55 protein-coding genes and 4 tRNA genes (2 of these 59 running past the window's edge) are annotated in these 56145 nt (G+C 67.3%); 21 read left to right on the top strand and 38 right to left on the bottom strand.

Translation table 11 applies throughout. The features are described from left to right. From lepA to VI08_RS11795, 6 genes are all read right to left on the bottom strand, one after another. Positions 1-1189 carry the 5' portion of a translation elongation factor 4 gene (lepA, locus tag VI08_RS11820; protein ID WP_045829787.1) on the bottom strand. 602 nt of this gene lie to the left of the window's left edge, so 1189 of the gene's 1791 nt are visible here — the first part of the coding sequence; its start codon is at positions 1187-1189; the stop codon falls past the left edge of the window. A gap of 127 nt (positions 1190-1316) precedes the next feature. Beyond that, positions 1317-2747 (bottom strand): Do family serine endopeptidase, encoded by a 1431-nt coding sequence (locus VI08_RS11815; RefSeq protein WP_045829786.1) that lies wholly within the window; start codon positions 2745-2747, stop codon positions 1317-1319. 116 nt (positions 2748-2863) lie between these two features. Then, a complete protein-coding gene (locus VI08_RS11810) occupies positions 2864-3535 on the bottom strand; it encodes a sigma-E factor negative regulatory protein (RefSeq protein ID WP_045829785.1) in 672 nt (223 codons plus the stop codon). Then, the gene (gene rpoE, locus VI08_RS11805) at positions 3532-4128 is read right to left on the bottom strand and encodes an RNA polymerase sigma factor RpoE (protein ID WP_045829784.1); all 597 of its coding nucleotides are present in this window, start codon (positions 4126-4128) and stop codon (positions 3532-3534) included. The genes VI08_RS11810 and rpoE overlap by 4 nt, the downstream gene beginning before the upstream one ends. A gap of 130 nt (positions 4129-4258) precedes the next feature. Next, positions 4259-6796, bottom strand: a complete 2538-nt coding sequence (locus VI08_RS11800) for a putative bifunctional diguanylate cyclase/phosphodiesterase (RefSeq protein WP_232309536.1) — start codon at positions 6794-6796, stop codon at positions 4259-4261. Positions 6797-6798: 2 nt separating this feature from the next. Beyond that, positions 6799-7281, bottom strand: coding sequence for a hypothetical protein (locus VI08_RS11795; protein ID WP_045829783.1), 483 nt, complete (start codon positions 7279-7281; stop codon positions 6799-6801). A 111-nt stretch (positions 7282-7392) separates the two neighbouring features. On the opposite strand from VI08_RS11795, the gene VI08_RS11790 reads away from it, so the two are divergent. Continuing rightward, positions 7393-9453, top strand: coding sequence for a 3-hydroxyacyl-CoA dehydrogenase NAD-binding domain-containing protein (locus VI08_RS11790; RefSeq protein WP_045829806.1), 2061 nt, complete (start codon positions 7393-7395; stop codon positions 9451-9453). Between the two features lie 18 nt (positions 9454-9471). On the opposite strand, the gene VI08_RS11785 is transcribed toward VI08_RS11790, so the two are convergent. The 5 genes from VI08_RS11785 to VI08_RS11765 all read right to left on the bottom strand — a co-directional run bounded on the left by VI08_RS11785 (position 9472) and on the right by VI08_RS11765 (position 14611). Next, positions 9472-10122: a DUF2058 family protein gene (locus VI08_RS11785; protein ID WP_045829782.1), complete on the bottom strand. Its 651-nt coding sequence runs from the start codon at positions 10120-10122 to the stop codon at positions 9472-9474. A gap of 24 nt (positions 10123-10146) precedes the next feature. After that, on the bottom strand, positions 10147-10362 hold the full coding sequence (locus VI08_RS11780; protein ID WP_045829781.1) for a SlyX family protein: 216 nt from the start codon (positions 10360-10362) through the stop codon (positions 10147-10149). After that, positions 10355-11704 (bottom strand): UDP-glucose dehydrogenase family protein, encoded by a 1350-nt coding sequence (locus VI08_RS11775; RefSeq protein ID WP_045829780.1) that lies wholly within the window; start codon positions 11702-11704, stop codon positions 10355-10357. Before VI08_RS11775 ends, VI08_RS11780 begins: the two co-directional genes overlap by 8 nt. A gap of 181 nt (positions 11705-11885) precedes the next feature. Then, on the bottom strand, positions 11886-12686 hold the full coding sequence (locus VI08_RS11770) for an FKBP-type peptidyl-prolyl cis-trans isomerase (RefSeq protein WP_045829779.1): 801 nt from the start codon (positions 12684-12686) through the stop codon (positions 11886-11888). 164 nt (positions 12687-12850) lie between these two features. Continuing rightward, the gene (locus VI08_RS11765) at positions 12851-14611 is read right to left on the bottom strand and encodes a cation:proton antiporter (protein WP_045829778.1); all 1761 of its coding nucleotides are present in this window, start codon (positions 14609-14611) and stop codon (positions 12851-12853) included. A gap of 226 nt (positions 14612-14837) precedes the next feature. Between VI08_RS11765 and VI08_RS11760 the strand changes: the two genes are divergently transcribed. The 3 genes from VI08_RS11760 to VI08_RS11750 all read left to right on the top strand — a co-directional run bounded on the left by VI08_RS11760 (position 14838) and on the right by VI08_RS11750 (position 15146). After that, positions 14838-14913 (top strand) — tRNA-Ala (locus VI08_RS11760). An 11-nt stretch (positions 14914-14924) separates the two neighbouring features. Beyond that, positions 14925-15000, top strand: a tRNA-Glu gene (locus VI08_RS11755). Between the two features lie 69 nt (positions 15001-15069). Then, positions 15070-15146: transfer RNA gene (locus VI08_RS11750), tRNA-Asp, on the top strand. A gap of 183 nt (positions 15147-15329) precedes the next feature. Here the strand turns inward: VI08_RS11750 and VI08_RS11745 are convergent. Further along, the gene (locus tag VI08_RS11745; protein WP_045829777.1) at positions 15330-15788 is read right to left on the bottom strand and encodes a DUF1249 domain-containing protein; all 459 of its coding nucleotides are present in this window, start codon (positions 15786-15788) and stop codon (positions 15330-15332) included. 9 nt (positions 15789-15797) lie between these two features. Further along, on the bottom strand, positions 15798-16613 hold the full coding sequence (gene ppsR / locus VI08_RS11740) for a posphoenolpyruvate synthetase regulatory kinase/phosphorylase PpsR (protein WP_045829776.1): 816 nt from the start codon (positions 16611-16613) through the stop codon (positions 15798-15800). A 184-nt stretch (positions 16614-16797) separates the two neighbouring features. Here ppsR and ppsA point away from each other — a divergent pair, with 184 nt between their 5' ends. Then, complete coding sequence (gene ppsA, locus VI08_RS11735; protein WP_045829775.1) at positions 16798-19170, top strand: phosphoenolpyruvate synthase; 2373 nt, start codon at positions 16798-16800, stop codon at positions 19168-19170. Positions 19171-19269: 99 nt separating this feature from the next. Here the strand turns inward: ppsA and VI08_RS11730 are convergent, their stop codons facing one another. The 4 genes from VI08_RS11730 to VI08_RS11715 all read right to left on the bottom strand — a co-directional run bounded on the left by VI08_RS11730 (position 19270) and on the right by VI08_RS11715 (position 22137). After that, positions 19270-20037 carry a DeoR/GlpR family DNA-binding transcription regulator gene (locus VI08_RS11730; protein WP_045829774.1) on the bottom strand — a complete coding sequence of 256 codons (768 nt, stop codon included), beginning with the start codon at positions 20035-20037 and terminating at the stop codon, positions 19270-19272. Further along, positions 20034-20654 (bottom strand): HAD family hydrolase, encoded by a 621-nt coding sequence (locus VI08_RS11725; protein WP_045829773.1) that lies wholly within the window; start codon positions 20652-20654, stop codon positions 20034-20036. The genes VI08_RS11730 and VI08_RS11725 overlap by 4 nt, the downstream gene beginning before the upstream one ends. Before the next feature lie 13 nt (positions 20655-20667). Continuing rightward, positions 20668-21789, bottom strand: a complete 1122-nt coding sequence (locus VI08_RS11720) for an MFS transporter (protein ID WP_084621467.1) — start codon at positions 21787-21789, stop codon at positions 20668-20670. Positions 21790-21864: 75 nt separating this feature from the next. Then, on the bottom strand, positions 21865-22137 hold the full coding sequence (locus VI08_RS11715; RefSeq protein WP_052697848.1) for a hypothetical protein: 273 nt from the start codon (positions 22135-22137) through the stop codon (positions 21865-21867). Positions 22138-22334: 197 nt separating this feature from the next. Here VI08_RS11715 and lexA point away from each other — a divergent pair, with 197 nt between their 5' ends. The 5 genes from lexA (at position 22335) to VI08_RS11690 (ending at position 28686) form a co-directional block, all read left to right on the top strand. Further along, entirely contained in the window at positions 22335-22961 is a 627-nt protein-coding gene (gene lexA, locus VI08_RS11710) for a transcriptional repressor LexA (RefSeq protein WP_045829771.1), read from the top strand. A gap of 3 nt (positions 22962-22964) precedes the next feature. Continuing rightward, a complete protein-coding gene (gene imuA / locus VI08_RS11705; protein WP_045829770.1) occupies positions 22965-23600 on the top strand; it encodes a translesion DNA synthesis-associated protein ImuA in 636 nt (211 codons plus the stop codon). Positions 23601-23674: 74 nt separating this feature from the next. After that, positions 23675-25084 (top strand): Y-family DNA polymerase, encoded by a 1410-nt coding sequence (locus tag VI08_RS11700; protein ID WP_045829769.1) that lies wholly within the window; start codon positions 23675-23677, stop codon positions 25082-25084. Further along, a complete protein-coding gene (locus tag VI08_RS11695) occupies positions 25068-28208 on the top strand; it encodes an error-prone DNA polymerase (protein WP_045829768.1) in 3141 nt (1046 codons plus the stop codon). Before VI08_RS11700 ends, VI08_RS11695 begins: the two co-directional genes overlap by 17 nt. 208 nt (positions 28209-28416) lie before the next feature. Beyond that, entirely contained in the window at positions 28417-28686 is a 270-nt protein-coding gene (locus VI08_RS11690; RefSeq protein ID WP_045829767.1) for a hypothetical protein, read from the top strand. A 51-nt stretch (positions 28687-28737) separates the two neighbouring features. On the opposite strand, the gene VI08_RS11685 is transcribed toward VI08_RS11690, so the two are convergent. From VI08_RS11685 to VI08_RS11670, 4 genes are all read right to left on the bottom strand, one after another. Further along, on the bottom strand, positions 28738-28950 hold the full coding sequence (locus tag VI08_RS11685) for an RNA-binding S4 domain-containing protein (RefSeq protein WP_045829766.1): 213 nt from the start codon (positions 28948-28950) through the stop codon (positions 28738-28740). Between the two features lie 29 nt (positions 28951-28979). Continuing rightward, positions 28980-29966, bottom strand: a complete 987-nt coding sequence (locus tag VI08_RS11680) for an MBL fold metallo-hydrolase (protein WP_045829765.1) — start codon at positions 29964-29966, stop codon at positions 28980-28982. 70 nt (positions 29967-30036) lie between these two features. Beyond that, positions 30037-30453: a ketosteroid isomerase-related protein gene (locus VI08_RS11675; RefSeq protein WP_045829764.1), complete on the bottom strand. Its 417-nt coding sequence runs from the start codon at positions 30451-30453 to the stop codon at positions 30037-30039. Positions 30454-30461: 8 nt separating this feature from the next. Beyond that, entirely contained in the window at positions 30462-31574 is a 1113-nt protein-coding gene (locus VI08_RS11670; protein ID WP_045829763.1) for an S-(hydroxymethyl)glutathione dehydrogenase/class III alcohol dehydrogenase, read from the bottom strand. A gap of 492 nt (positions 31575-32066) precedes the next feature. On the opposite strand from VI08_RS11670, the gene VI08_RS21780 reads away from it, so the two are divergent. Beyond that, positions 32067-32228, top strand: coding sequence for a hypothetical protein (locus tag VI08_RS21780; protein WP_157006662.1), 162 nt, complete (start codon positions 32067-32069; stop codon positions 32226-32228). Between the two features lie 434 nt (positions 32229-32662). On the opposite strand, the gene VI08_RS11665 is transcribed toward VI08_RS21780, so the two are convergent. Further along, positions 32663-33985, bottom strand: a complete 1323-nt coding sequence (locus VI08_RS11665) for an Nramp family divalent metal transporter (RefSeq protein WP_045829762.1) — start codon at positions 33983-33985, stop codon at positions 32663-32665. A gap of 125 nt (positions 33986-34110) precedes the next feature. On the opposite strand from VI08_RS11665, the gene VI08_RS11660 reads away from it, so the two are divergent. Together VI08_RS11660 and VI08_RS11655 are read left to right on the top strand one after the other, a co-directional pair. Further along, complete coding sequence (locus VI08_RS11660; protein ID WP_045829761.1) at positions 34111-34290, top strand: CsbD family protein; 180 nt, start codon at positions 34111-34113, stop codon at positions 34288-34290. A gap of 46 nt (positions 34291-34336) precedes the next feature. Further along, positions 34337-35293 carry a YihY/virulence factor BrkB family protein gene (locus tag VI08_RS11655; RefSeq protein WP_084621466.1) on the top strand — a complete coding sequence of 319 codons (957 nt, stop codon included), beginning with the start codon at positions 34337-34339 and terminating at the stop codon, positions 35291-35293. Here VI08_RS11655 and VI08_RS11650 read toward each other — a convergent pair. Together VI08_RS11650 and VI08_RS22380 are read right to left on the bottom strand one after the other, a co-directional pair. Further along, positions 35211-36344, bottom strand: coding sequence for an acyltransferase family protein (locus VI08_RS11650; protein ID WP_232309535.1), 1134 nt, complete (start codon positions 36342-36344; stop codon positions 35211-35213). The genes VI08_RS11655 and VI08_RS11650 overlap by 83 nt on opposite strands. 39 nt (positions 36345-36383) lie before the next feature. Then, a complete protein-coding gene (locus VI08_RS22380) occupies positions 36384-36509 on the bottom strand; it encodes a hypothetical protein (protein ID WP_269745838.1) in 126 nt (41 codons plus the stop codon). 154 nt (positions 36510-36663) lie between these two features. Between VI08_RS22380 and VI08_RS11645 the strand changes: the two genes are divergently transcribed. The 3 genes from VI08_RS11645 to VI08_RS21775 all read left to right on the top strand — a co-directional run bounded on the left by VI08_RS11645 (position 36664) and on the right by VI08_RS21775 (position 40270). Beyond that, positions 36664-38031, top strand: a complete 1368-nt coding sequence (locus VI08_RS11645) for an amidohydrolase family protein (protein WP_045829759.1) — start codon at positions 36664-36666, stop codon at positions 38029-38031. Positions 38032-38039: 8 nt separating this feature from the next. Beyond that, positions 38040-40058 (top strand): hybrid sensor histidine kinase/response regulator, encoded by a 2019-nt coding sequence (locus VI08_RS11640; RefSeq protein ID WP_045829758.1) that lies wholly within the window; start codon positions 38040-38042, stop codon positions 40056-40058. Between the two features lie 65 nt (positions 40059-40123). Beyond that, complete coding sequence (locus VI08_RS21775) at positions 40124-40270, top strand: hypothetical protein (protein ID WP_157006659.1); 147 nt, start codon at positions 40124-40126, stop codon at positions 40268-40270. Here the strand turns inward: VI08_RS21775 and VI08_RS11635 are convergent. Further along, on the bottom strand, positions 40267-40452 hold the full coding sequence (locus VI08_RS11635; RefSeq protein ID WP_045829757.1) for a hypothetical protein: 186 nt from the start codon (positions 40450-40452) through the stop codon (positions 40267-40269). The two genes, VI08_RS21775 and VI08_RS11635, sit on opposite strands and share 4 nt — an antisense overlap. 178 nt (positions 40453-40630) lie before the next feature. On the opposite strand from VI08_RS11635, the gene VI08_RS11630 reads away from it, so the two are divergent. Next, positions 40631-41353, top strand: a complete 723-nt coding sequence (locus VI08_RS11630) for a Crp/Fnr family transcriptional regulator (RefSeq protein WP_045829756.1) — start codon at positions 40631-40633, stop codon at positions 41351-41353. On the opposite strand, the gene VI08_RS11625 is transcribed toward VI08_RS11630, so the two are convergent. From VI08_RS11625 to VI08_RS11615, 3 genes are all read right to left on the bottom strand, one after another. Beyond that, a complete protein-coding gene (locus tag VI08_RS11625; protein ID WP_198148929.1) occupies positions 41337-44171 on the bottom strand; it encodes a TonB-dependent receptor in 2835 nt (944 codons plus the stop codon). The two genes, VI08_RS11630 and VI08_RS11625, sit on opposite strands and share 17 nt — an antisense overlap. A 193-nt stretch (positions 44172-44364) precedes the next feature. Then, positions 44365-44604: a hypothetical protein gene (locus VI08_RS11620; protein ID WP_045829754.1), complete on the bottom strand. Its 240-nt coding sequence runs from the start codon at positions 44602-44604 to the stop codon at positions 44365-44367. Positions 44605-44669: 65 nt separating this feature from the next. After that, positions 44670-44915: a DUF2188 domain-containing protein gene (locus VI08_RS11615; RefSeq protein ID WP_045829753.1), complete on the bottom strand. Its 246-nt coding sequence runs from the start codon at positions 44913-44915 to the stop codon at positions 44670-44672. Positions 44916-45145: 230 nt separating this feature from the next. On the opposite strand from VI08_RS11615, the gene VI08_RS11610 reads away from it, so the two are divergent. Beyond that, a complete protein-coding gene (locus VI08_RS11610; protein WP_045829752.1) occupies positions 45146-46195 on the top strand; it encodes a TraB/GumN family protein in 1050 nt (349 codons plus the stop codon). Here the strand turns inward: VI08_RS11610 and VI08_RS11605 are convergent. Beyond that, positions 46105-47166 carry a DUF4105 domain-containing protein gene (locus VI08_RS11605; RefSeq protein WP_084621465.1) on the bottom strand — a complete coding sequence of 354 codons (1062 nt, stop codon included), beginning with the start codon at positions 47164-47166 and terminating at the stop codon, positions 46105-46107. The genes VI08_RS11610 and VI08_RS11605 overlap by 91 nt on opposite strands. 172 nt (positions 47167-47338) lie before the next feature. On the opposite strand from VI08_RS11605, the gene VI08_RS11600 reads away from it, so the two are divergent. Beyond that, positions 47339-48022, top strand: a complete 684-nt coding sequence (locus VI08_RS11600; RefSeq protein ID WP_045829750.1) for an HAD family hydrolase — start codon at positions 47339-47341, stop codon at positions 48020-48022. A gap of 16 nt (positions 48023-48038) precedes the next feature. Here the strand turns inward: VI08_RS11600 and VI08_RS11595 are convergent, their stop codons facing one another. From VI08_RS11595 to VI08_RS11580, 4 genes are all read right to left on the bottom strand, one after another. Further along, the gene (locus tag VI08_RS11595) at positions 48039-48413 is read right to left on the bottom strand and encodes a response regulator (protein WP_045829749.1); all 375 of its coding nucleotides are present in this window, start codon (positions 48411-48413) and stop codon (positions 48039-48041) included. A 174-nt stretch (positions 48414-48587) separates the two neighbouring features. Further along, positions 48588-49109 carry a tetratricopeptide repeat protein gene (locus VI08_RS11590; protein WP_045829748.1) on the bottom strand — a complete coding sequence of 174 codons (522 nt, stop codon included), beginning with the start codon at positions 49107-49109 and terminating at the stop codon, positions 48588-48590. A gap of 68 nt (positions 49110-49177) precedes the next feature. Beyond that, entirely contained in the window at positions 49178-50887 is a 1710-nt protein-coding gene (locus VI08_RS11585) for a patatin-like phospholipase family protein (RefSeq protein WP_045829747.1), read from the bottom strand. A 66-nt stretch (positions 50888-50953) separates the two neighbouring features. Further along, on the bottom strand, positions 50954-51313 hold the full coding sequence (locus tag VI08_RS11580; protein ID WP_045829746.1) for a DUF1304 domain-containing protein: 360 nt from the start codon (positions 51311-51313) through the stop codon (positions 50954-50956). 86 nt (positions 51314-51399) lie between these two features. Between VI08_RS11580 and VI08_RS11575 the strand changes: the two genes are divergently transcribed. Both VI08_RS11575 and VI08_RS11570 read left to right on the top strand, forming a co-directional pair. Then, the gene (locus VI08_RS11575) at positions 51400-51765 is read left to right on the top strand and encodes a UBP-type zinc finger domain-containing protein (RefSeq protein WP_045829745.1); all 366 of its coding nucleotides are present in this window, start codon (positions 51400-51402) and stop codon (positions 51763-51765) included. Beyond that, positions 51758-52093: a tRNA-binding protein gene (locus VI08_RS11570; RefSeq protein WP_045829744.1), complete on the top strand. Its 336-nt coding sequence runs from the start codon at positions 51758-51760 to the stop codon at positions 52091-52093. The genes VI08_RS11575 and VI08_RS11570 overlap by 8 nt, the downstream gene beginning before the upstream one ends. 4 nt (positions 52094-52097) lie before the next feature. Here the strand turns inward: VI08_RS11570 and VI08_RS11565 are convergent, their stop codons facing one another. The 5 genes from VI08_RS11565 to tpiA all read right to left on the bottom strand — a co-directional run. Then, positions 52098-54158, bottom strand: a complete 2061-nt coding sequence (locus VI08_RS11565) for a putative bifunctional diguanylate cyclase/phosphodiesterase (protein WP_045829743.1) — start codon at positions 54156-54158, stop codon at positions 52098-52100. 128 nt (positions 54159-54286) lie between these two features. Further along, positions 54287-54823 (bottom strand): hypothetical protein, encoded by a 537-nt coding sequence (locus VI08_RS20865; protein ID WP_052697847.1) that lies wholly within the window; start codon positions 54821-54823, stop codon positions 54287-54289. A gap of 163 nt (positions 54824-54986) precedes the next feature. Then, positions 54987-55071, bottom strand: a tRNA-Leu gene (locus tag VI08_RS11555). A gap of 25 nt (positions 55072-55096) precedes the next feature. Beyond that, positions 55097-55540, bottom strand: coding sequence for a preprotein translocase subunit SecG (gene secG / locus VI08_RS11550; RefSeq protein ID WP_045829742.1), 444 nt, complete (start codon positions 55538-55540; stop codon positions 55097-55099). A gap of 27 nt (positions 55541-55567) precedes the next feature. Continuing rightward, positions 55568-56145: the 3' portion of a triose-phosphate isomerase gene (gene tpiA / locus VI08_RS11545; RefSeq protein WP_045829741.1), read on the bottom strand. It continues 175 nt past the right edge of the window; only the last 578 of its 753 coding nucleotides appear in the window; its start codon lies off the right edge, out of view; its stop codon occupies positions 55568-55570.

Below are 56145 nucleotides of genomic sequence, written 5' to 3'. Positions count from 1 at the left end.
CGATCTGCTGCGGCGGGGGCAGCTTGGCCGGGTTATCCATGTTGATGACCGTGCCATCGGTCTTCGCCACCTCGTACACCACCGTGGGCGCCGTGGTGATGAGGTCGAGGTCGTACTCGCGCTCGAGGCGCTCCTGCACGATCTCCATGTGCAGCATGCCAAGGAAGCCACAGCGGAAGCCAAAACCCATGGCCTCGGAGCTTTCCGGTTCGAAGAACATGGCGGCGTCGTTGAGGCGCAGCTTGTCGAGCGCCTCGCGCAGGGCCGGGTAATCGTCGGCCGAGACCGGGAACAGGCCCGCGAACACGCGCGGCTGCATGGTCTGGAAGCCCGGCAGCGGTTCCTCCGCCGGCTTGCCGGCCAGCGTGAGCGTATCGCCCACGGGCGCGCCGTGCACATCCTTGATGGATGCGTTGATCCAGCCCACCTCGCCGGCGGAAAGCTTCTCGAGCTTCTTGCGCTTGGGGGTGAACACGCCCACGTCGTCGACCAGGTGGGTGCGGCCGGTGGACATGACGAGGATCTTGTCGCCCGGCTTGATCTCGCCCTGCATGACGCGCACCAGCGACACCACGCCCAGGTAGTTGTCGAACCACGAGTCGATGATGAGCGCCTGGAGCTTTTCCGTATCGCGCGGCTTCGGCGGCGGGATGCGGTGGATGATGGCCTCGAGCACCTCGACCACGTTCAGGCCGGTCTTGGCGCTGACGGGGATGGCGTCGGAGGCATCCAGGCCGATGACCGCCTCGATCTCGGCCTTGGCCTTGTCGATGTCCGCCGTGGGCAGGTCGATCTTGTTGAGGACCGGGATGACCTCCAGGCCCTGCTCGATGGCGGTGTAGCAGTTGGCGACGGACTGGGCCTCGACGCCCTGCGCCGCGTCGACCACCAGCAGCGCGCCCTCGCACGCGGAGAGCGAGCGGCTCACCTCGTAGCTGAAGTCGACGTGGCCCGGGGTATCGATGAAGTTGAGCTGGTAGGTCTTGCCGTCGCGCGCCTTGTACGGCAGCGACACGGACTGCGCCTTGATGGTGATGCCGCGTTCGCGCTCAATCGGGTTGTTGTCGAGCACCTGCGCTTCCATTTCGCGCTCGGAGAGCCCACCGCACAGCTGGATGATGCGGTCGGCCAGGGTCGACTTGCCGTGGTCGATGTGGGCAATGATGGAGAAGTTGCGGATGAGTTCCATGGAGCGCCGTGGTCACGTTCACCATCGCTCGCGGCGCGAACGACGCGCACCGGCCACCTTGGCCCGTGCGAATCCCGCATTATCGCATGGAAAGGCCGGCCACCGCCCGGGGTGGCCGGCGCCACGGTCATTTGTCGCTGGGCACCGTGATACCCACGAAGCGGGTGGCGTCGTCGCGACGGACGAGGAGCATGGCGGTGTCGCCCTCCTTCACGCCCTTGACGGCGTCGCGGAAGGCCGCGGCGCTGCCCACGCGCTTCTGGTTCACCATGAGGATGACATCGCCAGCCTGCAGGCCCGCGCCCTGGGCCGCGCGGCCGGTGATGCGGCTGACGACGACGCCCTCGCCCGCCTTCAGGCCGAGTTCGGCGCGGCTCTGCGCATCGATATCCTCCACCGCCAGGCCAAGCGCCGCGGCGGAGCCGCCCGCCTGTGCACCACCCGCCGCCTGCGCCAGCGCGTTCTTGTCACGGGGCAGCTCGCCCACCTTCACGTCGACCACCTGCTTCTTGCCATCGCGGAGGATCTCCACCTTCGCCATGGAGCCCGGCTTGGTGATACCCACCAGCGGCGGCAGGTCGACCGACTGGGTGATGGGCTGCCCGTTGAAGCCGAGGATCACGTCGCCCTGCTTCAGGCCGGCCTTGTCGGCACCGCTGCCCGGAGTGACCTGGGCCACGAGGGCCCCATTGGCGTCCGGCAGGTTGAGGTTTTTCACAAACTGATCGACGGGCTGCACCGTGACACCGAGCATGCCGCGCGAGACATAGCCCTTTTCCTTGATCTGCTGGACGACGTTCATCGCCACGTCGATCGGGATGGAGAACGACAGGCCCTGGTAACCGCCGCTGGTGGAGTAGATCTGCGAGTTCACGCCGATGACCTGGCCTTGCAGGTTGAACAGCGGGCCGCCGGAGTTGCCGCGATTGATGGGCACATCGGTCTGGATGAACGAGGTATACGGCTGGTCGCCACTGCCGAGGTTTCGGCCGACGGCACTGATGATGCCGTGGGTCACCGTGGCGTCGAGGCCGAACGGCGAGCCGATGGCCAGCGCCCACTGGCCGCGCTTGACGGTTCGCGAATCGCCGATGGCCACGGTGGGCAGCGCCGACGCATCGACCTTCAGCAGCGCGATGTCGTACTGCGGATCCTTGCCCACCACCTTGGCGGTAAGCGTGCGGCGATCCTGCAGGCGGATCTTGACCTCGTCGGCACCGTCGACGACATGGTCGTTGGTGAGGACGTAGCCATCTGGCGAGATGATGAAGCCCGAACCGAGCGAGGTCTGCTCACGCGGCTGCATGGGCATGCCAGGCATGCCGAAGAAGCGCCGCAACAGTTCGTCCTGGTCATCCTGCCCGCCCGGGGCGTCCTGCGCCCCGCGGCCCGGCCCTTTGCGGGCCGCCTGGCCGGATGATTTCGCCTCGACATGAACTACCGCCGGGGCATTTTTCTCGACGATGCTGGTGAAATCGGGGAGGGATTGTGCTTGCGCGCCGACGCTCGCGACCACGAGCGCGCCACCGACCAGCGCGCGCAAATGCCAGGGTGCCATGGGTGTTGCCTCCTTTTTTTCTGGGCATGGCTGCCCGTGCGGCGGGGAGCCGCACGGGATGGGACAAAGTGGGAACGCGGCGCGCCGGGGACGACGGCGCGCCGCCGCGGCAGCGCTTAGTGCGCGGCCGGCTCGGCCACGGGCTGCGCGTAGCGCGAGCCGTCGGGGCGGGTGAGCAGCAGGTAGTAACCGCGGTTGCTGGCGTCCTGGGCCTCGGCGGCACGGGCGCGCTGGATCTGGTATGGCGTGGAGCGCGGCAGGTAGGCCGTGGCGGCATCGTTGCCGGAACTATCGAACGCCGCCTTCTGCGTGAACTGCGAGGCGACGTTGCCGCTGAGCCATTGCGGCGCCACCGGCGCGCTGGCCGGCTCCGGCGCCACCTCGGCCACGGCGGCACCACCGGCCGGGATGGCGTGGCTGGCGGCGATATCGGGCCGTGCGGCATGGTTGCCGGCCGGCTGGGTCACCATGAGGGCGGCGACGGCCACGCTGGCGGCGATGGCGCCACCGGCCGACCACTGCAGCCAGCGGCGGCGCGGCGCGGCGGCAGGCACGACAGCCTGCGTGGCGGCTTCGGCGTCGATGGCCGCCATGACGCGGTCGGCGAACCCGGCGGATGCCGGTGGAAGCACGTCGCCACGGATGCCGTCACCGGCGAGGTGGTAGCGCGACCATGCGCCCGCCATGGCCTTGTCGGCTTCCAGGCGGCGCAACAGGAAACGGATTTCTTCCCGTGACAGCTCTCCATCCATGCCGGCGGAGAGAATTTCCCGATTGGCTTCGCTCATGGGGTCTGGTCCTCGCGGTCGGACAACAACGGCCGCAATTTTTCATCGATGGCCTCGCGGGCCCTGAAGATACGCGAACGGACTGTCCCGATGGGGCAATCCATGGTGGCGGCGATTTCCTCGTAACTTTTGCCATCCACCTCGCGCAGGGTGATCGCGACCCGAAGTTCTTCGGGCAAGGCTTGGACAGTAGAAAACACCGTTTGTTCCACCTGCTCGCGCATGAGTTCGCGCTCGGGGGTGGCGCTTTCGTGCATGCGGGTGGCGCCGGGCACGTAGACGGCATCCTCCGCGTCGATATCGCCCGTGGGCGGGCGCCGCCCCATGGCGACGAGATGGTTCTTGGCGGTGTTCACGGCGATCTTGTAAAGCCATGTATAGAAAGCACTTTCGCCGCGGAATGAGCCCAGCGCGCGCCACGCGCGCACGAAGGCCTCCTGGGCGATGTCCTCGCACTCGGTCCAGTCGTGCACATAGCGAGAGATGAGTGCCACCACCTTGTGCTGGTACTTGCGGACAAGCAAGTCGAAGGCGCGCCGGTCACCCTGCTGTACACGCTCTACAAGTGCTTGATCCAGTTCGTTTTCGCCCATCCGGGCCGTTCTCCTCAACAACAATCGGTCCAGTCGCGGCGCAGGTGAGACCTGCCGGGCCCGCGCAAGTTCAATACGGGCGGCCCCTCAGGAAAAGTATGCGGGTGCGCGGGGAAAGCTCAACCCGGCCTTATGCCATGGCCATGGCACGGCCTTCGGCCACCAGGCGCTCCCGCTCACCCAGCAGCTTATCGAACCCGGCGGTGGGCAGGGGCCGGCAGAACAGGTAGCCCTGCAGCTCGTCGCAACCGTTGGCGCGCAGGAACTGCAGGTGCTGCTCGATTTCCACGCCTTCGGCCACCACGCCCCGCTTCAGGCGGTGGGCCATCTCGATGGTGGCGCGGACAATGGCCTCGTCATCCGGGTCGACGCCGATATTGCGCACGAAGCTCTGGTCGATCTTGATGCGGTCGGCCGGCAGGCGGCGCAGGTAATCGAGCGACGCGGCGCCCGTGCCGAAATCGTCGATGGCGATGCGGCAGCCCAGCGCGTGCAGGGCGTCGAGCGTCTCCACCAGGTGCGGCACGGTCTTGACGCTGATGCTCTCGGTGACTTCGAGCTCCAGCTGCGCCGGCTCGAGGCCCGTCTCCTTGAGCGCGCTGGCCACCACGCCGGCCAGGTTGGGCTGCATCAGCTGCACGGCCGAGAGGTTCACGCCCAGGCGCAAGCCCAGGCCGTAGGTGTCCTCCCAGGCCTTGGCCTGTGCACACGCGGTGCGCAGCACCCATTCGCCGATGGGCACGATGAGGCCGCTGGCCTCCGCCAGCGGGATGAAGAAACCCGGGCTGATCATGCCCAGTTGCGGGTGTTCCCAACGCACCAGCGCCTCCATGCCCACGATGTCTTCGCTCGCGGCGTCGACCTGGGGCTGGTAGAACACGCGCAGCTCGCCATTGCGCTCGGCATGGCGCAGGTGCGCCTTCAGCTCGCCCTGCTGCTGCTGGGCCGTGTCCACGTTGGCCGCGTACACCTGGTAATTGTTGCGGCCCAGGCTCTTGGCGCCGTACATGGCCTCGTCGGCGTGGCGCAAAAGCAGCTCGCCTTCCACCGCGTCGTCGGGGAAGTAGGCGATGCCCATCGAGATGGTGGCCTGCAACGCGCTGCCGTCGTCGAGGTGCAGTGGCGCCTCCATGGCCTGGACGATTTTCTCGGCGATGCGCAGCACGTCTTCGCGCTTGATGATGTGGCGCAACACCACGGTGAATTCATCGCCGGCATAACGGGCCACCGTGTCGGAGGCGCGCACGCTGGCGCGCAGGCGCCGCGCCACCGCGGTGAGCACCTGGTCGCCGACGGCATGGCCGAGCGTGTCGTTGATGCCCTTGAAGCGGTCGAGGTCGACGAGCAGCACCGCGAACAGCTCGCCCGTGCGCTCGGCCTCGCGGATGGTGGTGTCCAGGCGGTCGTGGAACAGCAGCCGGTTGGGCAGGCCCGTGAGGGTATCGACGAGCCCGCGCTCGCGGCCCTGGTCGCGCGCGCGGCGCAGCTCCAGCGCCGCGCTGAAGCGGGCGGCGGCGGCCCGCAGCGCCAGCTCGAACACCCGCCCATCGCTGGCGGGGCGCCGCCGGCCGGCGAGCAACACGCCCAGGGGGCTGCGCCGCTCGTCCAGCAGCGGTAGCACGACGAAGGCCCGCAGCCCCAGCGCCTCGACCAGCGGGTCGGCGGCCACTTCGCCACGGCCATCGCCCAGGTGCACCAGCGCCTCGCCGGCGAGGCACAGTTTCACCACCGGGAGGTCGCTGGCGTCGGCCCATTCCACCCTGCCCGGCCCATTCCATATGCGTGCGACCACCTGCGGGCCGCCGTCGGCCTCCGGCAACGCGGACCACACGCCCACCGCATCGAGGTCGAGGGCATCGGCCAGCATGGCCGCGGCCTCGCCGAGGCCTTCGTCATCGCTGGGGCACGCGTCGAGGACGGAGAGCAGCGACAAGGCTCGCGCGGCCGTATCCCCCGAGCGCAGGTCGCGGAAGGCGACGGCCACGCGATGGCCGGCCACTTCGTCGACCAGGTGGCGGACATCGACCTCGCCCGGGATCTCCCCACCGTCGGCGCGCCGCATCATGCACGCGAGGCCATCGCCATCGGGCACCGGCCATGCGGCCCCATCGGCCATGCTGAACACATCACGCAGCAGCCGGCCGTGCAGTGGCGCGTCATCCGCGCACAGGCGTTGCATCGCGCCACCGGCCTCGACGATGCAGCCGTCCACGGCCGTGGCGATGACCCAGGCCGCCCCGGCATCGAACGCGAAACGGAAATCGGGGGCCGGCACGCTGGCACGCGGCGTGGTGTCGACGGCGACCGCCATCCGCACCCGCTGGGCCAGTTCCGCGGCGATGGCGCTTTCGCGCAACCACGGCGCACCATCGTCGGGCGCCACCGCGAGCGGGCCGTCAGGCACGAGGTACATGACCGGGATGTCGCGGTAGGCCGCGAAGCTGCGCAGGATACGCAGGCCAAGGCGCACGTCGTCGCTACCGTCGCCACCCACCACGGCCAGTTGCAGTGGCGGCGCGTCGGCCAGCAGGGTTTCGAGCTGCAGCGCATCGCGGGCGCTGAGCAGCACGAAGCCGCCATCGGCGTCGAGGGCATCGAAAACCGCGCGGCGGGTATCGCGGCGCGGGGTGAAGATCAGGACGCCGCTGGCGTCGGGCACCGACATCATGCTCAGACCACCCAGCGCCCGTCGCGCAGGCGGGGCGCCACCGAGCGCGCGGCGCGGTCGGCATCGACGCGGGCGATGTCGTCATCGAACGTGGCAAGCAGGCTGGCGCTGGCCCCCATGAGCACCACGCGGCGCACATGCCCCGTCTGCGCCCGTGCAAGTTGCCGTAAAAGCGCACCATCGGTGGCACTGGGCACGCCCGGCGGCATGTCGAGCAGGTACACGCCGAAGTGCAGGCTCTGCAGGATGTAGCGAAGGGCATCGCCCAGGCGGGCACAGCCGGGCACGCGCATCTGGGCGTCGCGCAGGCTGGTAAGGCCCTCGCCACCGCGCCACAGGTACACGGCCTGGCCGGTGCGCCGCGCGACGAGGCGGAACTGCTCCATGAGCATGCCCGGCTCGTCCGCCTTCAATGCCACCAGCGGCCCGGCGGCCGAGAGGATGCGGTCGAAGACATCCGTTCCTGCAAGGGGATCCACTGGCATGGGCGATCTTTGGCTTAACTGGCACGCAGTATCACCATACGGCGGGGTATCTCGCAATCGGTCCGGCGGGAAGGTATGGTGATGCGCTCATTCGCCAACCGCACGACCGCCATGTTCGAAGGACTCCGTTTCAAGCACTGGAAGACCAGCGAAGGTGACGACGGCATCGTCGTCCTCACCCTCGACCGCGACGGCACCAGCGCCAATGCGCTGGGCCGCGAGGTGCTGGATGAACTGGGCACCCTGGTGGAGCGCCTCGCCATCGAGGGCCCCAAGGGGGTCGTCATCGCCTCCGCCAAGCCATCGGGGTTCGCCGTGGGCGCGGATATCCGCGAGTTCGTCGAGTACGCGCATACCGGCACGGTCCTCGAGAACATCGAGAACGGCCAGCGCGTGTTCGAGAGCCTGGCCCGCCTGCCCTTCCCCACGGTGGCCGCCATCCACGGCGCCTGCATGGGCGGTGGCACCGAGCTGGCGCTGGCCTGCCGGTACCGCATCGCGGCCGACGATGACGCCACGAAGATCGGCCTGCCCGAGGTCATGCTCGGCATCCACCCGGGCTGGGGCGGCAGTGCCCGCCTGCCACGCCTCATCGGCGCACCCGACGCGCTGCCCGCCATGCTCACGGGCAAGCCGTTCAACGCACGCCGCGCCAAGGCGGTCGGCGTGGTCGACCGCCTGGCCCGCCCGGATGAACTCCTCGCCGAGGCACGCCACCTCGCCAAGCGCCCGCCGGCACGCCCGTTCGCGCAGCGGGCCAAGGCCTGGGCTACCAACACCCTGCCCGCCCGCCTCATCCTCGCGCCCATGGTGCGCAAGCAGACGGCAGCGAAAGTACGCAAGGAACACTACCCGGCACCCTTCGCGCTGATCGACGTGTGGGCCAACGGTGGCGGCAACATCCAGCAGCGCCTGAAGCTCGAAGCCAAATCCGTGGCGAAGCTCGCCACCACGCCCACGGCGCGCAACCTCATCCGCATCTTCTTCCTGCAGGAACGGCTGAAGGGCCTGGGCGGCGGCGTCGACCATGGCATCAAGCACGTCCACGTCGTGGGCGCCGGCACCATGGGCGGCGATATCGCCGCGTGGTCGGCGCTGAAAGGCTTCGAGGTCACGCTGCAGGACCGCGAACTACGCTTCGTCGAGCCAGCCATCCAGCGCGCACGCACGCTGTTCGAGAAAAAGCTGAAGGCACCGGCCAAGGTCGACGCCGCCAGGGCGCGCCTGCGGGCCGACGTGGAAGGCAAGGGCGTGGCAGAGGCGGATCTCGCCATCGAGGCGATCTACGAGAACCCCGAGGCCAAGCACGCGCTGTACGCCGCCATCGAGCCGCAGTTCCAGTCCGACGAGATCCTGGCCAGCAATACCTCGTCGATCCCGCTCGACGAGCTGCGCCAGGGCCTGGCCGCGCCGCAGCGGTTCCTCGGCCTGCACTTCTTCAACCCCGTGGCACAGATGCCACTGGTGGAGGTGGTGCGCCACGACCAGCTCGATACCGCCATCGAGAAGCGCGCCCTCGCCTTCTGCAAGGCCATCGGCAAGCTGCCGGTGCCGGTCAAGGGCACGCCGGGTTTCCTCGTCAACCGCATCCTCATGCCGTACCTCATGGAGGCCATGCGCCTCTACAACGAAGGCGTGCCGGGCCCCGTGCTCGACAGGGAAGCAAAGAAGTTCGGCATGCCCATGGGCCCGATCGAGCTGGCCGATACGGTCGGCCTCGACGTGTGCGCCTCGGTCGGCAGGGAGCTGGCGCCCTTCCTTGGCCTGGAAGTGCCGCAGGGCCTGGAAGAGAAACTCGCCGCCAACAAGCGCGGCAAGAAGGATGGCGAGGGCCTGTACGTGTGGAAGGAAGGCAAGCCGGACAAGCCGGATGTCGACCCCGACTACGTGCCGCCTGCCGATCTCCAGGACCGCATGGTGCTGCCCATGGTCAACGAGGCCATCGCGTGCCTGGCCGAGGGCGTGGTCGACGACGCCGACCTGCTCGATGCCGGTGTCATCTTCGGCACCGGGTTCGCCCCGTTCCGCGGCGGCCCCATCCAGTACGTGCGCACCGAGGGCGTGGCCGCGGTGCGCGAGCGCCTGGCGAAGCTGGAGCAGAAGCACGGCGCACGCTTCGCGAAGAAGGAAGGCTGGGACAACCCCGCGCTGGCCCAGCCGCCGGAAGCCTGACCGCGCCGGTGGCGCGGCTTACCAGACCAGGTCGTCGGGCACCCCGTCGTCCTGGTCGGCCGGCGCGTCCGGGTCCACCATCAGCGCGATGTACTCCGGGGCCAGGCCGCGCAGGCCTTCGATGGTGGCGCTATCCACCACCAGGTAGCGGCCGCCTTGCTGCACCACGCCCAGTTGTCCGGCATTGATGGCGGCCAGCTGCGCGGCATCCACGTGCACGCGGCGGATCTTCTCGCCATACGGGAAATGGCGGACGAGGTCGGCTTCGGCGAGGTTCAGCGCCTTGCCCTTCAGCAGCTCTTCCACCATGCGCTTCTTCTCTTTGCGCAGGCGGGCCTGTTCAGCGGCCTCCGCCTCCGCCTTGCGGCGTTCAGCGGCGTCGGTTTGCGCGCGCATGGCATAGGCCTTGGCGAGGTCGATCTCGCCATCCTTGCGCGGTGCGCGCTGCGGGTTGCCCTTGCCACCCTGCGGGCGATTGCCACCCTGCCCCTTGCCACCTTGCGGGCGGTTGCCACCCTGCCCGGGCTTGCCGCCGCCCTGGCCAGGCCGGTTGCCACCCTGGGGGCGGTTGCCGCCCTGGCGCGCAGGGGGTGCGTTCTTGCGGGCTTCGTCGCGGATCTCCTTGACGAGGCCGCTCTTCAACAACTGGTCACGCAGGGACTCTGCCATGGTCGGTAAGGCTCTTCGGCAATATCAGTAGTGCGGCGGCGGGGGTTCGGCGGCGGCATCGCCCCCGCCCAGGCCCGCGCGCATGGTGGCGAGGTCGGAACGCATTTCGCGTACCGCCCGTTCGAGCATGTCGAGGCGCCGGGCGATCTCCGCGTCCGCCGACGACAGGCCGTTGACCGTGTCGTCGATGAAGGCGAGGCGCACCTCGAGTTCCATGAGGCGGTCGTCGGCATCACCCATGGCGGTGCCCCGCGAGGCTGCGGCCGCGGCCGATGCCGTAATAGGCGATGCCCGCCTCCTCGACCACGGCCGGGTCGTAGAGGTTGCGGCCGTCGATGATGGCGGGGGTGCCAAGCATGGCCTTCACGCGGGCGAAATCCGGGCTGCGGAACGCCTTCCACTCGGTGACGATCACCAGAGCGTCCGCCCCCTCCAGCGCTTCGTACGGCCGCGCCACCAGGACAAGGTCGTCGCGCTCGCCGTAGAGGCGGCGGGTTTCTTCGGCGGCCTCGGGATCGAACGCGCGCACGCGGGCGCCCGCCTGCCACAGCTGTTCGATCAGCCGACGGCTGGAGGCTTCGCGCATGTCATCGGTGTTCGGCTTGAACGCAAGGCCCCACACGGCGATGGTGCGGCCCTTGAGCTTGCCGTCGAAATGCTTTGACAGCAGCGCGAACAGGCGCGACTTCTGCGCGTCGTTCACCGCCTCGACCGCATTCAGCAGCTTCGCGTCGTAGCCCACGGACGCGGCGGTGCGCGCCAGCGCCTGCACATCCTTCGGGAAGCACGAACCACCGTAGCCGGCACCGGGGTAGATGAAGTGGTAGCCGATGCGCGGATCCGAACCGATGCCCTGGCGGACCAGCTCCACGTCGGCACCCACCTGCTCCGCGATATTGGCGATCTCGTTCATGAAACTGATCTTCGTCGCCAGCATGGCGTTGGCCGCGTACTTCGTGAGTTCCGCGGAGCGCTCGTCCATCACCACGATGCGGTCGTGGTTGCGGTTGAATGGCGCATACAGTTTGCGCAGCACGCCAATGGCACGCTGGCTCGACGCCCCCACGATGATGCGGTCGGGGCGCATGCAGTCTTCGACCGCATCGCCCTCCTTGAGGAATTCAGGATTCGACACGACGTCGAACGGCACGTCGACGCCACGCGCCTGTAGCCGCTCGGCGATGGCGGCGCGGACGCGATCGGCCGTGCCGACGGGCACGGTCGACTTGTTCACGACGACGGTGTAGCGGTCGATGTGCTCACCAATGCTGCGCGCCACCGCGAGGACGTATGTCAGGTCGGCGCTGCCGTCTTCGTCGGGGGGCGTGCCGACGGCGATGAACACCACGTCGCCATGCGCGATGGCCGGCGCGGCGTCGGTGGTGAAATCAAGGCGGCCCTCGGCATGGTTGCGCAGCACCATGGGCTCGAGGCCGGGCTCGTAGATGGGGATGTGGCCCTGCTTCAGGCGCCCGACCTTACCGGCGTCCACGTCGACGCACACGACATGGTTGCCCATCTCGGCAAGGCAGGTGCCCGTGACGAGACCGACGTAGCCCGTGCCGAAGATCGTGGTTTTCATGCAGGTCCTGTGGGGCGCGGTTGGGGTCGCCGCAGCCGGTGATTGTAAGCCAAAAAAAGCGAGGGGCGCCGGTGGGCGCCCCTCGCTCTTGTTGCCGTGGTGCTAGATGTAGGCCACCAGCGTTGCGGCTTTGCCGCTTCGTTGGCTTTTCGCGCGCGAGCGCGCTCCCACATGGTTTTTCTTACTTGCCACCCTGCGGGGCGGCGCCGGCGCCCGGGGCACCCTGGCCGGCCGGGGTCGGGCCCGTCTTGATCAGCTCGACGTCGAAGATGATCGTGGCGTTCGGCGGGAAGCCGTTCTCGGGCTTGGCACCGTAGGCGATGTTCGACGGGATGAACAGCTTGTACTTGCCGCCCGTCTGCATCAGCTGCAGGCCTTCGCGGAAGCCCGGGATCACCGCGGCGAGCGGGATCTGGGCCGCGCCGCCACCCGGGTGGTCGGCCGAGGCGTCGAACTTCTCGCCGTTCACGAACGTACCGGTGTAGTTGATGGTGACGGTATCGTTCGGGCCCGGACGCTGGCCGGTACCGGCCTGGACGACCTGGTACTGCAGGCCCGAGGCCGTGGTCTTGACGCCGGCGGCGGACTTGTTCTTGGCCAGGAAGTCAGCGCCTTCCTTCTGGTTCTCGGTCGCCACCTTGTTGTACTCGGCTTCGGCCTTGACCTTCAGCTGGGCGACGAAGGCTTCGCGCGTGGCCTTGGCATCCGCTTCGGACATGGTCGGCTTCTGGCCGGACAGGGCGGCCTGGAGAGCCTTCGCGACGGTGGCCGGGTCGACTTCGCGCGCGACGAGCGGCGGAAGCGAGCTGGCGAGGTCCCAACCCACGACATAGCTGGCCTTCTGCTTATCGACCGGCGCCGAGGCGGCAGCGGCCGCCGGCTTGGCGGCGGGCTTGGCAGCCTGGGCGGATGCGCCCGCGGCCGCACCCAGCGAAACCGCCAGGGCGACGGCCATCATCGTGGGACGCAAAAAGTGCTTCATTCGTTACTCCCTCTCTCTTGAGAAATTCGGCGAGGCCGCCGTGGCACCTCCATGCGGAGGCGAAACGCCATTGTGCTGTGGTTAGCGCCCGGCTTGCAATGACGGGGGCAGAGACAAGGTTTCATACGAAAAGTTCATGGACCTTTCGCGAAATGCGGCCGGCGTCACTCCTCGTGGCCGTGGCCGGGCTTGTCCAGGGTATCCCTGAGCGCCGCCTGCAGCCGTGCGTGCACCTGCACCAGCACCCGCCAGAGTAGCCAGGTAAGGCCGATCCCGATGAGTATCAGCACCGCTGCGACTTCCCTGGGCGGCAGGATCGTCGAGGCCAGCGCGGCCACCAGCAGGCCCAGGATCAGCATGACCACCACCGGGATGATGCGGCCCAGCACCGCCCGGATGCGGTAGGTGCCCGCCCCGAAACGGTCGGGGATGCTCAGCTCGGCCAGCAGCATGCCCAGCGCCTCTGCCTTGCGGTACGCCGCGACCACCATGGGCAGCGATACCAGCGCCGCGATGGACCAGGCCAGGCTGCGCTGCACGGCACGGTCGGCGCTGACGATATCCACGTGCAGGAACCCGCGGCGATACGCGAAGGCGGTGATGATGAACACCGCGATGACCAGCACCATGTTGATGATGACGTGCCACACCAGCCGCCGGATCATCTTCATGACGATGGCGCCCTGCCCCTGCAGGCCCAGGTTGCCCATCCATTCGGTGTAGGCGCTGAACACGCCTGTGACGCGGGCCGGCAAGGCCCGCGACAGGCCGCTGGCCAGGGGATCGGACATGCGGATGAGGTACGGCGTGAGGAACGTGGTGATGGCCGAGACCGCCACGGCCACCGGGTAGAGGAAGTTGCTGGTGACTTTCAGGCTGAGGCCCAGCGTGGCGATGACGAACGAGAATTCGCCGATCTGGGCGAGGCCCATGCCCACCCGCAGCGAGGTGCGGCCATCGTTACCCGCCACGAAGCTGCCAAAGCTGCATGTGACGACCTTGCCCACCACCACCGCGATGGTGACGATGGTGATGGGCCACGCGTACTGCGCCAGCAGCGCCGGGTCGATCAGCATGCCGATGGCCACGAAGAAGATGGCGCTGAACATGTCGCGCACCGGCATGATGATGCGCTCGATGCGCGCCACGCTTTCCGACTCCGCGACGATGGCACCGATCATGAAGGCGCCCAGCGCCACGCTGTAACCCAGGTCGGTCACCAGCAGGCAGAAGCCGAAGCAGATGCCCAGCACCGCGATGAGCAGCACGTCGTTACGGCTTACCCGCGCGATGTAGTCGACCACGCGCGGCACCAACAGCAGGCCCACCACCAGCGACACCGCCATGAACAGGCCCAGGCGGCCCACGGCGGCGAACGCCTGCCCCGCCTCGAGGCCACCCGTGCTGGCGATACCGGTGAGCAGCGCCATAAGCACGATGGCGAGCAGGTCCTCGACGATGAGGATGCCGAACATCAGCTGGGCGAAGCGCTCGCGCTTGAGGTTCAGGTCCTCCAGCGCCTTCATGATGATGGTGGTGGATGAGATCGACAGCATGGCGCCGAGGAACAGCGAATCCATGGGCTTCCAGCCAAAGAACCGGCCGATCTCGTAGCCGATCCACACCATCAGCACGATTTCGGCGAAGGCCGCCACCAGGGCGGCCCCGCCCACGGCGCGCAGCTTCTTCAGGCTGAACTCGAGGCCGAGGGCGAACAGGAGCAGGATCATGCCCAGCTCGGAGAGCGTGCGGATGGTGCCCTCGTCGTGGATAAAGATGAAGGGGAACGTGTGTGGGCCGATGAGCAGGCCGGCGATGATGTAGCCGAGCACCACGGGCTGGCGCAGGCGCTGGAACAGCACCGTGGTAAGGCCCGCCACCAGCATGACGGTGGCCAGGTCCTGGATGAAAACGATGCCGTGCATGCCATTCCCTGTGTGTATGAGGGGACAGGTTAACCCGCACGAACGTGCGAGAACATCGCTGCTGGCAGGCACTGGTTAAAGCGTAACCAACCGGTAAAAACAGGCGAATGACGCAAGTGCTCGCCATTCATGGTGATTCTCGATTCGTCGAAAATAAATTCAAAAAAAGTGTAACGAACGCTTGACGGATTGGGGGTTCGGACGTAATCTTTGCGGCTTCCAGCAGGGGGCCATAGCTCAGCTGGGAGAGCGCCTGCATGGCATGCAGGAGGTCGCCGGTTCGATCCCGGCTGGCTCCACCAACTTCTAGTACGTCCCCATCGTCTAGAGGCCTAGGACATCACCCTTTCACGGTGGCGACCGGGGTTCGAATCCCCGTGGGGACGCCACTTTCCGGTCCGCCGGTCAGTGTAATGGATGTAGAAGTTGGTAGTTGTTGGAAGTTGGAAAACTTGTGTGGAGCGGTAGTTCAGTCGGTTAGAATGCTGGCCTGTCACGCCGGAGGTCGCGGGTTCGAGTCCCGTCCGCTCCGCCACTTTCCAAAAGGAATCCGCCCACGTGGCGGATTTTTTTTGCCCTGGATTTACCGATGGGCCGCTGCTCAATGTGCCGCCTATTCCCCCTGTAGGAGCGCGCTGGCGCGCGACAGCTTTTCGCGGAAGAGCCACAGGGCCTGCTGCTTTCGGGCGAAAGATGTCGCCCACAAGTGGGCTCCTACCTACACGCGGACGAGCGTGCCTATGGAGTGGCCCTGCTCCGCCAGGTACTCCAGCCAGCGGCTGAGGAAGCCGTTCATGCGCAGGCGGTGCTGCAGCACCGTGTCGGCCGGCGGGAACGGGCCAAGCACCTGCCACAGCTTGCGGCCGGGATGGCAATGCAGCGCTTCGGCCACGTGCGCATCGGTGTACATGCGCAGCTGCGCCGAGGGCGAAGGCTGGCCCGTGGCCTCGTCGACGAAATCGTAGGTGAGCTCCAGCTCCAGCGTGTACGGGTGCTTCTCCTGGATCTCCAGGCGCACGTTCAGGCCATCGTCGATATCGGACAGGTACACGCCCGCCGCCAGCCGCTGCGGCGCGAACAGCCGTGCGAGCCGGTGGTAGTTCTCCGAGTACAGCCCCATCAGGAATTCGAAGCGTCCCGGGATGAGCGAGGCTGGCCGTTCGAGGATCGCTGTCATTCACTCTTCCTAATACATGTGCCGCTCGATGCCGAGGTACTCGAAGATCTTGCTCGAGATTTCCTCGATCGAGGTGTGCGTCGTGTTGAGGACCGGGATGTTCTCCCGGCGCATGAGGCGATCCGCCTGCTCCAGCTCCCAGCGGCACTGCTTCAGCGTGGCGTAGCGGCTGCCGGGGCGGCGCTGCTCGCGGATCTGGGCCAGGCGGTTGGGGTCGATCGTGAGGCCGAACAGCCTGCTGCGGTACGGACGCAGGCGCATGGGCAGTTCGAGCTTGTCGAGGTCGTCGTCCGTGAGGGGGTAATTGGCGGCGCACACGCCGTAATGCAAGGCCATGTAAAGGCACGTGGGCGTCTTGCCCGAGCGGGACACCCCCACCAGCACCACGTCGGACTGGTTGTAATCCACGTCCAGGCCATCGTCGTGGGCCAGCGCGTAGTTGGTGGCCTCGATGCGGGCCTCGTAGCGGGCCGAATCCACCAGGCCGTGCGAGCGGTTGACCGCGCCCGATTGCTTCACCCCCAGCTCGTGCTCCAGCGGGTCGATGAAGGGGGCGAACACGTCCAGCATCAGGGCGCCGCTGCCGGCCACGATGTCGCAAAGGGCCTTTGAGGTCATGGTGTTCACCACGATGGGCCGCTGACCATCCTGGGCGTATTTGGTCTTGATGCGCAGGGCCGCCGATTCGGCCTTCGCGGGGTTGTCGATGAAGGGCAGCCGGTGGGTATCGAACTCCACCCCGTCGAACTGGGTGAGCATGCTGTTGCCGATGGTCTCCGCGGTGATGCCGGTGGAATCGGAAATAAAGAAGACGGTGCGCCGCATCGGACGGTTTCCTGGGCTGGGTTCCATGACTCCCACCTTAAGACCAATACGCCGCCATAACCATCCACCCCACAAAATGCCGGGAAATTTGTGCAACGCCGCTTGTTGTTGGACCATACCACCGCGACAATGCGCCGATTTTTACCAGCGCGGCCCGCCGCCCAACCGATGTGAGGATCTTCCTTTGAGCGACCTGGTACTTTGGCTCGACGCGCTACGCATGACCGACCTTGGCAAGGTGGGCGGCAAGAACGCCTCCCTTGGCGAAATGATCGGTAACCTGGCGAAACTGGGCGTCTCGGTCCCGGGTGGCTTCGCCACCACGGCCGACGCCTTCGGCACCTACCTCGAAAAGAGCGGCCTCGCGAAGCGCATCCAGGAACGCCTGGCCACGCTCGATGTCGACGATGTCGATGAGCTCACCCGCGGCGGCAAGGAGATCCGCGGCTGGATCGTCGACACCGCCCTGCCCGCCGACCTCGAGCAGGCCATCCGCGACGCCTACGCCAAGCTCTGCAACGATGCCGGCGCCACCGATATCGCCGTGGCCGTCCGCTCCTCCGCCACCGCCGAGGACCTGCCCGACGCCTCGTTCGCCGGCCAGCAGGAAACCTTCCTCAACGTGGTCGGCATCGACGACGTGCTGCACAAGGTGAAGGAGGTCTTCGCCTCGCTCTACAACGACCGCGCCATCGCCTACCGCGTGCACCAGGGCTTCAAGCACGAGGACGTGTTCCTCTCCGCCGGCGTGCAGCTCATGGTTCGCTCCGACGTGGGCGCATCGGGCGTGCTGTTCACGCTCGACACCGAATCCGGCTTCCGCGACGTGGTCTTCGTCACCGGCTCGTACGGCCTGGGCGAGATGGTGGTCCAGGGTGCCGTCAACCCCGACGAGTTCTACGTGTTCAAGCCCACGCTCAACGCGGGCAAGCCGGCCGTGCTCCGCCGCAGCCTGGGCGCCAAGCAGCAGCGCATGGTGTATTCCGACCAACCGGGCGAGCGCGTCCGTATCGAGGAGACCCCCTCCACGCTGCGCCACCAGTTCTGCATCGCCGATGCCGACGTCGAGGAGCTCGCCCGCCAGGCCCTCATCATCGAGAAGCACTACGGCCGCCCCATGGATATCGAATGGGCGAAGGACGGCAACACCGGCAAGCTCTACATCGTGCAGGCCCGCCCCGAGACCGTGAAGTCGCGCTCGCACGCCACCACGCTCGAGCGCTTCCAGCTCAATGAAAAGGGCAAGGTACTGGTGCAGGGCCGCGCCATCGGCCAGAAGATCGGCTCGGGCAAGGCACGCGTCATCAAGTCGCTGGCCGACATGAACAAGGTGCAGCCGGGCGATGTCCTTGTCGCCGACATGACCGACCCCGATTGGGAGCCGGTGATGAAGCGCGCCGCGGCCATCGTCACCAACCGTGGCGGCCGTACCTGCCACGCCGCCATCATCGCCCGCGAGCTGGGCGTGCCGGCGGTGGTGGGTTGCGGCAACGCGCTGGAATCGATCCCCGATGGCGCCGAAGTGACGGTCTCGTGCGCCGAGGGCGATACCGGCACCATCTACGAGGGCCTGCTCAAGTTCGACAAGATCACCGCCGACCTGGGCGCCATGCCTGAGGCGCCGCTCAAGATCATGATGAACGTGGCCAACCCCGAGCGCGCCTTCGACTTCGGCATGCTGCCGAACGCCGGCATCGGCCTCGCCCGCCTCGAGATGATCATCGCCAGCCACATCGGCGTGCACCCCAAGGCCCTGCTGGAATACGCGAAGCAGGATCCCGAGACGAAAGCCCGCATCGATGCGCGCATCGCCGGCTACAAGGATCCGGTCTCGTTCTATACCGACCGCCTGGCCGAGGGCATCGCCACCATCGCGGCCTCGGTTTACCCCAAGCCGGTCATCGTGCGCCTGTCCGATTTCAAGTCAAACGAATACGCCGGCCTGCTCGGCGGCTCGCGCTACGAGCCGCACGAAGAGAACCCGATGATCGGCTACCGCGGCGCCAGCCGCTATGTCTCGGCCGATTTCGCCGAGTCGTTCGCGCTGGAGTGCAAGGCCGTCAAGCACGTACGCGAGGCCATGGGCCTCGACAACGTGTGGGTCATGATCCCGTTCGTCCGCACGCTCGACGAGGGCCGCAAGGTCATCGAGGTGCTGCGCAACAACCACCTCGTGCAGGGCGAGAACGACCTGAAGGTGATCATGATGTGCGAGGTGCCGTCCAACGCGCTGCTGGCGGACGAGTTCCTCGATATCTTCGACGGCTTCTCGATCGGCTCGAACGATCTCACCCAGCTCACCCTGGGGCTCGACCGCGATTCGAGCATCGTGGCCAACCTGTTCGACGAACGCGACCCGGCGGTGAAGAAGCTGCTGGCGCTGGCCATCAAGACGGCCCGCGAAAAGGGCAAGTACGTGGGCATCTGCGGCCAGGGCCCGTCCGATCACCCCGACCTGGCCGAGTGGCTGATGGAACAGGGCATCGAATCGGTGTCGCTCAACCCCGATACCGTCGTCGACACCTGGCTGCGCCTGGCGAAGAAGAAAGCCGGCTAACCAGGGAACGGCTGGAAAAACGTGGGAGCGCGCTTGCGCGCGATGGGCGCTACGGCAAGCCCCATCGCGTGCAAGCACGCTCCCACATGGTTTTTGGGGTTACAGATGCACTGCCACGCCGGCGGCGCGGTATGCGTCCGTCAGTTCCCACTCCGTATCGGCCGCCACCACCAGGTGCGTCACGGCACTGATCGGCGCCGTGTGGTGCGTGGCCGAAGCCCGCAGTTTATCGGGCGTGGCGATGGCCACCGTTTCGCCGCTGGCCTCGATGATCGCCTGCTTGAACATCGTTTCTTCTTCGTCGATGGTCCACAGGCCCGTGCGCGGGTCGATGGCGCACACGCCGGGGAAACAGAAATCCGCGCGGATATCCTGCGCCTGGCGCAACGTGCGCGAGCCGATGGCACCACCGATGCGCGGGTCGAGCTTGCCACCCAGCAACACCACGTCGAAGCCCGGGCGGCCCAGCACGGCCACGGCCACGTCGGGCGCGTTCGTCACCACGGTGAGCCCGCGATGGTCTGGCAAGGCCTTGGCCAGCGCGGTGTTGGTCGAGCCCGCGTCGATGAACAGGATCTGCCCCTCCCCCACCAGCGACGCCGCGACCCGGCCCAGGTTGCGCTTGAGTTCGGCGCGCTCGTTGTGGCGCTCGCCCAGCGGCGCGACATGCGGTGCGAGCAGCGCACCGCCATAGACGCGGCGGCACAGGCCTTGCGATGCGAGGTCACGCAGGTCGCGGCGGATGGAATCCTCCGACACCCGGAACTCCTGCGCGAGGTCGGCGGCCACGACCTTCCCCTCGCGGCGCAGGCGCTCGAGGATGATGTGCTGGCGCTCGCGCGGCAGCGTGGATTCCGGCGCGTTCACTTGGGCAGGAACCCGAGGGCGACGAGATCGGCGCGCAGCTGCGCGGGCGAATGGAAATGGATGCCGTGGATGCCCAGCGCATGGGCGGCATCGACATTGGCCTTGTTGTCGTCGATGAACACGGCGCGCTTCGCATCGATGTCGTAGCGCTCGAGCAGCGTCTCGTAGAGTTTCGGGTCGGGCTTGATCATGCCCTCGTCGCCCGATACCACGATGCCATCGAACCAGCTGAAGAAGTCGTAGCGCTTGCGGGCGATGGGAAACGTCTCGCCCGACCAGTTGGTGAGGCCATAGAGCGGGTGCCCGGCCTTCTTCAGGTCGTGCAGGATGGTGATGCTGTCGTCGATCGGGCCCCTGAGCGTCTCTTCCCAGCGCTCGTGGAACGCGGCGATGAGCTCGGCATGGTGCGGGTGCTCCGCCGTGAGCTCGGCCAGGGCTTCCTCCCACGGGCGGCCGGCATCCTGCCGCAGGTTCCACTCCGGCGTGGTGACCTCGGCAAGGAACCGTTCCATGGCGGCTTCGTCGTCGCCGAAAAGCTTGCGGTAGAGGTAGCGCGGGTTCCAGTCGACGAGCACGCCACCGAAATCGAAGATCACCACGTCACGCTTGGCATACATAGGAAGACTCCGGTCAGCGGCGCGCAATGGACGCGCAAAGGGAAACGATGACGAGCAGGCCGGCGACGCCGGTCAGCGCGATGGAAAGCGTACTGAGATGGGCCACGAAGCCAATACCTGCCGGGCCGGCCAGCATGCCGGCGTAGCCCAGCGCCGTGACGATGGCGATGGCGACACCGGGCGAGGCACCGCCGAGGCGGCCCGCCGCGCTGAACAGCACGGGCACGATGTTGGATGCGCCGATGCCCACCAGCACGAAGCCGAGCAGCGCGGCCGGCCCCCATGGGATGAGCGTGGCGGCGAGGAAGCCGGCGGCCGCGATGAGGCTGCCGCCGCGGACGATGGCGACGGGGCCGACATGCGCCGTGATGCGATCGCCCATGAGGCGGCAGGCCGCCATGGCGATGGAAAACGCCGCATAGCCAAGGCCGGCCGACGAGGCGTCGAAGCCACGCGAGAAGCGCAGGAACACGGCACTCCAGTCGAGCATGGAGCCTTCGGCGAGGAACACCACCATGCACAGGAAGCCCAGCAGGAAGACGGCGCCCCCCGGCATGCGGAACGGCGCGCGCGATGCGGCCTGGGCTTCTTCATGCCGCACAAGGAAGTGCCGCCACTGCGTGAGCACGATGACGAGCAGCGCGAGCGACACGGCGATGGCACTGCCCGTGAGTGGTGCGCCGGCCTTGAGCAGGGCGGCCATGCCCGCGGAGCCGACCAGGCCACCCACGCTGAACAGGCCATGGAAGCCCGACATCATGGGCTTGCCGCGGAGCTTCTCCACGTCCACGGCATGGGCGTTCATGGAGACATCGACGACACCCAGCGCGGCACCGAAGAACAGGAGCGCGCCAGCCAGGGCCCAGGCATCCGGTGCCAGGGTGAGCAGGGGCAAGGCGAGGCACACCATGAGGCCACTGACGCCAATGACGTCACGATTGCCAAAGCGGTGGGTGAGGAAGCCTGCGAGCGGCATGGCGGCGGCCGCGCCACAGCCCATGCACAGCAGCACCAGGCCCAGGGTGCCGTCGTCGAGGCCGAGGCGGGCCTTGGCATACGGCACCATGGGTGCCCAACTGGCCATGCCGACGCCGGAGAGCAAAAAGATAAGCCGCGTGGCTCGCGTGGGGTTCATGCGGATTCCGTGGAGGCAAAGAATACGCATCAATGTACGTAAACGTGCACAAACGTGCAACCTCCACTGCGTGCCTCACAGCCAGTGGAAACCCTTGGCCATCATGCCGGCCAGGCCGAGGCCAACCGTGATGAGGGAGCCCAGGACAAGCCGCACGTCGGTGCGGACATCGTGGATTTCACCGCGGAGTTCGTTGCGGGTATCCCGCAGCTCGAGGCGGAGGTTGCGGATATCGTCGCGGACGTAGTCCATAGCGGTTTCCAGCTTGCTGACGCGGGCATCGAGGGGGGCATGGTGGCCGATGGCGGGATCGGCGAGATGAATGGGGTCGGGTGGCATGACGCTCATGGCATGAAAGGCTCCGTCGGGTGGCAACAGGCCTAGCTTCCCGGTTTCCGCACCCCACTTCGATAGGCCTTCGCCCTCACGTCGCGTAGGAAAATTCCTCGATATTTCCGGGGCTTTGTAGGCCTTCCTCATTTGAGAATGACCGTAGCCACCTGAGCCACTTGCACACCGCCCCGGCGTTATGTACAAATGTACACATGACGACGCCGAACCTCACCGAGCGACAGCAGAAGACCCTCGACTTCCTGCGGGAATACCTGCAGACCGAAGGCCTGCCCCCCACGCTGCGCGAGATCGCCGATGCCCTGGGCTTCCCCAGCCACAGCTCCGCGCAGGCCTGCGTGGAGTCGCTGGTGCGCAAGGGCGTGCTGGAGCGCTCGCCGCAACATCGCGGCCTGCGCCTGCCCTCGGGCAACGTCGCCGCCATCCGCGCCGCCACGCTCAACGAGCTGCCGCTCATCGGCCGTGTCGCCGCCGGTTCGCCGATCCTGGCGGAAGAGAACATCGAATCGCAACTGGAAATCGACCCGGCCATGTTCCACCCCCGGGCCGATTACCTCCTGCGCGTCGTGGGCATGAGCATGCGCGATGTCGGCATCCTCGATGGCGATCTCCTGGCCGTGCACCGCACGGCCACCGCCAACGATGGCCAGATCGTCGTCGCCCGCCTCGACGACGAAGTGACGGTGAAGCGCCTCAGGCACGAGCGCGATCGCCTCCTGCTGCTGCCAGAGAACCCGGATTTCCGGCCCATCGAAGTCGACCCCCGCCGCCACGCCTTCGCCATCGAAGGCCGTTACGTCGGCATCATCCGCAGGACCTGAGCCATGAATGCCATCGCCTCCGCTACCTCCAACCTGGCCCAGGTCCTGGATCATCCCGGTATCTGGCGCCGTTCGGCCGATCGCCAGCCGCGCGTGCGCGCGCTGTCCACGGGCTGGGCCTCGCTCGATGGCCGCCTGCCCGGTGGCGGCTGGCCGCAGGGCGCCGTCAGCGAAATCCTGTTCGAACACGATGGCCTGGGTGAGCTCGACCTGGTCATGCCTGCGCTCGCCGCGCTCACCCAGGAGCATCGCCGCGTCATCTTCGTGGCGCCGCCGTACCAGCCCTATGCCCCCGCGCTCGCCGCGGCCGGCGTCGACCTCCGCTTCCTGCACGAAATCCACGCCGGTTCCACCGAGGCCGCGTGGAGCATGGAACAGTGCCTGCGCTCCGGCTGCTGTGGCGCCGTCGTCGGCTGGTTGCCGGATATCGACTACCGCAGCCTGCGCCGCCTGCAGCTCGCGGCCGAAAGCGGCGATGCCTGCGCCATGGTGTTCCGCTCCGCCGGGCACGCCGCGGAAAACAGCCCGGCCGCCCTCCGTCTCAAGGTCAGCAACAGCGACGAGGCCACCTACGTGGATGTCCTCAAGTCGCGTGGCCTGCTGACCACCACCGCTCCGCTGCTGCGCATGCGGGCCTGAGGCAGGCCCGGCATGGTGTCGTCCCTCATCCGCCACCATGCCGGGCGCCTCTTTTTTGCCACGTCATCGCAGCCATGCTTTGGGCCTGTCTCCGTTTTCCCGGCCTGGCGTTCTCCGCCGCCTTCGCCGTGGCACCGGAGGCAGGCCCCTCCGCCCTCCTCGATACCCACGCCCGCCAGCGGCTGATCGCCACCGCCAACGATGACGCCCGCGCCCAGGGCGTGCGTCGTGGGCAGAGCATCGCGGCCGCACGCGCGTTATGCCCCGCGCTCGAGGTACGCCCTCGCGACCGCGAGGCCGAGAAACGCCTTCTCGCCGAGCTCGCCGCCTGGTGTTACCAGTTCAGCGGCCATGTAAGCCTCGTGCCGCCCAACGCCATCCTCATGGAGGTAGGCGCCAGCCTGCGCCTGTTCGATGGCTGGCCCGTGCTCGCCGACCGCGTCCGAGGGGGGCTCGTGGAACAGGGCCACCCGCATACGCTGGCCGCCACGCCGTTCGCTTCGGCCTCCTGGGTCTTCGCCGCCACGGCCGATGGCATGGTCATCCCCGAGCGGCAAGGCGTTGTCCGCATGCTGGGCGCCCTGCCGCTCACGCAGAGTGGCCTGCCCGCCACCGCCATCAGCGGCCTGCACGCCATGGGTTTCCGCCGGCTCGACGACGTGTTCCGCCTGCCCCGCCCCGAACTCACCCGGCGCATCGGCCGCGCGGGCGTGAGCTGGCTCGACCGCATCCGTGGGCAGGCTGCCGATGCGCTACCCGCGTGGCAGCCACCCGCCAGCTTCCTGCAGAAGATCGAGTTCGACGCGGAGCTCGACGGCAGCCAGCCGCTGCTGTTCCCCCTGCGCCGGCTCACCCGTGCGCTGGCCAACCTGCTGGCGGCGCGCGATGGCGGCGTGCAGCGTTTCACGCTCACGCTGGAACACGCCCGGGGCGAAACCACGCGCATCACCGTGGCCATGGCCGCGCCGCAACGCGATGCCGAGCGCCTGTTCGAACTGGCACGCACGCGCCTGGAACGCGCCACGCTGCCGGCGCCCGCGCGCGCCATCGAGCTGCACGCCGATGAACTGCCGGTGTTCCGGCCGCCGGTGCGCGATCTGTTCGAGCCCATCCGCGGCGATGGCCTCGACTGGCCCACGCTCGACGAGCGCCTGCGCGCGCGGCTGGGCGATGCCGCGCTGCGCCAGCTCATGGTGGTGAACGACCACCGGCCGGAACGCGCGTCGCGCTATGGCGTGCCCACGGCCACCACCGGCCTGCCGCGCGGCCGCCGGCCGCTGTGGCTGCTGCCACGCCCGCAGCCCATGCGCCCCGAGCCGGTCGCCGTGCTGGCCGGCCCGGAGCGCATCGAAAGCGGCTGGTGGGATGGCGCCGACACGCGCCGCGATTACTACATCGTGCGCACGGTGAACGGCCAGCAGGCCTGGGCCTACCTGCCGCCAGGCACGCTCGATGGGTGGATGCTGCATGGCTGGTTCGCCTGAGCTCCCGGCCAACGACGGCGATGTCGCCATCCCCGCCTACGCCGAACTGCACGCGCTAAGCGATTTCAGCTTCCAGCGCGGCGCATCGAGCGCGCGCGAACTGTTCGACCGCGCGAAGGAACTGGGCTACACGGCACTGGCCATCACCGACGAGTGTTCGCTGTCGGGCATTGTCCGCGCACTGGAGGCCTCGCTGGAGATGGCGCTGCCGCTCATCGTCGGCAGCGAATTCCGCCTCGCCGATGGCACCGTGGTGGTGTTGCTCGTGGAAAACCAGGCCGGCTACACCGAGCTGTGCCGCCTCATCACGCTCGCGCGGCGCCGTGCACGCAAGGGCCACTACGTTATCCACCGCGCCGACCTGGAAACCCTCGCCGAAGGCCTGTGCCTGCTATGGGCGCCCGGCCCCTGGCAGGCCACCAGCGAAGCCACGCATGATGAACGCGCCGCCTGGGTGGCGCGCCATTTCGCCGGCCGCGCCTGGCTGGCCGTGGAACTGCACCGCGGCCAGCACGACGACGCCGAGCTGGCCGCGCTGCGCGAACTCGGCGCGCGGCATGCCCTGCCCTGCGTCGCCGCCGGCGACGTGCACATGCACCTGCGCCGCCGCCGCGCACTGCAGGATGTGATGACCGCCATCCGCGTCAACCGCCCACTCGCCGACGCGGGCGCGGCACTGTTCCCCAACGGCGAGCGCCACCTGCGCCGGCGCGACACCCTGGCCCGCATCCATCCCCCGGATCTTCTCGCCGAGACCCAGGTGGTGGCCGCACGCTGTACCGGCTTCGATATCCGCGGCATCAACTATGTGTACCCGCGCGAACTGGTGCCCGAGGGCATGGACGCCACCGGCTACCTGCGCCAGCTGACATGGGAAGGCGCGGCCACGCGCTGGCCGGAAGGCATTCCCTCCACGCTGCCCGAGCGCATCGAGAAAGAACTCGCCCTCGTCGCCACCATGCGGTACGAGGCATTCTTCCTCACCGTGCACGACATCGTCCGCTTCGCGCGCTCGAAGCAGATCCTCTGCCAGGGCCGTGGCTCGGCCGCCAACTCGGTGGTGTGCTTCTGCCTCGGCATCACCGAGGTGAACCCCGACCAGACCAGCACGCTGTTCGAGCGTTTCATCTCAATCGAGCGCGACGAGCCGCCCGACATCGACGTGGATTTCGAACACGAGCGCCGCGAGGAGGTGCTGCAATACGTCTTCAACAAATACGGCCGCGAACGCGCCGCGCTGGCCGCCACCGTCATCAGCTACCGGCGCAAGAGTGCCGCGCGCGACGTGGGCCGTGCGCTGGGCCTGTCCGAGGATCAGCTCGACCAGCTCAGCCGCGCGTATTCGCATGCGCACGGCGAGGTGCCCATCACGGTGCGCCTGGCCGAGCGCGGCTTTGACATCGCCAGCCGCACCATCCGCCAGCTCGTGGTGCTGGTGGAGGAACTCAACGGCATGCCGCGGCATCTTTCCCAGCACGTGGGCGGCTTCGTCATTTCCGATACACCCCTGCACCACCTGGTGCCCGTGGAAAACGCGGCCATGGACGAGCGCACCATCATCCAGTGGGACAAGGATGACCTGGAAACCATGAAGCTGCTGAAGGTGGATTGCCTGGCACTGGGCATGCTCACCTGCATGCGCAAGGCCATCGACCTGCTGCGCCTGCACGATGGCCCGGATTACCGCCGCCTTGCCGACATCCCCATGGACGACCCCGGCACCTACGCCATGATCCAGGCGGCCGATACCGTCGGTGTCTTCCAGATCGAATCGCGCGCGCAGATGTCGATGCTGCCGCGCCTGCGCCCGGCGCGGTACTACGACCTGGTGATCCAGGTGGCCATCGTGCGCCCCGGCCCCATCCAGGGCGGCATGGTGCACCCCTACCTGCAACGGCGGAAACTGCCGCCCGAAAGCATCGTCTACGAACACGACGTGCGCCCTGTGCTGGAGCGCACGCTGGGCGTGCCCATCTTCCAGGAACAGGTGATGCACCTGTTACAGGTGGTGGCTGACTTCTCCCCGGGCGAATCGGATGAACTGCGCCGCTCCATGGCCGCGTGGAAACGCCGCGGCGGCCTGCAGAAGTTCGAGCCGAAGATCCGCCGCAACATGGCGAAGAACAAGTACTCGCCGGAGTTCACCCAGCAGATCATCGACCAGATCCAGGGTTTCGGCAGCTACGGTTTCCCCGAATCGCACGCGGCGGGTTTCGCGCTCATCGCGTACGCGTCGTCATACCTGAAATGCCACCACCCGGCGGTGTTCACCTGCGCATTGCTCAACAGCCAGCCCATGGGTTTTTACGCACCGGCACAGCTCGTGGCCGACCTGCGCCGCCACGGCGTGGAAGTGCGGCCGCCGGATGTCACCGCCAGCGCGTGGGATTGCACGCTCGAGCCGTTGCCGAAAAAACCCAGCGCCCATGCCTTGCGCCTGGGGCTGCGCATGATCAGTGGCCTCTCGGCCGACCTGGGCGCGCGCATCGCGGCCGCACGTGGGCAGGCACCGCTGCGCGACCTGGCCGACCTGGCCAGCCGGGCCAGCCTCAACCGTTTCGAACGCGAGCGGCTGGCCGACGCCGGCGCCCTGCGCACGCTGAGTGGCCACCGCCACCGCGCGCGCTGGGAAAGCGCCGGCATCGAACGCGACTTGCCCCTGCTCCATGCGGTTTCGGAAGAACGCACCACCCTGCGCCCGCCCACCCAGGCTGAAAACGTTTTCGCCGACTACGCCACGCACGGCCTTTCGCTAACCGGCCACCCACTGGCACTGGTTCGCAAGAACTTGCAGTCGCGGCGCGTGCGCCGCGCGCGGGAAATGGAGGCCGTTCGCAACGGCGCGTGGCTGCGCCATGCCGGCCTCGTCACCGTGCGGCAACGCCCGCAAACCGCCAGTGGCATCACGTTCGTCACCCTCGAGGACGAAACCGGCCAGGTCAATGTCATCGTGCGCCCCAAGGTGGCCGAAGCCTGCCGCCAGGCGTTGCTCGATGCCGTGTTGCTTGCCGTCGACGGGCAATGGCAAGCCATCGACGGCGTGCGCCATCTCGTGGCACACCGCCTGCTCGATTTCAGTGACCTGTTGCCGGCGCTTGGTTCGGTATCGCGGGATTTCCAATAGCGACGCACCGCTCACGTCGCAAGTTCTTCGCCGTCACTTAACGAGATGTAATGTGCAGCTGAATGGATGCCTAGGAACTGCAGACCCAGACCCACTTTGTTCATGCGAAAAGCGATAGCGTCATCACCGACCGGCCAAGCCTCCGCGCCAGGCATGGCCGCCATGAACCCAAGGCGCTCACTTATCAAAGTTCCAGGAGAGACTCGTCATGCGCAACACGAAACTGATCCTCGCCATGGTTGCCGGTTGCACCCTCGTGAGCGGCGCGGCTTTCGCGCAGGATAGTGCTTCGCAGCAGGCCTCGCCGACGCCGGCCTCCACCGCCGCCACGCCCACGCAGGGCAGCAGCTCGAAGATGGACAAGACCGGCAGCGAGAACGGTGCCATGAAGTCCACCCACAAGAAGCACAAGGCCAAGAAGAGCAGCACCGAAAGCTCGGGTTCCGAGCCGGCCAAGTCTTCTTCCGCCGGCATGTAACAGCCAGCGCATGCACGAAGAAAACCGGCGCCTCGCGGCGCCGGTTTTTTTTTACACCACCCGGATCACTTCATCGTCGATGGCGACAACCTGCCCTGCGCGTATCTTGCAGGTCTTGCGCAACTCCAGCACGCCATCCACCGTCACCAGCCCGTCGGCCACGAGGTGCTTGCCCTCGCCGCCGCTCGCGGCGATGCCGGCAAGCTTCAGCAGCTGGTTGAGTTCAACGTATTCGCCTTCGAGCTGGAAGGTTTGCGACGGCATCGGGCAGGGCCTGGATCAATGGGCGCCTATTAAAGCGCAATACGCCCGCCGATGTTGAGCAGCATGAATTCACTGGGCTGCATGCCCTGCGCCGCCAGCGCTTCGCCGAGCAATCGCGGCGGTTCATCCAGTTGATCATCCGCCAGTTCGAACACCCCCCAGTGGATGGCGATGGAACGGCCCACGCCAACCTCCCGGTGCAGTTGCACGGCCTGGGCCGGGTCGACGTGTTGCCCATGCATGAACCACCGCGGCGCATAGGCGCCAATGGGGATGGCGGCAAGGTCGATGGGCCCGGCACGGCGGCCGATCTCGGCCAGGTTTTCGGAATAGCCGGTATCGCCCGCGAACCAGAAACGGAAACCGCCCTGCGCCATCACCCACCCGCCCCACAGCGAACGGTTACGGTCCCACAACGACCGCGCGCTCCAGTGCCGCGCGGGTACGAAGGTGAAGGTGGCACCGCCCACTTCCGTCGACGCCCACCAGTCCAGTTCGCGCACGTTGCCGATGCGCTCCTTGTCGAACCAGCGCTTCAGGCCCAGCGGCACGAGGAACACGGCCTTGGGGAACCGCCGCGCGATGGCGTGGACGCTGGCGCGATCGAGGTGGTCGTAATGGTTGTGCGAGATCACCACCACGTCGATCCGCGGCAGCGCGGCCGCCTCGACCGGCGTGGGCGTGCGGCGCAGCGGGCCGGCGAACGATAGCGGCGAGGCACGCTTGCCCAGCACGGGGTCGGTGATGACCGTCAGGCCCTGGCGGCGTACCAGCGTGGTGGCATGGCCCAGCCACCAGGCGGCGTCGCCAGTGCCGGCGAAATCCGCCGGTTGCCACCAGCGGCGGGTGAACGCTTCGTAGCCCTCGGCGGGCGGGCGTGGCAGCTGCTGCTCCTTGCGCTCGCGGCGCCAGCGCTTCAGGCCGCCGGGCTCGCGGGTTTCCGGCTCGAGGTTACGGAAGCCATCGCGGGCATGGTGCGCCTTGCTCGCGTCGAAATACGGGTTGGTCCAGGCCATGCCTTTCCTTGGGGGTGGGGTCGCAAGATGACCTGCGGCCCCACCGGCCAGGGTTCAAGGCGCAAGGGCCTCAATCGACATCGATGCGGCGCACCTGGGCGAGCCAGTCTTCCAGGTTGTAGTAATTGCTGACGCGCAGGATCCTGCCGCCCGCCACGTCGAAGAACGCACCGCCCGGCAGCACGTAGGTCTGGCCCTGGGCCAGCGGCAGGCCCTCGTCGGTGGCCTTGTACTCACCGTGCACCACGTATTCCGCTGCCGCGCGGTCGCCCTTCTCGTTCACCATCACCACGATGTTCTTCAGCTGCTCGCTGTAGCTGACGTTCATGCGCTCCAGGAAGGCGGCGAAGCGGGCGCGGCCGGTTTCGCGGCCGCCCTGGTTCACGTCGTGGGCCACGTGCTCGTCGAGCAGGGCGAGCATGCCGGCCCAGTCGCCGCGGTTGAAGGCATCGTAGTAGCGGCGGATCAGGTCGATCGTATCGTTCATCGGGGCGCTCAGTAGAGGATGACGGAACGGATGGACTTGCCCTCGTGCATCAGGTCGAAGGCGCGGTTGATGTCGTCCAGCCCCATCGTATACGTGATCATCGGGTCGATCTTGATCTCGCCGCCCATGTAGCGCTCGACGTAGCCGGGCAGCTCCGTGCGGCCCTTGACGCCACCGAACGCCGAGCCGCGCCATACGCGCCCGGTCACCAGCTGGAACGGCCGCGTACGGATTTCCTGCCCCGCGCCGGCGACGCCGATGATGACCGACTCGCCCCAGCCCTTGTGGCAGCACTCGAGCGCGGAACGCATGACGTCCACGTTGCCGATGCACTCGAACGAATAATCGACGCCGCCATCGGTCAGCTCGACGATCACCTGCTGCACCGGCGTATCCGGGTAATCGCGCGGGTTCACGAAATCGGTGGCGCCCAGCATCTTCGCCATCTCGAATTTCGAGGGGTTGGTGTCGACGCAGATGATGCGCCCGGCCTTGGCCATGACCGCGCCCTGCACCACCGACAGGCCGATGCCACCCAGGCCGAACACGGCCACCGTGGCACCCGGTTCCACCTTCGCGGTGTTCAGCACGGCGCCGATCCCTGTGGTGACGCCACAACCAAGCAGGCATACCTTGTCGAGCGGGGCGTCCTTGTTGATCTTCGCCAGCGAGATCTCCGGCAGCACGGTGTATTCGCTGAACGTGCTGGTGCCCATGTAGTGCAGCAGCGGCTTGCCGCCGACAGAGAAGCGCGAGGTGCCATCGGGCATCAGGCCCTGGCCCTGCGTGGTGCGGATCTTCTGGCACAGGTTGGTCTTGCCCGACCGGCAGAACTTGCACTCGCCGCATTCGGGCGTGTACAGGGGGATGACATGGTCACCCGGCTTCAGGGTGGTGACGCCCTCGCCCACTTCCTCGACGATGCCACCGCCTTCATGGCCCAGGATGACCGGGAAGGCGCCTTCGGGGTCGGCGCCGGAGAGCGTGTAGGCATCGGTATGGCAGACGCCGGTGGCGACGATGCGCACCAGCACCTCGCCCGCCTTCGGGCCCTGTACGTCGATTTCCTCGATCGAGAGGGGCTTGCCTCCTTCCCAGGCAACAGCGGCACGCGACTTCATGGGGGTCATTCCTCAAAACAATGGCGGTGGACCGGCGATTCTAGCTGGCCCGGGCATTTGTGAACGGATGCAAACACCGCCGTGGCAGTTACGCGCCCAATGAGTTAAACTACGGTTAACGGATCAGCTCAGTCAGGCGAACGAACGCCTGCGCCAAGGGATTCGCCGGGCTTGCCCCCGGGCGCCCGGCGAAGAAAGTTTTGAACTTTTTCATTACGCCTGCGGTCCAAGATTTTAATGACTGAAGCCCTTGAAACTGCCCAAGCGGCCCTCACTAAGCGTTATACAAAACTTGTTAGTTCAATAATTCGGCCGAAAAACGGCATGACGAAAGCCTAACGAGTCGATTGTTCACCAAACGAAACGGACCAGCGCCTCCAAGCCAGCTACCGGGGTCCACCCGGCAAGCGTAAGGTCCCCACCACGCCAGAGACCGGCGGCGTGGCGTCACCAGAAGCAACCGGTCATACAAAGAGACTGGGAGACAACACCATGAACGAACTTCGCAACGAATACGGCATCACCACCTTCGAATACACCGCGGGCTACCACCTCTCGGAAGCCACCAGCGGCCTCGACCTCTTCGGCGGCGAGATGGACGGTTACGACTGGCTCGGCGAAGTCGCCAGCCGCCTGAGCTCCGACGCCGTCTAAGCCGCGCCCTGCCGTAGGGGCGCCCTGGCTGCACCGCCTCCGGCGGCAGCACCCAGTCCGCGCTACCCAAGGCTTGTGGCCCCGGCCGCTCCTACGAACAACGCGCAGCTATAAAAAAGGCCCGCCATTGGCGGGCCTTTTTGTTGCCGGGCCAGGATAGGGTGCGCCCCACATGCACCCTCAGGGAATGCGGATGGCCAGCGCCTCGGGCTCCACGACAGGACGGCCGTCACCGCCCTCGGGCTGGTATGGGTGTGGCGGCGTTTCCTCGGGCTGGCTCCGCGACTGGTCATAGCCAGGCATCTCAGGGCGCGGGGTGTTCGGGGTTTCTTCCGGTTCGGGGGAAGTGGGGCGCTTGGTCACGTCGCGGGCCTTCGGTGTCGTCGATGGCGGAGCCTAGCGGGCCACTGCGTGACGCCCGCGTGTGCCCGGTGTCATGCCAAGCCAGCCACCTGGGCGACCAGCCAGGCGTTCGCACCCGAGATGGCGACAAAGAGCGCCCATGCCGACGCCGACACCCACCACGCATTGGCGAACCGGCCCATCAGCGCCTTGTCGTCGGTAAAGCGGATAAGCGGGTACATGGCGAACGGCAACTGCACGCTGAGCACCACCTGGCTGGCCACGAGCAACGTGCCGATGGCGCTGTCACCCAGCGTCACCACCCCGATGAACGCCGGGACGATAGCCAGCCCGCGCGTGACCAGGCGCCGCTGCCAGCAAGGGATCTTAAGCTGCAGGAAGCCATCCATGATGACTTGGCCCGCGATGGTGCCAGTAAACGTCGAGCTCTGGCCCGATGCGAACAAACCCACCGCGAACGCGACGGAGGCGATGGTCGTGCCCGCGATGGGTGCGAGCAACTGGTAGGCATCGCCGATATCGGCCACGTCGTGCCGCCCCGTGGCGTGGAACGCACCGGCTGCGACGATGAGGATGCTGGCGTTGATGAGCAGCGCAAGCGCCAGCGAGACGATGGTGTCGACGCGCGTGAGGCGGATGGCGGCCCGTTTGCCCTGCTCGCCCGACACCGCACGCGTCTGCACGATGGACGAATGCAGGTAGAGGTTGTGCGGCATGATGGTGGCGCCAAGGATGCCAATGGCAAGGTAAAGCGGCTCGCGGCTGTCGAGCGCGTGCAGCGACGGCACGAAGCCTGCCGCCACCGCGTGCCAGTCGGGCCCGACGAGGAACAACTGCACCACGAAACAGATGCCGATGGTGCCGACCAGGCCAAGGATGATGGACTCCACGCGGCGAAACCCCTGCCCCTGCAGGCCAAGCACCAGGAACGTATCGAGCGCGGTCAGCGCCACGCCAACGGGCAGCGACACGCCGAACAACAGCTTGAACGCAAGCGCGCTGCCCAGCACCTCGGCCAGGTCGCACGCGATGATGGAAATCTCGGCGAACACCCACTGGATGCGCCCGATCGCCTTGGGGTAGCGCTGGCTGGAAAGCTGGGCGAGGTCTTTCCGCGTGGCGATACCAAGGCGCGCGGCCAGGCATTGCAACAGCATGGCGGCAAGGCTCGACAGCAACACCACGAACAACAGCCGGTAGCCGAAGCGCGAGCCTGCCTCGATGTCGGTGGCCCAATTGCCCGGGTCCATGTAGCCCACCGAAACGAGCAGCCCGGGCCCCGCGAACCGAAGCGCCTTCTTCCACCACGGAAGTTCCTGCGGCACGACGATGGAGCCGGCGACCTCGGCCGGGCAGAACGGCGCCGTGGCCGTCTTGGGGAGCGGAAAGAACATGCGCCATCGTAGCGTCTCGCAGCGCCGTGGTGAACGCCGCCTCGCGCCTGCTTCACACGCCTGTAATGGCCCGAACGGGTAAACCACATGCACTGCGAACCCGCAGGGCAACCCGAGGAAACCCCATGGACAAGAACCGCACCGAAGGCATGAAACACGAAGTGAAGGGCGCCATGAAGGAAGCCGCTGGCAAGATCACGGGCAACCACGCGAAGGAAGCGGCCGGCAATATCGAGAAGAACGCGGGCAAGGTGCAGAAGGAAGTGGGCAAGGCCGCCGACAAGGCGCGCGATAACCGTCACTGACGAAGGCACGGGCGGGGGCCATGCGGCCCCTGCCCCTTTTCGAACGATGCTACTGCGACGCTGGTTCACCCTCACGAAGAAAGCCATCATCACCGCCACCAACGGCTTCAGCGACGACGAGCTGATGACCCGCGCGGCGGCGTTGTCGTTTTATTCGGCGCTCTCGTTCGCGCCGCTGCTGGTGTTGCTGCTGTGGATACTCTCCGCATTGGGCGACCAGTGGCAGGCGCAACTCGTCGAAAGCCTTACCACCGTCATCGGCCAGCAGGGCGCCGGTGCGGTCAAGCTGGTCATCGATAACGCGCAACAACGGCCACGGCTGGGTAATGTCGTCGGCATCATCGGCCTGTGCGTCACGTTGTTCTCGGCCTCGGCCGTGTTCGCCCAGCTGCAATCCACCATCAACCGGGTGTGGAAGATCCGTGCCAAGCCAGGTGCCGCCATGGCCGGCTGGCTGAGCACGCGTGCGCGGGCCTTCGGCCTGCTGGTGGGCATCGCGTTCCTGCTCATCATTTCGTTCGTGGTCAGCAGCCTCATCCAGGCGTTGATCCCCGGCGATACGGTGGCATGGCAGGTCGTGGAAGCCGTGATCGCGTTCGGCGTGTTCGTCATCGCGTTCGGCGCGATGTACCGGATACTGCCCGATGCCCAGATCGCCTGGCGCGATGCCGCGCGCGGTGGCGTTCTTACCGCGCTGCTGTTCGTCGCGGGCAAGTTCCTCATTAGCCTTTACATCGACCGTGCCAGCATTGGTGGTGCCTACGGCCCCGCGGGGGCCATCGTGGTGCTACTCACGTGGGTGTATTACGCGTCGATCATCGTGCTGCTGGGCGCCGAACTGACCCACGGCCTTGCCGTGGCGCGCGGTGCGCGCATCCGCCCGGCGCAGCATGCCGAGAGCTTCGACGAAGCTGCTGGCGTCAGCCAGCCGCCGCCGGCGCGGGCGCCCGCCGAAACAGGCGCTGGCGCAGCCAGTGGTTGGCTGGATCGGAAAAGCCCCTAGCCACCAGGTGCCCCAGCGCCCACGCCAGCAGCACGGCCGGCGCATACCACAGCCAGCCCCAGGCCGTGTCCGTGCCGGTGATGTGCGCGACGCCGACCAGGCCGAACACCACGAACATGTGGGTGAGGTACACCTCGTAGCTCACGCGGCCCATGGCGCGCAGCCAGCCGAAACCACGCACCGGCGCGCCACCCTCGGGCGAGGCGACGACAAAAGCCACCGCCGCGCCGATCAAGACGAGCATGTAGCCCTCGTGTACCGCGCGCCACAGCCAGCCGCCCGAGAACATGACAAGGGCTGTGGCGGCCACGCCCGCCGCCACCAGCACCCGCCGCGCGCGCGGCCCGGGCAGGCCAAACCGTGTTACGCCCAACGCCGCCAGCACGCCCGCCGCGATGGCGCCCATCCCAGGCAGATAGGCCTTCTCTTGCCATATTTCGTTATCGACAATGGCGGCGCGGGTGAACGGCACCGAGAGCACGAGCAGCGCCAGCGCCGGCACGAGCCAGCGCGTACGGCCCAGCGTGAGGCATACGAGGGGAAAGGCGAGGTAGAACACCTCCTCGACCGAAAGCGACCACAGCACATCCCAGCCGCCCGGGAGCCAGCCCGTACGGCCCTCGTACACATTGAGGGTGAAGGTGAGCGTCGAGAGCGTGGCGCCCAGCGGCGACTGGCCGGGCTTGTCGATGATGTACCGGGGCACGCCGGCGGCGTGGCAGGCCAACAGCACGGCCACCAGCGCGAGCAGGCAAGGCGCGATCCGCGCCACGCGCCGTGCATAGAACGCACGCCAGTCCACGCGGGCAAGCGCGCCGTCGCGCTCCAGCACGTGCCGCGTGATGAGGAAGCCCGAGACGACGAAGAAAAGAAAAACGGCTTCGTAGCCGTTATAGATGAGGCCCTTCAGCAGAAACGTGGGCAACCACAGGCCGGCATCGGTCTTGTGTAGCGGTATGCGCAAGCCCAAGTGGTGCACCACCACCAACAGGATGCTGAAGCCACGCAGCAGGTCGATGCCTGGGCTGCGCGGGAGGGTGCGATGGGACACGGGCGGCTTCCGCGGTCGGGAAGCCGCCATTCTGCCGCGTCAGGTGCAGCCGCGCACCAGCGCGATGAGGATAAGCACGGGGATCGGTACGCCCAGGATCCACAGCAACACGTAGCCGATGCCGCCCTTCTGCTTCTCCGCCACCGGGGTCTTCTGTTCGTCCATTGCGTGTGCCTCCGCGCCGTTGGGGTGGCGCCAGCGTCGGCTGGGCGGCGTGCAGCAGGCGTGAGTATCGTGCCAGTAACGTATTCGCAACGACACGCCCTTCGCACCTCGTGCATTATTCGTGACGGGCTCCCATCGTTCCCAAGGACGCAAGATGACCCTGCCACGCCCGTTGATCCTCGCCACCGCCCTCGCCGCATCGCTGGCGGGCGGCGCCCAGGCCGCCACCGTCATCCGTGGCGCCCGCGTCATCGACGGCACCGGCGCGCCTGCGCAGGGCGATGTCACGCTGGTGGTCGATGGCGAGAACTTCACCGTCGTCGGGCCGGGCCTGCGGGTGAAGATGCCCGACGGCACCCGCGTCGTCGATTACACCGGCAAGACGATCTTGCCCGGCCTGGTCTCGGATCACTCGCACATCGGCCAGGTCGACGGCACCGCCAGCGGCCAGCCCACCCTGTACACGCGCGACAACGCACTGCGGCAGCTGCGCCAGTGGGTGGCGTACGGCGTCACCACCGTCACCTCGCTGGGCCTGAACAACCCCGATGTGTTCTACCCCCTGCGCGCGGAGCTGCACGCCGGCAAGGTCGGCGGCGCCGACCTGTTCGGTGCCGACCACGGCATCGGCGTGCCGAACGGCGCCCCGCCTGCGAAGATGATGCAGGTGGGCACGAACCAGCTCGACCGCCCCTCGACGCCGGACGAAGCCCGTGCCGCCGTGGACGCGGCCGCCGCGCGCGGCACCGACCTGGTGAAGATCTGGGTCGACGATTTCAATGGCTCCCTGAAAGTGAAGATGGCCCCCGAGGTGTGGCGCGCCGTGATCGACGAGGCGCACGCGAAACACGTGCGCGTCGCCGCGCATGTGTATTACCTCGCCGACGCCCGCGAGCTCGTGGATGCCGGCGTGGACATCCTCGCCCACGGCGTGCGCGACAAGCCGGTGGACAAGGGCTTCATCGACGCCATGAAGGCCCACGGCACGTGGTACATCGCCACGCTGGACCTCAACGAAGCGGCCTTTATCTACGCGCGCCACCCCGCGTGGATGGAGCAGCCCTTCTTCACCCATGCGGTGCAGCCCGCCCTGGCGAAGCAGTTCGCCGATGGCGCCTGGCGTGACAAGGTGCAGGGTGACGGGGCCACGCCGGTGAACGAAGCGGCGCTGAAAACGAACGAACAAAACTTCAAGACGCTTTACGACGCCGGCGTGAAGGTGGGTTTTGGCACGGATTCGGGCGCCACGCCCCTGCGCATCCCCGGCTTCGCCGAGCACCGCGAGCTGGCGCTGATGGTCGACGCCGGGCTTACCCCGCTGCAGGCCATCAACGTCGCCACGCAGCGTGCCGCCGCCCTGCTCGGCCTGGACGACCGCGGCGTCATCGCCCGGGGCAAGCGCGCCGACTTCATCGTGGTCGACGGCGACCCCTCGCAGGATATCGAGGCCACCACCCATATCCAGGCCGTGTGGCAGCGTGGCCAGCAGGTCTCTGGCCCGGTCACCGCCTTCACGCCCTGAGCCCGCCCATGAGCCACCCGCCCGCCGACCCGCTCGCGTTTCTTCCGGCCGATTCCCCCACGGCTGACGAGATACGCGCGTTCGACTGGTCCACGACGCCGCTGGGGCCGCCGGCAGGCTGGCCGGTGGCGTTGAAGGCCGCGCTGGCCACGATGTTCGACACGCCGCGCCCCATGTTCCTGGCCGTACTGCCCGGCGAGCTGTTCTTCTTCAACGACCTTTACCGCCCCATGCTCGGGCGCCGGTTGCAGGGGGCCATCGGCCAGGTGTTCCGCGACCTGTGGCACGACGTGTGGGAGGACGTGCACACCTACGTGGAGCGTGCGTACGCCGGCGAGGGCAGCCTGCACCTCGACCTGCCCCTGCGGATGACCCGCCACGGTTTCGACGAGGAGACCTGGTGGACCTTCTCGTATGCACCGCTGCGCGACGAGCACGGCCAGGTGTTCGGCATGTATGCCATCACCAACGAAACGACACGTGCCGTCCGCACCACCCAGGCGCTGCGCGAGCTCAATGCCTCGCTGGAAGTGGAGATCGACCAGCGTACGCGCGAGCGCGACCAGGTGTGGGGCATCGCGCGCGAGCTCTACGTGGTGATGACCCGCGATGGCCACTACCGCGACGTGAACCCCGCATGGACCGCCGAGCTTGGCTACGACGTCACCAACCTCATCGGCCTTGGCTTCGAGGAGCTGATACACCCCGACGACCTCGACCGGGCCCGCGATGGCGTCAGCCAGATGCTCGACGGCGAGGTGGTGGAAGACCTCGAGCTGCGCATGCGCGCGGCCGACGGCCACTACCGGTGGTTCGCATGGACCGGCGTGCCCGATGGCGATGTCATCTACGGCATGGGCCGCGACACGCAGCGCCGCCGCGACATGGAAGACCAGCTGCGCCATGCGCAGAAGCTCGAGGCGCTGGGCCGGCTCACCGGCGGCATCGCCCACGATTTCAACAATATCCTCGGCGGCATCGGCGGCGCGATCGAGGTGGTGACCGAACGGCTCGAGCAAGGCCGCGTGGATGGGTCGCGGCGCCTGCTCGACGCCGCCGGCGGCGCCGTCCGGCGTGCGGCAGGCCTTACCCACCGCCTGCTCGCGTACTCCCGCCAGCAGGCGCTTTCGCTATCGGACGTGGACGCCAACGCCATCGTGCGGGGGCTCGATCTGTTGCTGCGTCCGCTGCTGGGCGAGCAGGTGCGCCTGCAGGTAACCATGGCCGATACTTTGTGGCGCACGCTGTCCGATGCCAGCCAGCTTGAAAGCGCCATCCTCAACCTGGCCATCAACGCCCGCGATGCCATGCCACGCGGTGGCGTGCTGGGCATCGAGACGCGCAACGCCAGCGACGCCGACATCGGCAAGGGCCCCGCCGACTACGTGGTGGTCGCGGTATCGGATACCGGCACGGGCATGTCGGCGGCCGTCATCGAGAAGGCGTTCGATCCGTTCTTCACCACCAAGGCCATCGGCCAGGGCACCGGTCTGGGCCTTTCGATGGTGGACGGCTTCGCGCGGCAGACGGGCGGCCGTGCGGTGATCGAATCCGTGCCGGGCCACGGCACCACCGTGAGCCTGTGGCTGCCACGCCACGTGGGCGCACCGGCCGCGCGGCACGCGCACATCGACGCCAGCGCCAAGCGTGGCGGCGGCCAGCACGTGCTGCTGGTGGAGGATGAAAGCATGCTGCGCTCGCTGGCGCGCGAGGTGCTGGAAGAAGCCGGTTACACAGTCAGCGACTGCGCGGAGGGCAACGAGGCGCTGCTGCTGCTCGCCGCGGAGGACCGCCCGGACATTCTCGTGACCGACGTGGGCCTGCCCGGCATGGACGGCCACCGCCTGGCGCAGGTGGCGCGCGAGCGGCAGCCCGGGCTGCCGGTGCTCTTCATCACCGGCTACGCATGGGAGGCCTTTTCGGAAAGCCCGGTGCTGCCCGAGCGCTGCGCCATCCTAGGCAAGCCCTTCGCATTGCAGGCCTTGGTCGCGGCCGTAGCCGACCTGGTGGACGGTACGGCGGCGTAACGCGGGCATTCCATTTCCTTGACCGCCGCGCGCGGAGACTCCGGATCATGAAACCCGGAGAACCCATGAACCGCACCCGCTACTACGCGTTGATCGCGTTGATCGTCGCCATGGTCGCGATCTTCGTCGTGGGTGCGATCCGCAAGGGCGGGCCCGCGGGCGACGTGCCCGACGACGGCCGGGCACCGGCGACGCAGCCGACGCAGCGCTAGGCGGGTTCGGGTTCTTTCGCGGCCCCGGCGTCTTGGGCGGCGGCACGCTGCATGGCGACGAGGAAATCGACGCCATAGCGCATCACGAACGGGGCCACATTGCCGGGCATGCAGCCATCGGGCAAGGCCTGTGCGTGGTTGGTGGTATCAAGGATTTCGGACAGCGACGAGCGACTTGCCATGGCCTTTGCGGCCCCCTTTACTGGTATTCCCCCGCGCCCTTGTTAGCTGAAACCGTTTACGCCGTCAATACCACGCCGCCCTGCGGCATTTGGGCGCAGGCGGCTGACGCCTCCCGCCGGCTCGCGGAGCCCCTCCTAAACTAGCCCCGTGCGCGCCATGCGCATGGGAGGTCACGCTGTGCTTTACGCCAAGGATGTCGCTACGCCCACCCCGGCACGCCGCCGTGGTGCCGCCTGCTGCAACGACGCGTGCCGGCACGCCCACGGCTGCCAGGCCACCCGCGGCGGTGCCGGCGAGCTGATCGCCCTGCGCGACATCGTCGAACGCCTGGGCCCTTTCTCAGACGGCGACCGCCTGGTGCAGCCCGATGCGCCCCACCTGGCCGCCTACGCCGTGCTGTCGGGCATGGCCATGACCGTCGGCGGCGGGCGCGTCCTCGCGTTCCACCTGCCCGGCGAGCTGTTCGGGCTCGACGTACCCCGCGCGGGCCATCACCTGGCCTCGGTCGTCGCGGTGGGCAAGACCTGGTTCTGCCGCCTCCCGCGCGCGGCCACCGATGCCCTGTGCGAGCACGACGACGCCATCGCAGGCCACCTGCGCGGCCTGCGCCGGCAGGAACGCCGCCAGGCATCGCCCGGCGAAGCCCCCGCCCTCGCCCGCGTCGCGTCCTTCGTGGCGGCCCTGCTCACCCGGCGCCGCCAGGTCGAACCCGACACCACCTTCCTGCCCTTGCCGATGTCGCGGGACGATATCGGCTCGTACCTGGGCATGAGCGCGGCAACGGTCACGCGCATGCTCGCCCGCCTGCGCGCCGATGGCGCGCTCGCGGTCAGCAGCGGCGGCGTCGAGGTCGTCGACGCCGCCGCCCTGGCACGGCACGGTCTTACAGCTTCACCTTGACGCCCACGGTATAAAAGCGCCCCACGGCGCCTGATTGCGCGTACGTCGGGTTGTAGTTGAACGAGGCGTAGTTCAGCGGATCGAAAGGCGCCTTGCGGTCGAACGCGTTCATGACCGACCCGGTGATCGCGACCTTCTCGGTCAGGTCGTAGCGGCCGGTGAAATCCACCTCGGTAAACGACGACATGCGGCACGACGGCGGGAAGTTCTCGCCCGTGAGCGTGTTGGTGGACTGGCACCCTGGGCCCGAGTCTGGCTCGGTGAGCTTCAGGCCGCTGGTGTAGTACACCGTCCCTGTCACGTTGAACTTGCCGATCTGCAGGCTGTTCGCCCACGAACCACGGTAGCGCGGCGTGCCGGCGCCCGACGAGACGCCATACGGCCCATGCGTGCCCACGAACTCCTGCTTCGTGCCGTCCTGCAGCGTCAGCGTCCACGAGATGATGCGCGTGAGGTTCACCTCGCTGGTAAAGCGCATGTTCTCGTGGAAGTCGAAGCCACCCTTCAGGTTGAGGTCGATGCCCTTCGTTTCCAGCGCGTTCTGGTTCACGTAGGGCGCCACCACCACGAGCGGGCGCGCCAGCGCGTTCGGCGCCGCCGGGTCGGGCACGTCGGCCACGATGCTCGAATCCTTCGGCAAGGGCTCGCCGGCCAGGTAGGCATCGAGCACGGCGAATGGGTCCTGCTGGCTGATCACGCCAGTCTTCTTGATACGGTAGTAATCCAGCGACGCACTGAGGTCCTGCGTGGGCTGGTAGAGGATGCCGAATGTCCAGCTCTTGGAACGCTCGGGCTTCACCTTCGGGTTGGCCGCGGTGAGGAACCCCAGCGCATAGGGCTGCACGTAGCCACTATTGTTATGCGCCGCCTGGAAATCCGCCGGCGGCGTATACGTGGCAAAGCCCTCGGATTCGCTGGAACCATTCTCCGAGAAACTCGGCGCGCGGAAGCCCTTCGAGAAGGTGCCGCGGAACGCGAGCTCATCCAGCGGCTTCCATTTCAGCCCGATCTTGGGCGAGAAGCTCTTGCCGAAATCGGAGTAGTGGTCGTAACGCCCCGACACATCGACCTCCAGCGACTCGAGGAACGGGGCATCCAGCTCAACGTAGGCGCCCGTGACCGTGCGGTTGCCCTTGGTATGGGCGATGCCCAGGCCTTGCGCGGCAAGGTCGGGGTTGAGGTCGGGGTCATCCTGTTCTTCGTGGCGCACGTCGATGCCCGTGGCGAGGCCCAGCGAGCCACCGGCAAGATCCAGCAGCGGCCGCGACAGGCGGAAGTCCACCGACTGCAGGTCGCTCGTGGAGGTCTTCACCAGCGTGGGGCCGAGGGCCCGCAACAGCTCGGGCGAATTGGCCGAGGGGTCGATGAAGTTGTACGTACCGTTCGCCACCGCGGCCACCAGGGCGTTGTAGTTGAGCAGGCCCGGCGTGCTGATATCGAGCGAGTTATGGCTGAACACCAGGGCCGAATCGTAGGCCCAGTCGCCCCACGTGCCGGTGACGCCACCGGTGATGCGCAGGTTGTGGTTCTTGTTGTCGCCGCCACCCGGGATGCCGGGGAACGTGTAGTTGATGAGCGCCGCCTTGCCCTCCGCCGCGAACGGGTTGTTGGGGTTCAGCGAGCCATCGGGCAACGTCGCCGGCAACGCGATGGCGTTGGTGTTGTTTGGCGTGCTGGCCTGGATCTGCGGCGGCGGCCCACGGAACTCGGTGCGCACCTGGTAGTAGCTGGCGTCGATGTAGGCCGTGGTGGTGTCGTTGAGCTTCAGGTTAAACCGGCCGTACAGCCCCTGGCGTTCCATCATCGGCGCGATGTCGAAATAGCGCGTGCGGTTGAACGCGCAGTAGCTGCCGGGGTTGTTCGGGTCGTTGGTGACGAAGGTGCTGCCGGGGCCGCAGGGCACCAGCGGCTGGGCCACCGCGCCAGGGTCCGCGACGCCCGACGTGACGTCACCCGGCCGGCTCAGCGTGCCCGGGGTGACCGTGCCGTAGATCGAGCCGGAGTTCTGCGAGGGCTGGCCACCGATAAGGTTATTGCCGCCGCTGCGGGTGGTGTCGTTGGTGTTGTACGGGTAACCGCGGTCGCCCACCTTGATGCGCTCGTCCTTCTGGTACTCCGCGCTGAAGTAGGCGTTCCAGCCATCCTTGCGCAGGTCGCCACCACCGAACAGGACCGTGCCGCGCTTCGTCGTGCCGCCACCATGCTGCGAGGTGCCGACATCGGCGGAGAGCTCCGTGCCCTGGTAGCTCGGCCGCAGGATGATGTTGACGACGCCCGCGATGGCATCCGCGCCATACAGCGACGACGCGCCATCCTTGAGCACCTCGATGCGTTCGATGGCGTTGGATGGAATGGTGTTGAGGTCAACGAACGATCGCTGGCCGTCGTCGGCAAGCGGGTAATTCGCGGCGCGGCGGCCGTTGATCAGCACCAGCGTGGAGTTCACGGTGAGGCCGCGCAAGGCCACGCCGGATGAGCCAGCCGCGAAACCGCCGGTGAACGCGGGCGGGATCGACCCGCTGTTATCCGCCGACACGGCACGGATCACGTCCGAGACCGTGGTGAGTCCGCTTTTCTGGATCTGGTCGGCGGTAATCGTGGTGACGGGTGACGGGGTTTCGACGTCGATGCGGGGCAGCGCCGAACCCGTGACCGTGATCGCCGCGAGTTCGGTCGTGCCCTTGTCGCTGCCCTGCGGCGCGGGCGGTGGCGGGGGCGCGTTTTGCGCGTGGAGGGCGCCGCTGGCGCAGGCCAGTGCGGCGGCGATGGACAAAGCGAGGCCGTGGCGCCGAAGCGCCATGTGTGCGTGCGTTTTCATTGTGAGTCTCCGGAGCCTTAGGGGAGTGGGGCTGGGACTTTCGCGGCGGGGAATGCGCGAAAAACGCAACATTCACGAAGCCGCAATGAAAACCTACGCCGTGTAAACCCGGCGCACCATCGGCCATTCGGAATAGTTTGCGCCGCCATGCGCGGCGCGTTGTGGCACGGCGTATGCAGCGCCGTGGCGGCGATCAGTGCTCTTCGCCGGGGTCGTACCCTTCGCGTTCCTTCATGAGCTGGCGCGCGGCGGCCACGCCCAGGCGCATGCCTTCGGCGCAGGCATCCTCTTCGTTCTCGTGCAGCGTGACGCAGAGCTTCTCCTTCAGCTCCTCGCCGTCTTCGCTGATGACGTACTTGCCACGCCAGCGGCCAGGCTTGGCCACGTAGCAGGAGCCTTCGACGTCGAAATAACCAATCTTGCGATGTGCCATGGTCGGGTGGATCCTCCTCGATCCACCCCATCGTATGCATCGCGCATCAAGGCTTTGTGCAGCGGCTACTGGAGGCTTTGAACCGGCCGCTTGGCATTGGACTCGAATTCGCGCCACACGCCATCGGCGCCCTCGACCGACACCAGCACCTGGACCTGCCCCTGCGTGCCCAGCAGCTTAGACTGCTGAACGGCGTACGCGATGGCGGCTACGCGGGACTCGAAGTTTTCCGTGGGCACGCCATTGAGCTGGACATGCCAAAGGCCGGCCAGGTCGGGATGGAACGGGATGTCGTAGATCACCAGGGCCATGGGGAACGGGGATGCTCCAGCACAATGCGTCGCCGCCGGCTCCCACGGTGATGGGTTCTTACGGTCGGACGCGGAAGCTTAGCCTTTCCAGAGCCTTTCCGACAACGGAAGGAACGCTTGGCGAAACCTTCACGGCGTATGGACATGCGCGATAAACGAGTAGCGGCGCACCACCGGCGCGGCGCGCCGGCATGGCCATTCCGCCCCACGGCTCGACTAGACTGCACGGCATGAGCCGACTCCCCCGCGTTCCCCTGTTCGCCACCCTCCTCTACCTCGCATGCGCCGGCGGTGCCGCGGCCCAGGTGCCCCCGCCGCCGGATACCGTGCCCACGCTCGAGGCCGTCACCGTCAGCGGCGTCCAGCCGGGCCCGGGGTTGTGGCGCGCCACGAAAGGCGGCCATGTGCTGCTCATCCTGGGAACCCTCTCGCCCATCCCAGGCAACATTACCTGGAAGACCGACGACGTGGACGATGCCGTGGCGCACGCGGGTGCGCTGATCCTGCCGCCGCACACCGAGGTGAAGCCAAACGTGGGCTTCTTCGGCAAGCTGGCCCTGCTTCCCTCGCTCATCGGCGTGCGCAACTCGCCCGACGGCAAGACGCTGGACGAAACCGTGCCACCCGACGTTTACGCGCGCTGGCAGGCGGTGAAGGCCCGCTACATCGGCGACGAGCGCAAGGTTGAGCGCTACCGGCCCATTTTCGCCGCCATCGAACTGTACAAGCAGGCGGTGAAGAAGTCGGGCCTGCGCAAGTCGGGCTACATCACCGACGCCGTGGTGGCGATGGCGAAGAAGCACAACGTGCCGCAGGTGCCGGTGGACTACACCCTGCTCATCGACGACCCGCGCGCGGTGGTGAAGGAGTTCAAGAAATCCACGCTCGACGACCTTGCCTGTTTCACCCAAAGCGTCGACAACATCGAACCCCAGCTGGCCGCCATGCGCGACCGCGCCAACGCCTGGGCCACCGGCGATATCGCCGCGCTGAAGGACGAACGCCGGGCGAAGCAGATCTCCACCTGCCTCGATGCCGTCACCGAGGGCGGCCTTGCCCAGCGCATCGGCCTCACCGACGTGCCGGCGCAGGTCCGCGCGCGCTGGCTGGCGGCGGTCGATGCGCAAACGGCCGCGAACGCGCAGACCGTCGCCATCGTGCCGCTGGACGACCTCATTGGTGCGAAGGGTTACCTGTCGGCGCTGGAGGCCAGGGGCTTCAAGGTCGAATCGCCCGACGACGACGATTCGCCCGGCAACACGGCGGGTGGCACACCCTGACGGATCACGGCCGGGAAATCATCGCCCGGCTTGCTCGCCCGTGCCCGGTCGGTCACCCGGCCGAGGCGCCGCCATTCGTCCACGCTGTAGCGGGTATCGAGCGCGCCGTTATCCCTCAGGTACCCTGGCAGGTAACCCGTTAGCAGCAAGCGGATGTCCATGGGCAGCCCGCTGTCGATGCGACGCGCCATGCGGTAGACGATGGTGGTGCAATTCGAAGTGATGGTGTTGTAGAACTTCGGCTCGTGCACCAGCCGGTTCGCCGCGTCCACGTACGAAAGGAACAGCGAACGCATCGCATCGCGTGGCATGCGCAGCGGGAACAGGTAATCGTCCTCGCCGCGCACGTTGGTGCGCACGCGGATGATGTCGCGTTCCTCCGCGGCGATGAGCACCAGCTCGAACTGCTTGAAAAAGCCACCCACTTCGGAGAACGCCTCGCCCTTCTCGCGGCGGATCTCCATCGAGAACACGATGTGGCGCCCGTCGTCGAACCCGAACGACAACATGGCATGCGCGATGGCCTCGCTGGACCAGTACGACAGCACGGCATCGGCGGATACGAGGTGGTCGAGGTCGTAGTCCCGCGTTTCCCACCGCGCGTCGTAGTCGTCGTCGCTGCGCCACGTGAAGTCGCGGACGTTGTGCAGCGTGACATGGCTGCCGTGCACTTCACCGGAAAGCTGCTGCGCCACGTCGCCGGCCCATGTGCGGTCGTTGCGCGGCTGTATCGTGGTCCACCACGCGATGAGCAGCCCCAGCAGCGCCACGCCGCACATCGGCGCCCACCAGCTGCGCCAGCCGATGAACGCCACGATGAGGCCCAGGTACACGGCGCCCCACGCCACCGCGCCGGCAAGCTTCAGCCCCGGTGGCCCCGGCAGCTGGTACCGCAGGGCCAGCGCGCCCCATGCGCCGGAGACGAAAAGCAGCAACCCGGCCAGCGCGCCGGCGATACTGCGGGCGATCATCCGGCGTTTCCTCATGGCGTGGCGTGGTTCGCATGGTGGGTCATCGCCCTAGCGTGGCCGGATGCGCCGCCCGGCGCAATCCATCGGGAATATGGCGCCGTGGCGCGGCTCGCGCTATGTTCGAGCCGAAACCGGGCATATCAGGCCGCTGCGGCGGCCATCGGGGGCAGGCATGGTGCGTTTTCCCGCAACACCCCAGGCCATCGTGTTCGACCTGGATGGTGTGCTGTTCGACACGGAGGCGCTCTACCGCGACGCCCTCCTGGCCGCCGCGGCGGAGCTGGGCATCGATATACCCCTGGCCTTGTGCCAGCGCATGGTCGGCCTGCACGGGCAGGCGGCGCGGCTGTTGCTGCGCGAGCACGTGGGCGATGGCGTGGACCTCGATGCCGTATGGGAGGGCGCCGCCGAGCGCTACCACGCGATGTTCGAAACCGACCTGCGGCTGAAACCCGGGGTACTCGAGCTGCTGGCCACGCTGGACGAATTCGGCCTGCCCCGTGCCATCGCCACGTCGTCGCCACACAACACGGCCATCCACCACCTCGAGGCGTTCGGCCTGCGCGATCGCTTCGACGCCCTCGTGGCAGCCGGCGATTGCGAGCGGTGCAAACCGTTCCCCGACCCTTACCTGCGCGCGGCGCGCATCCTCAACAAGCCGGCCAGTTGCTGCCTGGCCCTTGAAGATTCGCACGCGGGGGTGCGCTCGGCCGTGTCGGCCGGCCTGCCGACCATCATGGTGCCCGACCTGCAGCAGCCGTCGGCCGAGCTGCGCCGGCTCTGCGCCAGCGTGGTCACGGGGCTGGATGAAGTGAACGCGTGGCTAAGGCAGGCCTGCGGCGCGCAGGCCCCCTGATGCGGCAACGGCCGCGCTAGCTGGCGCGGCGCTGGCTCGCCTCGCGGATGGCGTCCTCCAGCTGCTGCGCGCTGTAGGGCTTGCGCACCATCGGTGCGATATAGCGCGTGGGGATATCCACCGGCAATGCGCTGGTGGCGAGCACGTAAGGGATGCCGCGGCGCTTCAGCTCGTCGAGCGCCGGGTACGCCATGATGCCCTGCAGGTCGAGGTCCACCACGGCCACGTCGCAACGTGCCACGTGCGCGACGCGGAGCGCTTCTTCAATGCAGCCGGCGCATGCGGCCACGTCGTAACCGAGCCGCTCTTCGAGCAGGTCCGATAGCGTGGACGCCAGGCCGGCGTGGTCCTCGAATACGATGGCGCGCGGCACGGCGGAGGTAACGGTCATGGCGACCCTCGCGTTAGGCGTTGCAGATTCCCCACGCCCGAAGCTACTACCGATTTTGCATGTAAACCATAGACCAACAGGCCAGGTAGGGCCGCTATTTCGTGCGCCCTTTCACGTATGCGAAGACTGTCATTTTTTGCATCGATCCAGACGCCGTCTTGCCATGCGAACAGCTCAGGGATCGTCCGCCGGCTCGACAATGAAGGGGGGCGCACCGCCGTCGCCCTTGCCGCGCGTGCCGACATCGTCGGCCACCCTGGCAAGGCGCTGGGCGATCCGCGCGCTGTCGCGGCGGAGCGTGTCGCCGGGCTTGCCTGCCTGCGCGCTGGCGATCATGGCCGCCTGGGCCTGCTTGAGGCGTACCACGCCGAGGTTGTACTGCGCCTGGGGGTAGTCCGGGCGCAACTGCACGGCCCGGCCATACGCCAGCACGGCCTCGTCGGGCTGCTGCAGGCGGAAGCGCGCGTTGCCAAGGTGGAACCAGGCGCCGGCATCGTCGGGCTGGGCCTCGACGATGGCCTGGTAGAGGTCGGCGGCGTGGCGCATGTCGCCGGCGGCATAGGCCTGCCTCGCCTCGCGGGCATCTTTCGCCACGTCGACCGTGGGCCGGGGTGGCGGCAAGGTGCCGTGCCCCGCGCACCCCACGAGGAGCGCCGCGGCGGCACCCACGGACCAACCGGAAACGACACGCAGCATCGATGGCACTCCTCTTACACAGGCTCTACCCGTGGACATTGCCCGCCCGGGCAACCATCCGTCAAATGTCACAAAAGGTCGAAGGCGCTCAGGGCGTTGCGCAGACGCCTTGAGACGATGTCGAGGAGCGTGCGGCGCAGGTACAGCCGCCACGCGAGCCACGTGGCGAAGCGGGCCCCGATGTTCGCCGTGGCGGCGCGGTAGAGCGCCTGCATGCGGCTTTCCACCAGGGGCATGACGCTGGCCTCGTCGAAGGCGCCGCGCGGCCAGGTGGGCAAGGGTTCGCGCAGGCCTTGGCAGCCGCCCACCAGCGGAATCACCGGCGCGAACGTCTCGCCATCGACGTCGCGCAGATAGCTGCGCATGGCCGGGTCCTTCGCCCACCCGGCGAAGATCGGGTTGCTGGCGGGCACCAGCAGGCGCTCGGACAGGAACCGCTGGCAGTTGCGGCGGCCCAAGAGGTAGTCGTGGTGGCGATATGCCTCCGCCAGGAAGCCAGAGAACCCGCCAAGTGCGCCGGCGGCAAGGGCGCGGCCACCGATCCAGCGCGGGCCACCCGTGGTGCACGGGCGGCTCGGCGCGATCATGAAGCGGCTGTAGACCGTGGTATCCAGGGCCAGCGCCACTTCCTCGGGCTTGAAGCGCGCCTGCTGTTTCCAGGCGCCGAACAGCGCCGCCATGGATTCGATGAGGTTCGTGTCCGACGCTTCCACCGGGCCCGGCGCCTCGGCTTCGGGGAATGGATCGAGCATGATCACGATGCGATTCACGCGATCGCCTTCACGCGGATTGCGGCCCAGCGTCCCGGCCAGTTCCGTGCGCGCCAATTCGAACGGCTCGTTGTCCATGGCGCCGCCATCGACAGCGACGAAGCGGTAATCACCGTTCCCGCCTTCGTCATCGGCCCAGGCCGGCGGGATGGGTACCGGCGTGGCCTTGCCATCCTCGGCCGGCACCACGACCACGCGCTGGTCGTAATCGGCCCACGGGCGCGCCACTTCGCGGTAGCGCAGGCCGGCGGGGAACGCGGACGACGCCAGCGCGGCGTCCATCAGGCCCTGCCAATCCTTGCTGTAGGGGTGGTTGGGGCCGGTGACGATACGCTCATCCGGGAATTTCCACGCCTGCTCGTACCTGCCCTGCCCCGTGTTCACCGCGAACCGCAGCCAGTCGGCGTGGGCCATCATGCCGTGGCCGGGGATCTCGGGGTTGCCCCGGAACTGCACCACGTAGGGCACGCCACGCAGGTTGGTCACGGTGAACACGCACTTCATCGGGTTGGCGATGTACGGCCGCGTGGCCGGCCCGTTGGTGTACGCGAGCATGTCCTTCGCGATGGCATCCAGGCAGGTGGAATCCAGGAGCGAGGCGATCGGCTGGCTGGGGTCGGCGAGGTCGGCCCGGCCCAGCAGGGCGCGGATATCGATGCGCTTCACCCATGCGTCGTAAAACGGGTTGCCCGTCGGCGTGGCGGGCGCCGGGCCGGCGTGCACATGCGGGAACCGGTACGGCAGCGCGATAGCCGACAGCACGCCGTTGATGCTGCCCGCCGACGCGCCCGAGATGATCCGCAGCAGCACATCGTGGTTCGGCACGGGCAGGCCCCGCGCCTTGGCATCCTGCCAGTGCTCCAGGGCTTCGTAGAAGAAATCGAGCACGCCCGCGGCATAGGCACCACCGGAGACGGCGCCGGCCAGGGCGAAGCCCAGTTCAAACGTGCGCGGGCGGCAGGCGGGGGTTTCCCGGGGGCGGGCTAGGGGCAGCTCGGTCTCTGGCATCGGTGGATTCCATAAGGCGAAGGTACGCCCCGCCCCCTGCGCGGCGCCTCGAAGAACCCGTGGACCTTAACGCGCCAACCACTGCGCCGCCAAGGCAAGCGCGGCCGGCAGCGCCTGCACGTACAGGATGCGGCGGCTGGCGGTGAAGCCACCCCACAACCCCGCGACCACGACGCACCCCAGGCCGTAGAAGACGAACGCCGTGGCGTACGGCTCGCGCAGGGCGAGGCCAAGCACCAGGGCTAGGACGAGGAAACCGTTATACAGGCCCTGGTTCGACGCCAGCGCAGCGCTCTGCTGCGCGAACTCCCGCGTGATGCCGAACACCCTGGGCCCGCGCGAGCGCCACAGGACCATCTCGAGCACCACGATGTAGACGTGGATGAGGATCACGAGGGCGGTGAGGAGGGTGGCAAGCAGGGTCATGGCGTTCCTTCGGTACGTGGCGACGGCGAAGCATAACGCGCGCGGTCTCGGGTAGGATCGGGGAAGACGCCTGTGAGGACGCCCCGATGAGCCACGACGTGACCGGCATCGATACCCACGCCCCGCCCAGTGGCACCGGCTGCGTGGAATGCCTGGCCAGCGGCAGCTGGTGGTTCCACCTGCGCCGCTGCGCGCAATGTGGGCACGTGGGCTGCTGCGATGATTCGCTCAACCGCCACGCCAGCAAGCATGCGCACGATAGCGGCCACCCGGTCATCCAGAGTTTCGAGCCCGGCGAGGATTGGTTCTACGACTACCGCACGGGCGATGTGTTCGACGGCCCCACGCTGGCAGGCGCGCCCTGCCACCCCGATAACCAGCCCGTGCCCGGCCCCGAAGGCCTCGTGCCGCGCAACTGGCAACGCGTATTGATGTCCCGCGCTGATGACTGAACTGATCGACTGGAACGATTTCACCAAGGTGGTGATGCTGGCCGGCACCGTGACGCGCGCCGAAGCCTTCCCCGAAGCCAGGCGCCCTGCCTACCGGATCTGGGTGGATTTTGGCGAGTACGGCGAGCGAAAGACGAGCGCGCAGGTCACGGGCGTTTACACCGCCGAAGAGCTTGTGGGCAGGCAGGTCATCGGGGTGGTCAACTTCCCCGAGAAGCAGATCGGGCCCCTGCGGTCGCAGTTCCTGTTGACGGGCTTCCACACCGACGAGGGCGTGGTGATCGCCACCACCGAGCGCACCGTGCCCAACGGCACGCGGCTGGCCTGATGGCTCAGGCCGCGCTGGTGCGTAGCGTTCGCTCGAGCTCGGCGGCGGGCACGGGGACGCCGAGCAGGTAACCCTGCAAGGCATTGCAGCCCAGGCGCGTGAGCAGCTCCTGCTGCTCCACCGTTTCGACGCCTTCGGCAACGATCTTCAGCCCGAGTGTCTTGCCCAGCGCGATGATGGCGGCGACGATCGCTTCATCGTCGTTGCCGCAGGCCAGCTCGGTGACGAACCCGCGGTCGATCTTGAGTTCATCCGCGGGCAGCTGCTTCAGGTACAGCAGGCTGGAGTAGCCGGTACCGAAGTCGTCGATGGAAATGCCGACGCCAAGCGCGGCCACCTGGTTCAGGATGGCAAGGCTGGCCTCGGCATCACGCATGGCGGTGGATTCGGTGACCTCGAGCGTGAGGTGCCGTGCTTCGATGCCGTGGCGCTCCAGCGCCCCGCGCAGCGTATCGACCATCCCCGCGTGGTTGAGCTGCGCGGTGGAGACGTTGACCGCGACGGTCCAGTCGCCACGGCCGGCATCGCGCCACGCACCCATCTGGCGACAGGCCTCGTCGATGACCCAGTTGCCGATGGGCACGATAAGCCCGGTGCGCTCGGCGACAGGCAGGAACTGGTCGGGCGGCACCAGGCCCTCGCCGGGCTTGTTCCAGCGCAACAGTGCTTCCACGCCCGTGACCGGGCCGTCCGGCGACACCAGCTTGGGCTGGTAGTGAAGCGTGAACTCCTGGCACTCGATGGCGCGGCGCAGATCCTGCTGCAGCTTCAGCTGCTGGTGCACGTTGGCGTTCATGGCCATCTCGAAGAAGCGGAAGCCGCGGCGGCCCTGCTCCTTCGCGTGGTACATGGCAGCGTCGGCGTTGATCATGAGGTCGTGCCGCGTACGGCCGTTTTCCGGGTACAGTGCGATGCCCACGCTGGCCGAGACATGCGCCGTGATGCCGCTGATCTGGTACGGCTCGCTGAGCAGATCGACCAGTTCCTCCGCCAGCACGGCGGCATCCTCGGGGCCCTTGATATCCACCAGCACCACGAACTCATCGCCGCCCAGGCGCGCCACGGTTTCTTCGTCGCGCTTGCAGGCAAGGATGCGACGCGACACGTCGCGCAGCAGCTCGTCGCCCACGTGGTGGCCGTAGACATCGTTGACGGCCTTGAAGCCATCGAGATCGAGGAACAGCACCGCGAAACGGCGGCCGCTGCGCGAGGCGTTATGGATGGACTGGTCGAGGCGATCCTCGAGAAGCACGCGGTTGGGCAGCCGGGTGAGGTTATCGTGCATCGCCAGCTGCAGGAGTTCGCTGTTGGCCCGGTCGAGCGACGTGGCCAGCAGGTTGGCGCGGGCATCGAGCATGGCCGTGGCCAGGGCGATGGCGAACACCGACAGGGTGACGACGATGACGAAAACGGCAAGGTATTTGACGTCGATGCCGCCGGCCACCGCGGCGCCACACCAACTGCCCTCGGGGAAACTGGCGGCGGCCATGCCGGTGTAATGCATGCCGACGATGGCGCACCCCATGACCAGCGACGCGCCAAAGCGCCAAACCCATACGCGTCCCTGGTCGCGGCGCAGGCGGAAGGCGATCCACAGTGCCGCACCTGATGCCGCGATGGCGAACAGCACCGACAGGCTGAAGAGCAGCGGATCGTACTGGACGCCCGGCATCATCCGCATCGCGGCCATGCCGGTGTAGTGCATGGCCGCGATACCCGCGCCCATGAGGATCGCGCCCACCGCCAGCCGGCGCCAGGGCAATTCGTTCTGGCAGACCAGCCACAGGGCGAAGGCCGACGAGCCCACGGCGATGAACAGCGAAAGGACGGTCAGGTCGATGTCGTAGCCCAGCGTGATCGGCAGGCTGAAGGCGAGCATGCCCACGAAATGCATGGCCCAGATGCCCAGCCCCATGGCGAACGAGCCGCCCACCAGCCACAGGACGGATGCCCGCCCCCGGGTAGCCGCCACGCGGCCAGCCATGTTCAGCGCCGTGTACGAGGCCAGGATGGCCACCACGAACGAGAACATGACAAGGACGCTGCTGTAGCTGCTGACGAGCATCGAACCATCCTGGGAAGGAAAACCGCGGGCCGCGGCCTTCACGCCGCGTCTACATCACCAATTTCGGTAGTTTTGCTGGAATCTTGAGCCTCCAGCCGAAAATTGTTGCGGATCCCTTCAGACGCGGGTTACCTGCCAGCCGCCAGCGTGGCGCCGCCCCCGGACGTTGCGGCGCCCTGCTGGCGGCTGGCTTGCGAGCCGGAGGGAAGCGTGGATGCCGCGGGAACAGAGGGTGCCGTGGGCAGCGCCGGCGGCGCGACGGCAACGCGGGCGGCGACCGGGGCCGGCTGGAGCCGGACCTCGCGCGAGAGATTCATGCCAATGAGCCCCAGGACCGAACCCAGCGTGGCGACAACACCGGAGAGCACCCAGGCCCGGAGCTTGTGGATGTCGTCGCGAAGCGCGGACTTGGCGGTGATGATGGCGGCGCCCAGCTCGACTCGGACGGTATCAATGCGGGCATCGGTAGCTTCGAACCGGGCGTCGATGCGGGCATCCATGCTTTTGAAACGATCATCGATGCGGGCATCCATGCTTTCGAAACGAGCATCGATACGGGCATCCATGTTTTCGAAGCGGGTATCGATGCTTTCAAAACGTGCATCCATGCGCGCGTCCATCGCCTCGATGCGCGCGTTGAGTTCTTCCCTGCGAATGTTCGCCACGTGCTACTCCCTGGTTACGATGTGGACGCACAGGGTAGGCAAACGAAAGAAGGATGTATGTCAGCGCGGGCCGCACCTTGTGTAGGCGAATACCTCGCGCGCACAAAAAAACCCGCTTGCGCGGGTCTCTTTGCGATCCGGTTGAGGTTGTCCGGATCCATGTTGGTGCCCAAGGGGGGACTCGAACCCCCACGACCTAAGCCGCTACCACCTCAAGGTAGTGCGTCTACCAATTCCGCCACCTGGGCATAACTTTGAAACGAGGTATTACTTTTACTTCTTTGCCGTCGAAGCGGACGCCGGATTGGCTGCCTGCTGCGGGGCCGGAACTTCATTGTTGGCCGCCGGGGCCGTAGCCGCCGGGACATCACTGTTGGCCGGAGCCTTGGGCACGTCGGTGGCCGGAACCGCCGCGTTGTTCGCCGGTGCGACCGGCGCGGCCGCACCCGACATGACGCCGAGATCTGCTGTTGGCTGGGGATTACCCGTACGGCCCAGGTAGATACCCATGCCGAGGCTCAACAGGAAGAACAGCGTGGCCAGCACCGCCGTCGCACGCGTCATGAAGCTCGACGAGCCGCGAGCACCGAACACGGTGGCGGAAGCGCCGCCGCCGAAGCCCGAACCTGCCTCCGCACCGGCGCCGCGCTGCATGAGAATCAGCACGATCATCGCCGCGGCGATCAGGATATAAAAAACGCTGAAGAGAATAAACATGTCTTCTTGTTTTTGCCGTGTCGCGAATTATCGACGCGCCGCGGCGCATATATCCAAAAAATCGGAAGCCACCAAGGCGGCGCCGCCAATCAGTCCCCCGTCCACGTCCGGCTGGGCGAAAAGTTCGGCCGCATTGGCCGGCTTGACGCTTCCACCGTAAAGCACCCGGGTCAGGAGCGAGATAGTAGCATCCTTTTTTGCCAGTTGGCTACGGATGAACGCATGAATTTTTTGCGCCTTCTCCGGCGTGGCCGTGAGGCCCGTGCCAATGGCCCAGACCGGCTCATACGCGATGACCGCCTCGCGGAAGGCCTCGATGCCGTTGTGGTCGAGCACGGCCGCCAACTGGCGCGCGATGACGGCCTCGGCCTGGCCTGCCTCGTGCTCGTCCTTCGTCTCGCCCACGCAGAGGATGGGCGTCAGGCCTGATTCGCGCGCCGCCTTGAATTTCCTGGCCAGCAACGCGTCGGATTCCTGCTGGTACTGGCGGCGCTCGGAGTGGCCGACCAGCACCCACGTGGCGCCGACATCGCGCAGCATGGCCCCGGAAACCTCGCCGGTGTAGGCGCCCTGCACGTGGTGCTCGGAGAGATCCTGCGCGCCGA

This window comes from Luteibacter yeojuensis (assembly GCF_000964085.1).
Taxonomy (GTDB): Bacteria; Pseudomonadota; Gammaproteobacteria; order Xanthomonadales; family Rhodanobacteraceae; genus Luteibacter; species Luteibacter yeojuensis_A.
Note: the sequence above shows the minus strand (reverse complement) of the source record. Positions and strands in the feature narration are given on the sequence as shown.

Coding starts and splice junctions, on each gene's coding strand:
- VI08_RS11815 (WP_045829786.1), bottom strand. CDS start 2,747: ATGGCACCCTGGCATTTGCGCGCGCTGGTCGGTGGCGCGCTCGTGGTC.
- VI08_RS11810 (WP_045829785.1), bottom strand. CDS start 3,535: ATGAGCGAAGCCAATCGGGAAATTCTCTCCGCCGGCATGGATGGAGAG.
- rpoE (WP_045829784.1), bottom strand. CDS start 4,128: ATGGGCGAAAACGAACTGGATCAAGCACTTGTAGAGCGTGTACAGCAG.
- VI08_RS11800 (WP_232309536.1), bottom strand. CDS start 6,796: ATGATGTCGGTGCCCGACGCCAGCGGCGTCCTGATCTTCACCCCGCGC.
- VI08_RS11795 (WP_045829783.1), bottom strand. CDS start 7,281: ATGCCAGTGGATCCCCTTGCAGGAACGGATGTCTTCGACCGCATCCTC.
- VI08_RS11790 (WP_045829806.1), top strand. CDS start 7,393: ATGTTCGAAGGACTCCGTTTCAAGCACTGGAAGACCAGCGAAGGTGAC.
- VI08_RS11785 (WP_045829782.1), bottom strand. CDS start 10,122: ATGGCAGAGTCCCTGCGTGACCAGTTGTTGAAGAGCGGCCTCGTCAAG.
- VI08_RS11780 (WP_045829781.1), bottom strand. CDS start 10,362: ATGGGTGATGCCGACGACCGCCTCATGGAACTCGAGGTGCGCCTCGCC.
- VI08_RS11775 (WP_045829780.1), bottom strand. CDS start 11,704: ATGAAAACCACGATCTTCGGCACGGGCTACGTCGGTCTCGTCACGGGC.
- VI08_RS11770 (WP_045829779.1), bottom strand. CDS start 12,686: ATGAAGCACTTTTTGCGTCCCACGATGATGGCCGTCGCCCTGGCGGTT.
- VI08_RS11765 (WP_045829778.1), bottom strand. CDS start 14,611: ATGCACGGCATCGTTTTCATCCAGGACCTGGCCACCGTCATGCTGGTG.
- VI08_RS11745 (WP_045829777.1), bottom strand. CDS start 15,788: ATGACAGCGATCCTCGAACGGCCAGCCTCGCTCATCCCGGGACGCTTC.
- ppsR (WP_045829776.1), bottom strand. CDS start 16,613: ATGCGGCGCACCGTCTTCTTTATTTCCGATTCCACCGGCATCACCGCG.
- VI08_RS11725 (WP_045829773.1), bottom strand. CDS start 20,654: ATGTATGCCAAGCGTGACGTGGTGATCTTCGATTTCGGTGGCGTGCTC.
- VI08_RS11720 (WP_084621467.1), bottom strand. CDS start 21,789: ATGAACCCCACGCGAGCCACGCGGCTTATCTTTTTGCTCTCCGGCGTC.
- VI08_RS11715 (WP_052697848.1), bottom strand. CDS start 22,137: ATGAGCGTCATGCCACCCGACCCCATTCATCTCGCCGATCCCGCCATC.
- lexA (WP_045829771.1), top strand. CDS start 22,335: ATGACGACGCCGAACCTCACCGAGCGACAGCAGAAGACCCTCGACTTC.
- imuA (WP_045829770.1), top strand. CDS start 22,965: ATGAATGCCATCGCCTCCGCTACCTCCAACCTGGCCCAGGTCCTGGAT.
- VI08_RS11700 (WP_045829769.1), top strand. CDS start 23,675: ATGCTTTGGGCCTGTCTCCGTTTTCCCGGCCTGGCGTTCTCCGCCGCC.
- VI08_RS11695 (WP_045829768.1), top strand. CDS start 25,068: ATGGCTGGTTCGCCTGAGCTCCCGGCCAACGACGGCGATGTCGCCATC.
- VI08_RS11690 (WP_045829767.1), top strand. CDS start 28,417: ATGCGCAACACGAAACTGATCCTCGCCATGGTTGCCGGTTGCACCCTC.
- VI08_RS11685 (WP_045829766.1), bottom strand. CDS start 28,950: ATGCCGTCGCAAACCTTCCAGCTCGAAGGCGAATACGTTGAACTCAAC.
- VI08_RS11680 (WP_045829765.1), bottom strand. CDS start 29,966: ATGGCCTGGACCAACCCGTATTTCGACGCGAGCAAGGCGCACCATGCC.
- VI08_RS11675 (WP_045829764.1), bottom strand. CDS start 30,453: ATGAACGATACGATCGACCTGATCCGCCGCTACTACGATGCCTTCAAC.
- VI08_RS11670 (WP_045829763.1), bottom strand. CDS start 31,574: ATGAAGTCGCGTGCCGCTGTTGCCTGGGAAGGAGGCAAGCCCCTCTCG.
- VI08_RS21780 (WP_157006662.1), top strand. CDS start 32,067: ATGAACGAACTTCGCAACGAATACGGCATCACCACCTTCGAATACACC.
- VI08_RS11665 (WP_045829762.1), bottom strand. CDS start 33,985: ATGTTCTTTCCGCTCCCCAAGACGGCCACGGCGCCGTTCTGCCCGGCC.
- VI08_RS11660 (WP_045829761.1), top strand. CDS start 34,111: ATGGACAAGAACCGCACCGAAGGCATGAAACACGAAGTGAAGGGCGCC.
- VI08_RS11655 (WP_084621466.1), top strand. CDS start 34,337: ATGCTACTGCGACGCTGGTTCACCCTCACGAAGAAAGCCATCATCACC.
- VI08_RS22380 (WP_269745838.1), bottom strand. CDS start 36,509: ATGGACGAACAGAAGACCCCGGTGGCGGAGAAGCAGAAGGGCGGCATC.
- VI08_RS11645 (WP_045829759.1), top strand. CDS start 36,664: ATGACCCTGCCACGCCCGTTGATCCTCGCCACCGCCCTCGCCGCATCG.
- VI08_RS11640 (WP_045829758.1), top strand. CDS start 38,040: ATGAGCCACCCGCCCGCCGACCCGCTCGCGTTTCTTCCGGCCGATTCC.
- VI08_RS21775 (WP_157006659.1), top strand. CDS start 40,124: ATGAACCGCACCCGCTACTACGCGTTGATCGCGTTGATCGTCGCCATG.
- VI08_RS11635 (WP_045829757.1), bottom strand. CDS start 40,452: ATGGCAAGTCGCTCGTCGCTGTCCGAAATCCTTGATACCACCAACCAC.
- VI08_RS11625 (WP_198148929.1), bottom strand. CDS start 44,171: ATGAAAACGCACGCACACATGGCGCTTCGGCGCCACGGCCTCGCTTTG.
- VI08_RS11620 (WP_045829754.1), bottom strand. CDS start 44,604: ATGGCACATCGCAAGATTGGTTATTTCGACGTCGAAGGCTCCTGCTAC.
- VI08_RS11615 (WP_045829753.1), bottom strand. CDS start 44,915: ATGGCCCTGGTGATCTACGACATCCCGTTCCATCCCGACCTGGCCGGC.
- VI08_RS11610 (WP_045829752.1), top strand. CDS start 45,146: ATGAGCCGACTCCCCCGCGTTCCCCTGTTCGCCACCCTCCTCTACCTC.
- VI08_RS11605 (WP_084621465.1), bottom strand. CDS start 47,166: ATGATCGCCCGCAGTATCGCCGGCGCGCTGGCCGGGTTGCTGCTTTTC.
- VI08_RS11600 (WP_045829750.1), top strand. CDS start 47,339: ATGGTGCGTTTTCCCGCAACACCCCAGGCCATCGTGTTCGACCTGGAT.
- VI08_RS11595 (WP_045829749.1), bottom strand. CDS start 48,413: ATGACCGTTACCTCCGCCGTGCCGCGCGCCATCGTATTCGAGGACCAC.
- VI08_RS11590 (WP_045829748.1), bottom strand. CDS start 49,109: ATGCTGCGTGTCGTTTCCGGTTGGTCCGTGGGTGCCGCCGCGGCGCTC.
- VI08_RS11585 (WP_045829747.1), bottom strand. CDS start 50,887: ATGCCAGAGACCGAGCTGCCCCTAGCCCGCCCCCGGGAAACCCCCGCC.
- VI08_RS11580 (WP_045829746.1), bottom strand. CDS start 51,313: ATGACCCTGCTTGCCACCCTCCTCACCGCCCTCGTGATCCTCATCCAC.
- VI08_RS11575 (WP_045829745.1), top strand. CDS start 51,400: ATGAGCCACGACGTGACCGGCATCGATACCCACGCCCCGCCCAGTGGC.
- VI08_RS11570 (WP_045829744.1), top strand. CDS start 51,758: ATGACTGAACTGATCGACTGGAACGATTTCACCAAGGTGGTGATGCTG.
- VI08_RS11565 (WP_045829743.1), bottom strand. CDS start 54,158: ATGCTCGTCAGCAGCTACAGCAGCGTCCTTGTCATGTTCTCGTTCGTG.
- secG (WP_045829742.1), bottom strand. CDS start 55,540: ATGTTTATTCTCTTCAGCGTTTTTTATATCCTGATCGCCGCGGCGATG.